Annotated in this window: 57 protein-coding genes (1 of these 57 running past the window's edge); 14 read left to right on the forward strand and 43 right to left on the reverse strand. The window is 32.8% G+C overall.

What is annotated here, in order from left to right; genetic code table 11:
• Positions 1–984: 984 nt before the first annotated feature.
• The 3 genes from perR to bcp all read right to left on the reverse strand — a co-directional run bounded on the left by perR (position 985) and on the right by bcp (position 2,951).
• Positions 985–1,443 carry a peroxide-responsive transcriptional repressor PerR gene (gene perR / locus CD041_RS00005; RefSeq protein ID WP_002461305.1) on the reverse strand — a complete coding sequence of 153 codons (459 nt, stop codon included), beginning with the start codon at positions 1,441–1,443 and terminating at the stop codon, positions 985–987.
• A 96-nt stretch (positions 1,444–1,539) separates the two neighbouring features.
• Complete coding sequence (locus CD041_RS00010; protein ID WP_062077820.1) at positions 1,540–2,490, reverse strand: NAD(P)-dependent oxidoreductase; 951 nt, start codon at positions 2,488–2,490, stop codon at positions 1,540–1,542.
• A 5-nt stretch (positions 2,491–2,495) separates the two neighbouring features.
• Complete coding sequence (bcp, locus tag CD041_RS00015; RefSeq protein WP_070648305.1) at positions 2,496–2,951, reverse strand: thioredoxin-dependent thiol peroxidase; 456 nt, start codon at positions 2,949–2,951, stop codon at positions 2,496–2,498.
• Positions 2,952–3,032: 81 nt separating this feature from the next.
• Here bcp and CD041_RS00020 point away from each other — a divergent pair, with 81 nt between their 5' ends.
• Both CD041_RS00020 and CD041_RS00025 read left to right on the forward strand, forming a co-directional pair.
• Entirely contained in the window at positions 3,033–4,322 is a 1,290-nt protein-coding gene (locus CD041_RS00020) for a glutamate-1-semialdehyde 2,1-aminomutase (RefSeq protein ID WP_037544399.1), read from the forward strand.
• Positions 4,323–4,398: 76 nt separating this feature from the next.
• Positions 4,399–5,493, forward strand: a complete 1,095-nt coding sequence (locus tag CD041_RS00025; protein ID WP_002477970.1) for an FUSC family protein — start codon at positions 4,399–4,401, stop codon at positions 5,491–5,493.
• A 154-nt stretch (positions 5,494–5,647) separates the two neighbouring features.
• On the opposite strand, the gene CD041_RS00030 is transcribed toward CD041_RS00025, so the two are convergent.
• From CD041_RS00030 to mutY, 3 genes are all read right to left on the reverse strand, one after another.
• A complete protein-coding gene (locus tag CD041_RS00030) occupies positions 5,648–7,384 on the reverse strand; it encodes an ABC transporter ATP-binding protein (RefSeq protein WP_070815439.1) in 1,737 nt (578 codons plus the stop codon).
• A gap of 257 nt (positions 7,385–7,641) precedes the next feature.
• On the reverse strand, positions 7,642–8,184 hold the full coding sequence (ntdP, locus tag CD041_RS00035) for a nucleoside tri-diphosphate phosphatase (protein WP_080606550.1): 543 nt from the start codon (positions 8,182–8,184) through the stop codon (positions 7,642–7,644).
• Positions 8,185–8,281: 97 nt separating this feature from the next.
• A complete protein-coding gene (gene mutY, locus CD041_RS00040; RefSeq protein ID WP_012990801.1) occupies positions 8,282–9,331 on the reverse strand; it encodes an A/G-specific adenine glycosylase in 1,050 nt (349 codons plus the stop codon).
• A gap of 129 nt (positions 9,332–9,460) precedes the next feature.
• On the opposite strand from mutY, the gene CD041_RS00045 reads away from it, so the two are divergent.
• Positions 9,461–10,435, forward strand: coding sequence for a metal-dependent hydrolase (locus CD041_RS00045; protein ID WP_012990800.1), 975 nt, complete (start codon positions 9,461–9,463; stop codon positions 10,433–10,435).
• A gap of 94 nt (positions 10,436–10,529) precedes the next feature.
• On the opposite strand, the gene CD041_RS00050 is transcribed toward CD041_RS00045, so the two are convergent.
• The 7 genes from CD041_RS00050 to CD041_RS00080 form a co-directional block, all read right to left on the reverse strand.
• Positions 10,530–11,333 carry a hypothetical protein gene (locus tag CD041_RS00050; protein WP_002461316.1) on the reverse strand — a complete coding sequence of 268 codons (804 nt, stop codon included), beginning with the start codon at positions 11,331–11,333 and terminating at the stop codon, positions 10,530–10,532.
• A gap of 8 nt (positions 11,334–11,341) precedes the next feature.
• Positions 11,342–12,859, reverse strand: coding sequence for an ATP-binding cassette domain-containing protein (locus CD041_RS00055; protein WP_070648303.1), 1,518 nt, complete (start codon positions 12,857–12,859; stop codon positions 11,342–11,344).
• A 13-nt stretch (positions 12,860–12,872) separates the two neighbouring features.
• On the reverse strand, positions 12,873–13,184 hold the full coding sequence (locus tag CD041_RS00060; RefSeq protein ID WP_002461319.1) for a YfhH family protein: 312 nt from the start codon (positions 13,182–13,184) through the stop codon (positions 12,873–12,875).
• Positions 13,177–13,980: a recombination regulator RecX gene (gene recX / locus CD041_RS00065; RefSeq protein ID WP_070648300.1), complete on the reverse strand. Its 804-nt coding sequence runs from the start codon at positions 13,978–13,980 to the stop codon at positions 13,177–13,179. The genes CD041_RS00060 and recX overlap by 8 nt, the downstream gene beginning before the upstream one ends.
• A gap of 263 nt (positions 13,981–14,243) precedes the next feature.
• A complete protein-coding gene (gene sgtB, locus CD041_RS00070) occupies positions 14,244–15,056 on the reverse strand; it encodes a monofunctional peptidoglycan glycosyltransferase SgtB (RefSeq protein WP_002461321.1) in 813 nt (270 codons plus the stop codon).
• A gap of 239 nt (positions 15,057–15,295) precedes the next feature.
• Positions 15,296–15,814: a type 1 glutamine amidotransferase domain-containing protein gene (locus CD041_RS00075; RefSeq protein WP_037544401.1), complete on the reverse strand. Its 519-nt coding sequence runs from the start codon at positions 15,812–15,814 to the stop codon at positions 15,296–15,298.
• 159 nt (positions 15,815–15,973) lie between these two features.
• The gene (locus CD041_RS00080; RefSeq protein ID WP_002461323.1) at positions 15,974–16,135 is read right to left on the reverse strand and encodes an SE1561 family protein; all 162 of its coding nucleotides are present in this window, start codon (positions 16,133–16,135) and stop codon (positions 15,974–15,976) included.
• Between the two features lie 139 nt (positions 16,136–16,274).
• Between CD041_RS00080 and yfkAB the strand changes: the two genes are divergently transcribed.
• Entirely contained in the window at positions 16,275–17,417 is a 1,143-nt protein-coding gene (gene yfkAB, locus CD041_RS00085) for a radical SAM/CxCxxxxC motif protein YfkAB (protein WP_080606549.1), read from the forward strand.
• A 320-nt stretch (positions 17,418–17,737) separates the two neighbouring features.
• On the opposite strand, the gene CD041_RS00090 is transcribed toward yfkAB, so the two are convergent.
• The 3 genes from CD041_RS00090 to CD041_RS00100 are packed head-to-tail and all read right to left on the reverse strand — an operon-like array spanning position 17,738 to position 19,735.
• Positions 17,738–18,265, reverse strand: a complete 528-nt coding sequence (locus CD041_RS00090) for an acyl-CoA thioesterase (RefSeq protein ID WP_002461325.1) — start codon at positions 18,263–18,265, stop codon at positions 17,738–17,740.
• Positions 18,266–18,298: 33 nt separating this feature from the next.
• Positions 18,299–19,537 (reverse strand): aminopeptidase, encoded by a 1,239-nt coding sequence (locus CD041_RS00095; RefSeq protein ID WP_002461326.1) that lies wholly within the window; start codon positions 19,535–19,537, stop codon positions 18,299–18,301.
• 12 nt (positions 19,538–19,549) lie between these two features.
• The gene (locus CD041_RS00100; protein ID WP_002492715.1) at positions 19,550–19,735 is read right to left on the reverse strand and encodes a DUF1128 domain-containing protein; all 186 of its coding nucleotides are present in this window, start codon (positions 19,733–19,735) and stop codon (positions 19,550–19,552) included.
• A gap of 163 nt (positions 19,736–19,898) precedes the next feature.
• On the opposite strand from CD041_RS00100, the gene CD041_RS00105 reads away from it, so the two are divergent.
• The 3 genes from CD041_RS00105 (at position 19,899) to CD041_RS00115 (ending at position 22,086) form a co-directional block, all read left to right on the forward strand.
• A complete protein-coding gene (locus tag CD041_RS00105) occupies positions 19,899–20,363 on the forward strand; it encodes a low molecular weight protein-tyrosine-phosphatase (RefSeq protein ID WP_002477961.1) in 465 nt (154 codons plus the stop codon).
• Between the two features lie 6 nt (positions 20,364–20,369).
• Complete coding sequence (locus CD041_RS00110) at positions 20,370–20,654, forward strand: YtxH domain-containing protein (RefSeq protein ID WP_080606548.1); 285 nt, start codon at positions 20,370–20,372, stop codon at positions 20,652–20,654.
• Between the two features lie 202 nt (positions 20,655–20,856).
• Positions 20,857–22,086, forward strand: a complete 1,230-nt coding sequence (locus CD041_RS00115; protein ID WP_002461332.1) for a YihY/virulence factor BrkB family protein — start codon at positions 20,857–20,859, stop codon at positions 22,084–22,086.
• Between the two features lie 172 nt (positions 22,087–22,258).
• On the opposite strand, the gene vraR is transcribed toward CD041_RS00115, so the two are convergent.
• The 5 genes from vraR to map form a co-directional block, all read right to left on the reverse strand.
• Positions 22,259–22,888 carry a response regulator transcription factor VraR gene (gene vraR, locus CD041_RS00120; protein WP_002461333.1) on the reverse strand — a complete coding sequence of 210 codons (630 nt, stop codon included), beginning with the start codon at positions 22,886–22,888 and terminating at the stop codon, positions 22,259–22,261.
• The gene (gene vraS, locus CD041_RS00125) at positions 22,878–23,921 is read right to left on the reverse strand and encodes a sensor histidine kinase VraS (RefSeq protein ID WP_002461334.1); all 1,044 of its coding nucleotides are present in this window, start codon (positions 23,919–23,921) and stop codon (positions 22,878–22,880) included. Before vraS ends, vraR begins: the two co-directional genes overlap by 11 nt.
• Positions 23,918–24,619, reverse strand: a complete 702-nt coding sequence (gene vraT, locus CD041_RS00130) for a cell wall-active antibiotics response protein VraT (RefSeq protein ID WP_002461335.1) — start codon at positions 24,617–24,619, stop codon at positions 23,918–23,920. The genes vraS and vraT overlap by 4 nt, the downstream gene beginning before the upstream one ends.
• A gap of 24 nt (positions 24,620–24,643) precedes the next feature.
• Positions 24,644–25,030, reverse strand: coding sequence for a hypothetical protein (locus tag CD041_RS00135; RefSeq protein ID WP_002477960.1), 387 nt, complete (start codon positions 25,028–25,030; stop codon positions 24,644–24,646).
• 125 nt (positions 25,031–25,155) lie between these two features.
• Positions 25,156–25,911, reverse strand: coding sequence for a type I methionyl aminopeptidase (gene map, locus CD041_RS00140; RefSeq protein ID WP_002461338.1), 756 nt, complete (start codon positions 25,909–25,911; stop codon positions 25,156–25,158).
• A 244-nt stretch (positions 25,912–26,155) separates the two neighbouring features.
• Between map and CD041_RS00145 the strand changes: the two genes are divergently transcribed.
• Both CD041_RS00145 and CD041_RS00150 read left to right on the forward strand, forming a co-directional pair.
• Positions 26,156–27,136 carry an FUSC family protein gene (locus CD041_RS00145; protein ID WP_070648298.1) on the forward strand — a complete coding sequence of 327 codons (981 nt, stop codon included), beginning with the start codon at positions 26,156–26,158 and terminating at the stop codon, positions 27,134–27,136.
• 133 nt (positions 27,137–27,269) lie between these two features.
• Positions 27,270–28,631, forward strand: coding sequence for an FAD-dependent oxidoreductase (locus CD041_RS00150; protein WP_002477958.1), 1,362 nt, complete (start codon positions 27,270–27,272; stop codon positions 28,629–28,631).
• A gap of 410 nt (positions 28,632–29,041) precedes the next feature.
• Here CD041_RS00150 and isaB read toward each other — a convergent pair whose 3' ends face one another.
• From isaB to murT, 3 genes are all read right to left on the reverse strand, one after another.
• Complete coding sequence (gene isaB / locus CD041_RS00155) at positions 29,042–29,593, reverse strand: immunodominant staphylococcal antigen IsaB family protein (protein WP_070648296.1); 552 nt, start codon at positions 29,591–29,593, stop codon at positions 29,042–29,044.
• 232 nt (positions 29,594–29,825) lie between these two features.
• Positions 29,826–30,551, reverse strand: coding sequence for a lipid II isoglutaminyl synthase subunit GatD (gatD, locus tag CD041_RS00160; protein WP_080606547.1), 726 nt, complete (start codon positions 30,549–30,551; stop codon positions 29,826–29,828).
• Positions 30,552–31,865: a lipid II isoglutaminyl synthase subunit MurT gene (gene murT, locus CD041_RS00165; protein WP_002477955.1), complete on the reverse strand. Its 1,314-nt coding sequence runs from the start codon at positions 31,863–31,865 to the stop codon at positions 30,552–30,554.
• A gap of 178 nt (positions 31,866–32,043) precedes the next feature.
• Between murT and ftnA the strand changes: the two genes are divergently transcribed.
• Positions 32,044–32,544, forward strand: a complete 501-nt coding sequence (gene ftnA / locus CD041_RS00170; protein ID WP_002477954.1) for an H-type ferritin FtnA — start codon at positions 32,044–32,046, stop codon at positions 32,542–32,544.
• 153 nt (positions 32,545–32,697) lie between these two features.
• A complete protein-coding gene (locus CD041_RS00175; protein WP_094449197.1) occupies positions 32,698–33,252 on the forward strand; it encodes a 3'-5' exonuclease in 555 nt (184 codons plus the stop codon).
• A gap of 214 nt (positions 33,253–33,466) precedes the next feature.
• On the opposite strand, the gene dinB is transcribed toward CD041_RS00175, so the two are convergent.
• The 8 genes from dinB to gatC all read right to left on the reverse strand — a co-directional run bounded on the left by dinB (position 33,467) and on the right by gatC (position 41,678).
• Positions 33,467–34,546, reverse strand: a complete 1,080-nt coding sequence (gene dinB, locus CD041_RS00180) for a DNA polymerase IV (RefSeq protein WP_070648289.1) — start codon at positions 34,544–34,546, stop codon at positions 33,467–33,469.
• Between the two features lie 41 nt (positions 34,547–34,587).
• Positions 34,588–34,893 (reverse strand): TfoX/Sxy family protein, encoded by a 306-nt coding sequence (locus CD041_RS00185; RefSeq protein WP_002477952.1) that lies wholly within the window; start codon positions 34,891–34,893, stop codon positions 34,588–34,590.
• 101 nt (positions 34,894–34,994) lie between these two features.
• The gene (locus tag CD041_RS00190) at positions 34,995–35,543 is read right to left on the reverse strand and encodes a metalloprotease family protein (RefSeq protein ID WP_080606546.1); all 549 of its coding nucleotides are present in this window, start codon (positions 35,541–35,543) and stop codon (positions 34,995–34,997) included.
• A gap of 173 nt (positions 35,544–35,716) precedes the next feature.
• Positions 35,717–37,087, reverse strand: a complete 1,371-nt coding sequence (gene rlmD, locus CD041_RS00195) for a 23S rRNA (uracil(1939)-C(5))-methyltransferase RlmD (protein ID WP_170121706.1) — start codon at positions 37,085–37,087, stop codon at positions 35,717–35,719.
• Positions 37,088–37,184: 97 nt separating this feature from the next.
• Entirely contained in the window at positions 37,185–38,183 is a 999-nt protein-coding gene (locus tag CD041_RS00200) for a diacylglycerol kinase (protein ID WP_002477949.1), read from the reverse strand.
• A gap of 293 nt (positions 38,184–38,476) precedes the next feature.
• Positions 38,477–39,904, reverse strand: coding sequence for an Asp-tRNA(Asn)/Glu-tRNA(Gln) amidotransferase subunit GatB (gatB, locus tag CD041_RS00205; protein ID WP_002461357.1), 1,428 nt, complete (start codon positions 39,902–39,904; stop codon positions 38,477–38,479).
• Between the two features lie 12 nt (positions 39,905–39,916).
• A complete protein-coding gene (gene gatA / locus CD041_RS00210; RefSeq protein ID WP_070648285.1) occupies positions 39,917–41,374 on the reverse strand; it encodes an Asp-tRNA(Asn)/Glu-tRNA(Gln) amidotransferase subunit GatA in 1,458 nt (485 codons plus the stop codon).
• A 1-nt stretch (position 41,375) separates the two neighbouring features.
• Entirely contained in the window at positions 41,376–41,678 is a 303-nt protein-coding gene (gatC, locus tag CD041_RS00215) for an Asp-tRNA(Asn)/Glu-tRNA(Gln) amidotransferase subunit GatC (protein ID WP_002477947.1), read from the reverse strand.
• Between the two features lie 565 nt (positions 41,679–42,243).
• Between gatC and putP the strand changes: the two genes are divergently transcribed.
• Positions 42,244–43,782, forward strand: a complete 1,539-nt coding sequence (putP, locus tag CD041_RS00220) for a sodium/proline symporter PutP (protein ID WP_037544409.1) — start codon at positions 42,244–42,246, stop codon at positions 43,780–43,782.
• A 332-nt stretch (positions 43,783–44,114) separates the two neighbouring features.
• On the opposite strand, the gene CD041_RS00225 is transcribed toward putP, so the two are convergent.
• The 11 genes from CD041_RS00225 to CD041_RS00275 all read right to left on the reverse strand — a co-directional run bounded on the left by CD041_RS00225 (position 44,115) and on the right by CD041_RS00275 (position 56,109).
• A complete protein-coding gene (locus tag CD041_RS00225; RefSeq protein WP_002461363.1) occupies positions 44,115–44,504 on the reverse strand; it encodes a VOC family protein in 390 nt (129 codons plus the stop codon).
• A 164-nt stretch (positions 44,505–44,668) separates the two neighbouring features.
• Positions 44,669–45,859: a CamS family sex pheromone protein gene (locus CD041_RS00230; protein WP_002492732.1), complete on the reverse strand. Its 1,191-nt coding sequence runs from the start codon at positions 45,857–45,859 to the stop codon at positions 44,669–44,671.
• A gap of 12 nt (positions 45,860–45,871) precedes the next feature.
• Complete coding sequence (gene ligA, locus CD041_RS00235) at positions 45,872–47,875, reverse strand: NAD-dependent DNA ligase LigA (RefSeq protein ID WP_002477944.1); 2,004 nt, start codon at positions 47,873–47,875, stop codon at positions 45,872–45,874.
• A 3-nt stretch (positions 47,876–47,878) separates the two neighbouring features.
• Positions 47,879–50,071, reverse strand: a complete 2,193-nt coding sequence (gene pcrA, locus CD041_RS00240) for a DNA helicase PcrA (protein WP_060795189.1) — start codon at positions 50,069–50,071, stop codon at positions 47,879–47,881.
• Positions 50,071–50,763 carry a heptaprenylglyceryl phosphate synthase gene (pcrB, locus tag CD041_RS00245; RefSeq protein WP_002477942.1) on the reverse strand — a complete coding sequence of 231 codons (693 nt, stop codon included), beginning with the start codon at positions 50,761–50,763 and terminating at the stop codon, positions 50,071–50,073. The genes pcrA and pcrB overlap by 1 nt, the downstream gene beginning before the upstream one ends.
• A 139-nt stretch (positions 50,764–50,902) precedes the next feature.
• Complete coding sequence (locus CD041_RS00250) at positions 50,903–51,205, reverse strand: YerC/YecD family TrpR-related protein (protein ID WP_002461369.1); 303 nt, start codon at positions 51,203–51,205, stop codon at positions 50,903–50,905.
• Positions 51,206–51,300: 95 nt separating this feature from the next.
• On the reverse strand, positions 51,301–52,596 hold the full coding sequence (gene purB, locus CD041_RS00255; protein ID WP_002477941.1) for an adenylosuccinate lyase: 1,296 nt from the start codon (positions 52,594–52,596) through the stop codon (positions 51,301–51,303).
• A 376-nt stretch (positions 52,597–52,972) separates the two neighbouring features.
• Positions 52,973–53,152, reverse strand: a complete 180-nt coding sequence (locus tag CD041_RS00260) for an NETI motif-containing protein (RefSeq protein ID WP_012990796.1) — start codon at positions 53,150–53,152, stop codon at positions 52,973–52,975.
• Positions 53,133–53,735, reverse strand: coding sequence for a DUF2179 domain-containing protein (locus CD041_RS00265; RefSeq protein ID WP_002477940.1), 603 nt, complete (start codon positions 53,733–53,735; stop codon positions 53,133–53,135). Before CD041_RS00265 ends, CD041_RS00260 begins: the two co-directional genes overlap by 20 nt.
• Positions 53,736–53,807: 72 nt before the next feature.
• Positions 53,808–54,647, reverse strand: coding sequence for an NAD(+) synthase (gene nadE, locus CD041_RS00270; RefSeq protein ID WP_002477939.1), 840 nt, complete (start codon positions 54,645–54,647; stop codon positions 53,808–53,810).
• Complete coding sequence (locus CD041_RS00275) at positions 54,640–56,109, reverse strand: nicotinate phosphoribosyltransferase (RefSeq protein WP_070648283.1); 1,470 nt, start codon at positions 56,107–56,109, stop codon at positions 54,640–54,642. Before CD041_RS00275 ends, nadE begins: the two co-directional genes overlap by 8 nt.
• 175 nt (positions 56,110–56,284) lie before the next feature.
• On the opposite strand from CD041_RS00275, the gene CD041_RS00280 reads away from it, so the two are divergent.
• The gene (locus CD041_RS00280; protein ID WP_070648281.1) at positions 56,285–57,352 is read left to right on the forward strand and encodes a nitric oxide synthase oxygenase; all 1,068 of its coding nucleotides are present in this window, start codon (positions 56,285–56,287) and stop codon (positions 57,350–57,352) included.
• Positions 57,353–57,373: 21 nt separating this feature from the next.
• A protein-coding gene (locus CD041_RS00285) for a prephenate dehydratase (protein WP_002461379.1) crosses the window boundary here: on the forward strand, positions 57,374–57,671 show its start. Its footprint extends 500 nt past the window's final position; only the first 298 of its 798 coding nucleotides appear in the window; the start codon lies at positions 57,374–57,376; its stop codon lies off the right edge, out of view.

Genomic DNA, 57,671 nt, shown 5'->3' on the forward strand with positions numbered 1-57,671 from the left:
ATGTTTGATTAGCTCATAAATACTAATTAAATCTTTGTAACGTTTCGTTACATTTTTGGAATTAACGTTGACATATTGTCATTCAGTTTTCAATGTTCAAATTTTTTACTTACATTTTATTATTTTATCGAAATAAACAATCTGTGTCAATATTTTTTGGCTCAATTGACTTTGTTTAAATCAACAATCAATATGTTATATTGTTTTGTTCTAAAGTTCAATAGTCAAAATTACACTTTCTTAACATCGTATTAAAATTGTTAAGAAGCAACATTGCTATCTGTCGTATTTTGACGACTTTTTAATAATATCAATTAAAGACATCTACGTCAATTATTAATATCAGTAATTTTTGTTTACTTTTTCTTAAGAAGAGTATTAATCTAACCAAAATGTATAATAGCTATTTTTTTACAACTTGCTAAATTTGATATTATCCTCTTTTTAGAGCTTACTGTTAGTTGAAAGTATTAAATACTCGCACAAATTGAGTCATGTATAAATTTTATTCGTTTATTACGTGACGCTGGTTAAATAATACGAAAATTCTTTGGTTAATCAAGCTTTTAAATGTAAAGTCACATATAAATACGCCTTATTTGGGCGAGACACTTGAGGGAAAAGACAGGGTCCCCAACAATAAAAATGTGAAGCGTATTTCAGCAAGCAAAGTAAGTCGAATTCCCAAGCAAAGAAAAACTGAACTAAAATAGTTTTTCTAACAAAGCAAGCTTGGCTAGCTGAATCTATCGCCTATGCAAGCGAACCAATAATACAAGTATTATTAACAAAGAAGCCAGTAAATGAAGTTACAAAACCCTCATTTACTGGCTAAATTTCTAGGATATAAGTCCTAGCTGTTCTATCTTTGTTAAAAGTCATTTTAATTATATATAACAACTACTTATGTGATAAACACTGCTCAGTTATCAGTTTAACCATTGAAAGTATTCATCAAGCTATTTTGTCCGCCATATATAAATCTTATTGATTGGTTTCACTTTCTTTACATTCTTTACAAATGCCATAGATTTCCATTCTATGATGCGTAACATCAAAATCTGTCACATGCTGCGCTAACTGTTCTACCTCATCTAGTTGTGGATAATGAAAGTCAACGATTTTTCCACATTTTTCACAAATAACATGGTAATGGTTGTGTGTATTAAAATCAAAACGACTAGAAGCATCACCATATGTTAGCTCTTTAACTAGACCTATATTTTTAAACACTCTTAAATTATTATATATCGTTGCAACACTGATATTAGGAAAATCTGGTGAAAGTGCTTGGTAAATTTCATCGGCAGTTGGATGTGTATGTGAAGAAATTAGATAACGAATGATAGCTTGTCTTTGAGGTGTAATTCGCACACCTGCTTTTCTCAGCTCTGTAATTGATTCTTCCAATTCATGATCAATTGATTCTATATCTGCACTCATAATTTCACCATCTTTCTATTTAATAATAATTATTACTTAATATTAATATAACTTTATATAGTTAAAAATGTCAATTGTTTATCTCTTCTTCTAAGGTTAATACCCATTCTTAGCATTAACAGTATTCTCAATTAGTTTTCCATTATTGAGAAAATGATCTAAATTTCGTTCAAATATCTTTGTTGCATCTATTTTATTATTGTAATCATTGCCAGTAATGTGTGCAGTGATAGTTACATTATCTAAATCATATAATGGATGGTCAGCTGATAAAGGCTCATGTTCGAAAACGTCTAAATATGCGTGTCTTATCAAATTATTCTCCATTACCTCTAACAAATCATTTTCTTTTATTATGGTTCCTCTGCCAACATTAATAAATAATGCATTATCTTTCATATACTCAAAATGTTTCCGCTTCAATAAATGATATGTTTCTTCAGTTTCGGGAAGCGTATTTATAATAATGTCAGCTTTGTTTATTACATTATATAATTCTGTGATTACGTAAATATCATCAAAGTAATCAACTAAACTATTTGATCGATTGATACCTATTATTTCAGGATTAAACGGTCTTAATAATTGTGCTGCTGCTTGCGCAATAGCACCTGTCCCTAGAAATAATATGGTTGAGCCACTAACTCTTTTACCAGTGATTGTAGAATCATATATATGATGGCGTTGATTATAATAAGATTTACGCATATTTTTATAATCATCCAAGATAAATGTAACAATATACTCGGCTAATTGTTTAGCTTGAACACCTCTTGTATTTGTCAGTTGAATGCCTCGTTGAAGTATATAGTTCAATGGAAGAGAATTAACCCCTGTTGCATACCAAGCAATCCATTTTAAATTGGGACAGCTTTCTAAAAAGGACTGATCTACATGTCCATCATAGCCAATTAAGATGTCAATATTCTGTCGTTCCTCTTCTGGTATATCGGCTGCTTGTGCATAAAATTGAAATTCAATTTGTTGGTATTTATTAACTAAATGTTGCTCTAGTTTACCCAAGCGCTTCAATCCTACTACTTTCAACTTAATCACCCCAAAATATTTTTTAATTCAGCCATTTGATTTTTGACTTTAACCTTTTCAATAACATCTAATATGATACCTTGCTCATCAATAATAAACGTTGTTCTTACAATCCCCATACTTTCCTTTCCAAAAGATTTTTTTAACTGATAAACACCTACTTCTTTCGCAACTTCATAGTCTTTATCTACGAGTAAATCAAAATTCAAATGATGTTTATTTATGAAATTACGGTGTTTTTGCTCACTATCTCCACTAATTCCAAATACTTGTATATCTAAATCATTAAAAAAAGCTAAATTGTCACGAAAATCACAAGCTTCTGTTGTACACGTTGGCGTATTATCTCTTGGGTAAAAATAAAGTACTGCCTTTTGACCTTTTAAATCTTTATTTGAAATGCTTACTCCATTCTGGTTTTTCAATGAAAAATGTGGGAAACGTTGTCCTTTTTCTAACATTTAATCACCTATTCTTTTTTTAGTTATTATTTATGATACGATATTAGTTGAAAATATTAAATTAAAAGAGGTTGATAGAACATGAAATTCACAGAAAGTGAACGACTTCAGAAGTTATCAAATGAATATATTTTAGGTGGCGTAAACTCACCTTCTCGTTCCTACAAAGCAGTAGGAGGTGGCGCACCAGTTGTAATGAAAGAAGGTCATGGCGCATATTTGTATGATGTAGATGGCAATAAATTCATTGATTATCTTCAAGCCTATGGACCAATTATCACTGGACATGCACATCCACATATTACTGAAGCTATACAGGATCAAGCTGCAAAAGGCGTGCTTTATGGTACACCTACAGAATTAGAGATTGAATTTAGTAAAAAATTACGTGAAGCTATTCCATCTCTTGAAAAAATACGTTTCGTTAATTCTGGCACTGAAGCTGTGATGACGACAATTCGTGTCGCTCGTGCTTACACTAAACGAGATAAAATAATTAAGTTTGCCGGTTCTTATCACGGTCATTCTGATCTCGTTTTAGTTGCTGCAGGAAGTGGCCCTTCTCAACTAGGTTCTCCTGATTCTGCTGGAGTGCCAGAGAGTGTTGCAAAAGAAGTTATAACCGTGCCTTTTAATGACATTGATTCATATAAAGAAGCAATGTCGCATTGGGGTGATCAAATCGCTGCTGTATTAGTCGAACCAATTGTGGGTAATTTTGGTATGGTTGAACCGCAACCTGGCTTTTTAGAAGAAGTGAATAAAATCACACATGATTATGGAGCTTTAGTTATCTATGATGAGGTTATTACAGCATTTCGCTTCCATTATGGAGCCGCACAAGATTTACTTAACGTATATCCCGATTTAACTGCATTTGGTAAAATCATTGGTGGTGGGTTACCGATTGGAGGATACGGTGGTCGACAAGACATTATGGAACACGTCGCACCATTAGGACCGGCTTACCAAGCAGGTACAATGGCAGGGAATCCTTTATCAATGCGTGCAGGCATTGCTCTATTGGAAGTTCTAGAACAAGATGGTGTTTATGATAGACTTGATCGTCTAGGTAAACGCTTAGAAGATGGCTTATTAAAACTCATCGATAAGCACGGTATCACAGCTACTATTAATCGTGTTTATGGTTCACTAACACTATATTTTACGAACGAAAAAATAACGCATTATGAGCAAGTTGAAAGATCAGATGGTGAAGCATTTGGTAAATTCTTCAAATTAATGCTTAATCAAGGTATTAATTTAGCTCCATCTAAATTTGAAGCATGGTTCCTAACTACTGAACATACTGAAGAAGATATTGACAAGACATTAGAAGCAGCTGATTATGCCTTTAGTCAAATGAAATAAACTTGAAAATTAATCCTCGTCAGTGTATAACATATATAACTCATATTTAATATATAAAAATAAAGGAGTATGACCTTTGAAGCTAGGAGCCCGTATCTTAAAGACAGGTATTGCCATAATACTTGCCCTATTCATCACTTCTTTTTTACCTAATGACGTTGGATTTAAATCTGTCGCTGGTATCAGTGCAGTTGTTGCAATGCAACCCAATATCCATCGTTCTGTTAAGACAATTTCTGAGCAAGCTATGGGAAACTTTATTGGTGCATTGCTGGCAGTCATAGTGGTAGTAGTTTTTGGTAAAAATATTGTTATTATGGGCATTACCGTTATCTTATTAATCGCTATTTTATATAAAATCAACTTGGCACACGTTGCTACACTTGCAAGTGTGACTGCCTTAATTATCATGGGACAACATACTGGTTCATTTTATGTGGCAGCTACTTTTAGATTTATATTAGTAATGATAGGTGTGTTAAGTGCATCAATAGTAAATCTTATTTTCTTACCACCAAAATTCGAAACTAAAATTTATCATTATTCCGTAAAATTAACATCTGACATTTTTGTATGGTTTAGATTGGTACTAAATGACACTTCAGATTATCATCAAATTAAACAAGATAATGATCAAATAAAAACACGCTTAAATAGACTTGAACAAATATATGATTATTATAATGAAGAACGACCACTTACAAAAAAACATGTATTTCAACAGAATAGAAAGAAAATCCTTTTCAAGGAAGTGGTTAGTACAACACGACAAGCGTATGAAGTGTTAAACCGAATGACACGGTATCAAAATGATTTGCATAATTTAAATTATAATTTAATCTTTCAAATTAAACTTGAAATTGATGCATTAATTGAATATCACGAACAAATTTTGCGTAGTTTATCGAAAAAGGCACGCTATAATATTGAGCATGTTGAAAATAATATTATTAATCCTCAAAAGAAAGATTTAATGCTCGCATTTCAACAGGAATTAATTCAAAACCCCTATCAAACAAAATATTCTTATTCTAATTTAATGCAGATTATCGCTGCGATTGAAGAGTATCGATATCATTTAGAGCATCTAGATCGTCTCAGATTAAGCTATTTTACGTATCATCGTACTGATGCGGATATTGACATAGTTGATGAAGACTTTGATGTATAAATGAAGATACGTTTTAACAATATAAATTAAGCATTTTAAAATTTATTTAGTAACGTTTTAACTATTTAAATATTTTCTATTCAAAGAAAATGGCAATTTCTATTACAAATGTAGAAATTGCCATTTTTATTATCAACACATTATTCTTTAATTTTTACAGATCTTGAATGCTATATAAATGTTCATATGCACCTTGTCTTGCTATTAATTCTTGATGCGTACCAGTTTCTATAATTTCACCATTTTGTAATACAACGATTTTATCGGCATGTGTAATCGTTGATAAACGATGTGCCACGATCAATGTTGTACGATCTTTACTTAAAACATCAAGTGCGTCTTGTATAATAGCCTCGCTTTCAAGATCCAGTGCGCTCGTTGCTTCATCTAAGATTAATATTGGTGGATTATTTAAAAATATGCGTGCAATTGATAAGCGTTGCTTTTGCCCGCCGGATAGTTTAACACCGCGCTCACCAACCTCAGTGTCATATCCTTGTGGTAATTTAGAAATGAAATCATGTGCATTAGCCATTTTTGCAGCTTCAATAATTTCTGCTTCAGTAGCATCTGGACGCCCTAATAATATATTTTCACGTACTGAATCGGAAAATAGTATATTATCTTGCTGTACTAAACCAATTTGATTTCTTAAACTTCCCGTCAAAAAGTCCTTAACATTATGCCCATCTATAGTGATTTCGCCACCAGTGACATCATAAAATCTGGGAATTAAATTAATTAATGTAGATTTACCACCACCACTCATACCAACAAAAGCAACTGTTTCTCCGCGGTTAATGGACAAATTAATATCTTTTAATACCAAAGATTCATTGTCATTATATTTAAAACTTACATGTCTTAAATCAATATGCCCCTGTTTAATTTCAATTGGCTGAGCACCTCGGCCATTTTTAATATCATAATCTTCATCTATAAGTTGAAACACTCGGTCCATTGAAGCAAAACTTTGAGTTAGCGTGGTAAATGATGATACCAAACGACGTAAAGGTCCAAATAATTGTTCTAAGTAACCAACAAACGCTGCTAGTGTTCCTACTGTAATTGAACCATTAATAACTAGATAGGAACCTACACCAATCACTATGATAGGTCCCAAATCTGTGACGGTATTAATCGCTGCAAAAGAATAAGCATTCCATGACGTGTGTTTGAACGCTTTTTGTAAAAAATGAGTATTCTTTTTGTCAAAATTTTTCGCCTCATTATCTTCAATTGCAAAACTTTTTATCACTGACATGCCTTGTACACGTTCATGTAGAAAGCCTTGTACTTCTGCAAGCGCTTGTGATCGTACACGTGTTAAAGAACGCAATTTACCGAAGAAAAAGTAAACTGTCAAAATATAGAACGGAAATATCAAAATGGCTGCTAATGTTAATTTAACATCTAAAAAGAACATAATTGATAACGCAATAATAATCGTAATACAATCTAACCAAATATTCATTAGTCCTGTTAAAATAAAATCCTTGGTTTGTTCTACATCATTAATAACCCTTGAAATAACTTGACCCACTTGATTATTTGCATAAAATCGTGCGCTTAATGCCTGTAAATGATTGTATAATTGTTTTCTAATGTCATATAGAATCTTATTACTGGTCCACTGTGCTAAATATTGTCTTAAATATTCAATAGGTGGTCGCATAATAAGAAAAATAAAGAGTGCTATACCAATGGCAACACTTAGATGGATAACCTTTTGATGTGCTGTTAATGAATGATTATTAATCACACCATCAATCGCATATTTGATTAACAGCGGTATTAACATTGGTATACCAAATTTTATTATTCCAATGACAATCGTTGCAAATATACGATATTTATATGGCTTAACAAAATTTAAATATCGTCTAATCATAAGAATAACCCCCAACTTCCTTAAGTACCTAACTTACCTTTACCCTAACGCTAAAATTAGCATGAAATACAACAGAGGTTGATATGGCATCGCAAGATAAAAATCAAGCTTTGCATTCAACCTCTGGCATGCAATATAATACACTTCATTGTGCTGTTTAAAACTTAAATGTCAATTTATTATTGAAGGCTTGAAAGTATTAAGCTTTTGTCATTGAATACTATAACCAATTTATTTTGGAATTACACATAATTTGCTTAATAATCTCGTACCTTTTTATAGCGTTGTTTCCAAACTTTTATAAAATCAGGTGCAAATGGCCCTTTCTTTTGCTCTATCCATTGCTGTAATATATCAACATTTCGGCGCAAAATCATATCGATATCATGCGGATAATTCATTTGATTCATATGTTGTTCATATTCATCTTCATCTAATAAATGATATTTCCCATTAGGATAAACTTTAATATCTAAATCATAATCGATATATTTAAGTGCTTCTTCATCACAAACAAAAGGTGATGATAAATTACAATAATAATAGATTCCATCCTCTCTAAACATACAAATAACATTGAACCAATATTCTGAATGGAAGTAAACAATAGCTGGTTCTCTCGTTATCCAAGTTCGACCATCACTTTCAGTAACGAGCGTGTGATTATTACCTCCAATAATGACATGGTCGGTTCCCTTGAGGATTGTCGTTTCTGACCAAACGCGATGAATATTGCCATCGTGTTTATAGCTTTGTATTTTTATTGTTTCTCCTTCTTTAGGTATGGATTCTTTAACCATACTCCACACCACCTTTTCATATTTTGCACTTTTGATTATATCATATTTTAAAAATTTAACTTAAGCTTTAACTGTCTTTTTTCAGCTATTCGTACTATTAAGTTTCTCCAATTATAAAGTCATAAATCTTTGACATTGATACTGGAAATGTATAATCATCACGGTTAGATAAATCTAACCACGTCATATATTTTGGAAGCTGAACCGCCGTTAAATTAACATCATGAACTACACTATAAACCTGTATATTCCATGTTAAATGTGTAAACTGATGTTTTAGTTGATAAATAGGCTCACCTGTAGCGGTGATAGACATACCAAGACGATTTGTTAGTTCTTGTTCCGCGTTATCAGCGTCAACCATTGGAAATTGCCACATACCGTTAAGTAGCTTCTCTTGACGTTTTTCTATAAGATAGTCTCCATGCTGATTACGAATTAAAAATACTTTTAGATTTATTATTTTCTTTTTTTTATTTTTGCTTTTTACTGGTAGATCTTGAATCGTACCTTGCTCAAAAGCTTCACAATGTGATTGTATAGGACAAAATAAGCATAATGGATTTTTAGGCGTACAAATAAGTGCACCCAGTTCCATCATTGCCTGATTAAATGTACCAGCATGCTCTTGTACATATGGTTCTAATTGGTTTTCATATGCTTTTCTAGTAGATTGTAGTTTAATATCACTATAATCATTATTAATTCTTGACCACACTCTAAAAACATTACCATCAACCGTAGGCAATGGATGATTAAAAGCGATACTCATCACTGCAGCTTTAGTATAAGGACCTACACCCTTCAACTTTTCAAAATGTTCAGGTTGTGATGGCACAATCCCTCGATACACTTGATGGACTTCTTTAATTGCAGAATGGAAATTTCGTGCTCGACTATAATAACCTAGCCCCTCCCAATATTTTAAAACCTCATCTTCATGCGCATCACTTAATTCTTTAATTGTTGGAAAGCGTTGTATAAAGCGATGATAATAATCTATAACCGTTTTCACTTGTGTTTGCTGTAACATAACTTCGCTCAACCAAATATAATATGGATCTGCAGTTTCTCTCCAAGGCAGTTCGCGTTGATTTTTATTAAACCAATCCTCTAAATGACGCTTAAATGTTCTTTCTCTATACAATGACATATACTCCTCTTGCATATTTTTTATTGCTCTACTCATTTAAATTAACTATAATGTAACTTCATTTCGTTATTCCAATTTTTAGATTATAATAAAATATAAATACCAAAGAAAAGAGTGAATGATATGGATACTGCCACACATATAGCTATCGGTGTAGGTTTGACTGCATTAGCTACACAAGATCCAGCAATGGCAGACACGTTTGCCGCTACTGCCACTACGATTATAGCCGGATCTTTAATACCAGATAGTGACACGGTGTTAAAGCTTAAAAGTAATTCCGCCTACATAACACATCATAGAGGCATCACACATTCTATACCTTTTACAATTTTATGGCCAATCCTTATAACATTTATCATATTTGTTATCTTCAAACAAACAAATCCACTGCATGTATGGATGTGGGCACAATTAGCTGTCTTTTTACATGTCTTTGTAGATATATTTAACTCTTACGGTACACAAGCGTTACGCCCTATTACCAACAAATGGATACAATTAGGTGTTATTAACACATTCGACCCGATTATTTTCATCATTTTAGTTATAGGCATTATATTATGGATTATTGGAATACATCCTTATGCTATTTTTATTCCAATATTGTTCTTGTTAATTGGCTATTATATGATTCGTTTTAAAATGCAGTCAATCATCACTGAACAGGCTCTTAATCAAATTAGATCTAAACAGCACCCAGTAAAAATATTTGTTATTCCTACTTTAAAGTTTTTTGAATGGCGAGTAGCTATTCAAACAGAAACACATGATTATGTTGGGAGAGCTTATGGCAGAAATGTCGTATTTAGCGATAAAGTAGAGCGCCAACAATTCAAACCTGGAACTTTATTATGGCAAATAAAAGGCAATCCTGAAATACGTACATTTTTAAATTTTTCTTCGATTTATCGTTGGCAGATACGTCGCTTGGATGATGACACGACTGAGATACGACTCATTGATTTAAGATATTTAAATAATGACCACTACTCATTTGCTGCTATAGCGCATGTCAATAATCAACAGAAAATTGATTATTCTTATATCGGTTGGGTGTTTTCTGAAGAAAAATTACAGAAAAAACTATATTCATAATTTAAAAATGAAAGCCAATTGAAGTGTTAACTTTGTCACTATAGACGACACATCAAATTGGCTTTTTTATTATTTATGCGTTGCTAGCAAATGGTTAGTCTTTATTATTTTCATTATTAATCTTCGTCATGGGATAATGTTGATATTTTGTTTGTGCCATGTGACGGTGATACCAATAACTTAAAGTAAATATTAATACCAAAAATAATATAAAATAGATATGATATGGTAAATTACTTAAACTGGTAATTCCAAAAATAACGGATGTACTTACTCCATCAACTAAATAATATAGTGGGTTGAGCATTAGAATATGACCAAATATCGATAAAGTCGTTTTAGGTATGTATAAAATAGGAACCATAAAACAACTTAACAGTACACCTATCCAGTAGATCTTCATTACCAACTTTTGATACATAATACTTAATAAACCTAATAATTCAGCGATTAATATGATATTTAGACACCCTATTAACAAATAAAATATTAGTGCCCAAACTGATAATTCAATGTTCAAAGGTAAAAAAATGATTAAAATTAAGAACAGTAAAAATCCGACTAAAGTTCCCGCTAATCCATTCAATATTGTTGTCACAATAGGTGATAAACTAAATGATTTAGTAACCCAATAATCATTTTTATAATCCTTGAATGCTTTATATGTAGTATAAGTAAATACTATAAAATATAAGGCTGATGCTAATCTATAATACCATCGTATTCGAACAAGTTCTTCAATTGCCATCATTTTCATCCAACCTGCACTTGCTAGTATCATTATAATACCTGTAAGTAGCAAGAGCGCAAATCCTTTCCAACTTTCCAATAAACGTTTTATTGAATATTGGCAAAGTCGAGGAATATTTTTAATATAAATTATCCAATTATCTATCATTTTTTCACCTACAATTCAATAAATATCCATTTATTTTCTTTCATATCTGCAATTAAATAACCACCATACGTCTTTGTTATCCAAATGTCTTTTGAAATATTAAATTCTTTCTTTAACTCATCTTTTTTAACTATTGGGAAGACAAATCCTTTAAGTTTATCGGTATCATTAAATAGCATTTCAATGGGTTGTTCAGTTATATCTACTACAAATCGATTTTCTTTGTCAGGAACCAAAGTTTTCTTCACTGTTTTATGTGATTTGTTTAAATGGCTATTGAAATAATCAACAAAATTGCCATAATTTGATTTCATGTATTTTGACATGGTTGTAAATTTATGTTCCTCATATAATGCAGCAGGATTAAAATATTCTAATTTATTTTTAGCAACATAATAATTCTTGTTATCAACTTTTACCCGATAATTTTTCGAATTTTCTCCAATAATTGTTAATAAGCTATATTTAGGTGCTGTTAATTCATTATTACCATGCAAATGAATTTTCCCATTCAGTGCTAATCCATATGCCAGCTTTTCTTCATATGGATCCACATTTTGGTTTTGAATTTTTGACTGACTAAGATTATTTGATAGTTGAATATTGCCAGTATTAGTAAATATTAATGCAAACATAACTACCATTCCCAATACTAAGCTTATAAGTATTGTCCAAAACTTCACTATGTATACTGGTGCTTGTGCATGTTTATAACGTTCAACACGTTTAAAATTGTAGGTCATTTCTGGAATTCGTGCTCGACTTTTTTTCCAATCGATATCAAAGTTTTCTATAGCTACTTCATCCTCTAATGATAGTCGATCACGTTCATGTTCCCGAAATTTAGGAATAACTTGATTAATTGAGCCTTCCATTCGCAGTTGTCCATGTGATATCCATGCAACATAATTACTAACCTGAATCACTTTATCGATGTCATCATCAATAATAATCATTGTTAAGTTATTATCAACATAATCATTTGATAATTCTATAGCTTTTGCTAAATATGTTTCCGGTATATTCTCAATAATATGATTTAGAATAATGATTTCTGCTGCTGAAGCTCTAGCAATACTAACGATAAGTTGTGCATATTCAGCATGGGTTAATGTAAATACAGGTTGCTGCTGCTTTGTATCAAGGTGCGCATACTTTATAATTTGTGATACTTTATGGTCGCTTACCTCATAGGGGAAAAGTTTTACAATTGTATTAACATAATTAAAAACTGTTGCTTGTATTAAATGCTTATCTTTGATATCTCCAAAATAAAGCGTACCTGAACATATTACTTTTCCTTTGTCTGGTTTAACATCTCCAGCTAATATTCTTCCTATAAGCGATTTAGAAGATCCTGGCTCACCTATAATTGCTAGTGATTCGCCTTGATATAAATGCAACGAAATTTTATTTAAATTAATATCATTGGCTTCATATTGATATGGGTTAAACCAACGCTTTGCTTTTTTATTTCTAAAATAATGTGTAATATTAAGCATCTTCAATACAATTGAACTACTCATTTAATTCATCCTTCTATAATTTTAATAAGGCTAACGGCAAACCTTCTTCCGATTCAGCACTATTGATTCGAAATCCCCATGCAAATACACCTTTTAGCCGTTCAACTTTAAAAAACATACCACTACCATCATTTAATGGGTAAATTTTACCAATTTCTATTTTAGTGGAATCAATAAGATAACTCTCTGCGATAATCACTTTTGTTTGATACACATCGTATTCATTCATGATGCCGTTCATTTCAGCTTTTCGCATTTTTTCTTTATATAGTTGTATTTCATGTCTTAATTCTTGTTCTGACATTTCACTCATTTGTTTATTCATCAGAAATACCGCTTTCTTCTAAAGTTACTTTGATTTTATCATAATTATAACCTTTTCTCATAAGGGCTTCTATGGTTTTCATGACAAGCTGTTGTCCGTTGTAATTTTTTTGTTTTTTATTATAAACTTTTTCTAAATCTCGTTGCAATAATGCAGCTTCCAGACTTTCATCTTGTTGAAAATCTAATTCTTGCAATACTTGCTTAATCGTTTCAATTGTATAACCTTTTTGTATTAGTGCTTGAGACACTTTCTGTTTAACTTTTGCTATAGGACCTTTTTTACTTTTCATCAATTTGTGTCCTACTTTTAAAATATCTTCAAAGGGTTGTTCTACCTCATAGCGCTGCGTAAAACGTTCTATAATCTCCTCTTCAATTCCAACTTGATATAGCTTTTGTTTAAATACTTCTGGCCCCTTATCAGTTGTCCGAATCATCGTATTTTTTAAACTTTCCGCATAATCTTCATGATTAATAAACTTTTCTTTGTAGCAATAATCAATGATTTGATCTATAGCCGTTTCATTGATATCACTTTTAACTAGCTGCTGTCTCACTTCTTTTTCAGTACGTTTTTTAAATGATAAATAGTGCAGTGCAATATGAATTCCAAAGCGATAATGATCGTATTTTTGTATGTCTTCCATTTGTTTAGCATCAATCATTTGATTTTTTTTAAGATTAAATTTAACAAGTGTATCCATATCAATGCCCATTTCAAATACACCATCTAAATATAAATTGAACCGCTCTTTATTCTTCCTCTGCACTTCAATTTTAGTAACTTTTGGCATTGTATCCCTCCAAATGACTAATTTAACTATTCGCATATTCTAACATCTATATTTTATTACACAGAACAAGTTTATGTAACTATAATCTCTTAAAATCTTTAACTAATCATCATCAATGCAAAGCCAGGCTGGACATCATCCATAAAACAAAAGCACAAAGACGATTTTTAATTTCAGATCGTCTTTGTGCTTCTTTTATAATTAATGCTATATGGGCACTTCAATTTTAACCTGTTACATTTTGTCCGAATCTGGCTTGTAACTTAATACTGATTTAGCTGTGTTAATGCTTCTTGATATTGATTGTTAGAAATAAAATCCTGTTGTTTCATTTTTTCAAGGTTTATTTTAACTCTGTTTTTAAAATTCGTAGACATATCATTAATATCATATACACTTGGTGCATTGACTTTACTTGCTAAAATAGCACTTTGTAATACTGTTATATGCGGCAAATTGTTATTGTTTACGTTTGTAGTTACTCCAAAGTAATGATTAGCTGCGCCTTCTATTGTATATTGGTCGCTACCAAAATAAATATTATTCAAATAAAAACTTAGTATTTGATTCTTACTATATTGCTTTTCAACTTTATGAGCAACAAACAATTCTTTAATTTTACGTGTAAACGAGCGTTCATTATCGTAATAATAGTTTTTGACTGTTTGCTGCGTAATTGTGCTTCCACCTTGCACATCCCGTTCTCCAATCGTCGAGAATAAAGCTCTTACTGTACCTTTAATGTCAAAACCATGATGTTTATAGAAACGCTCATCTTCCATAGAAATAAATGCACCTCGAACATATTCTGGCATATGTTGCGCAGAGACAAAATTACTTTTCTTTTCTATCGACTGTAAATCATCTACATTTGCTCTAGAGGATAAGAAAAACATTAGTCCTAAAAATAAAATAATGATGATGATTAAGAAGATAAACAATCGTAAAAAAAGTCGTTTACTTTTTTTCTTTTTAGGTGGTTTGCCCACAGGTTGATAATACGTATTAAAATGTGGTTCATTTTGACGTTGATTATAATCCCTGGGGGCATTGGCATATTTTTCACTTCTTTTCATGCACTAGCTCCCTTTCTAAACTCACTTGTTACTGTGAGTTTACCAGTAGTTGGCAATATAAGCTATACTATTAGTGAAAAATCAGTCCCAAGGTGGAGCGTTCTTATCATTAAAAACAAAAAAAGCATTTAAATTAAAAGCCAAGTGAATGACTTCTAAATTTAAATGCAAATGAACAGTCAAATGTTCTGAAGACTTATACTTATATTTAAAATGCTGATTATCTTCAACTTACAAGCTTAATCTTCTAATAGTTTAACAATTTCTCTATTAAAATCGTCTAAGTCATCTGGTGTACGACTTGTAACAATATTTTTGTCAACGACTACAGATTCATCAACAACATTTGCGCCTGCATTTGACAAATCTTTACGCACATTTAAAACAGCTGTTACAGTTCGACCTTTTAAATCGTCAGTATCAATTAAAATCTGTGGTCCATGACAAATTGCGAATGCTGGAACATCATTTTTAGTAAAGTATTTTGCGAATGTACCATAACGGCCTTCTGTGTCACCACGTAAATAATCTGGTGAGAATCCTCCAGGAATTAATAACGCATCATAATCTTCTGGATTGGCATCTGCAATGCTCACATCCACTGCGATTTTTTCCCCATGTTTACCTACAACTTCACTATTCGCTGTATCGCTAATAATAACAGTTTCAAATCCTGCATTTTCAATAGCTTCTTTAGGACTTGTAAGCTCTATATCCTCAAATTCATTGGTAACTATAATTGCTACTTTCTTAGTCATAAAATAAATCACCTTTCTATCTAAATTATTATATTTAGTATATAGACAAGTTGATTCATAATTAAACATCGTCATTTTGATTTAAAAGAACTTGATAATTCAAATCATTCACCTTTGTGATGCACTTGCGGTATAAACTTAAATCTACACATCTAACTTTTAATGCCCGACTTGTTTAACCTTTTCTTCTAATTGATCTAAGAGCCCAATCCATTCATCGATATCTCTTATACTTACGTCGTTTGGATCTACGTGATCAATATCATCAATGAATTTAGACAAACGTTTTTTAATTTGGTCAATGGTTTTTTGTTCATTCATTTGTCATGAAATCTCCTTTAAATTGTTTTAATAATGATATTATTATCCTAACAGAATTTGACAAAAAGCGATATAATCTTAATAATGTTTACTGTACTTTCAAGCACATAGTAAAGAATTCACTTTAGGAGTAATAGTCATGATAACAACAAATAAACAACCTATTTCAATCCAAAATGATCCCTGGGAAACTTATAACGATATTGAATCATATGGCCACTTAGCGCTTAGTAATATTGAATTTACAACAACAAATCTATGCAATATGCGATGTAGCCATTGCGCTGTAGGTTATACATTACAAACGAAAGATCCCGAATCATTGCCGATGGATTTGATTTATCGCCGTTTAGATGAAATCCCTCATCTTCGCACTATGTCCATCACAGGCGGCGAACCTATGTTTTCTAAAAAATCAATTAAAAATGTAGTAAAGCCATTACTCAAATATGCATATGATCGTGGCATCTATACTCAAATGAATTCAAATTTAACTTTGCCACAAGACCGTTACTTAGAAGTTGCCGAATACATTGATGTCATGCACATTTCTCACAATTGGGGAACAATTCAGGAATTTACAGATGTCGGCTTTGGTGCAATGGTAAAACAACCACCTTTAAAAGCAAAGTTAAAACTTTATGAGCAGATGCTTGACAATGCTCGTACACTGTCTGAACAAGGTATGTTTGTTTCGGCAGAGACAATGTTAAATCAAAGTACATTGCCGTATTTAAATAAAATACATAATGAAATCGTGACGAAAATGAAATGTCAACGTCATGAAGTTCATCCAATGTATCCTTCCGACTTTGCTAGTCAACTAAATGTGTTATCTTTAGCAGAAATGAAACAAGCTATCAATTATTTATTAGATATCCGTCATGATGATGTATGGATGTTATTTGGTACTTTGCCAATTTATCCTTGTATCAATGACGAAGATGATCAACTACTTCTCGACCGATTACGAAATGCTAAAAACGTAACTATGCGAAATGATCCTGATGGTCGAAGTCGTTTAAATGTCAATGTTTTTACTGGCAATGTCATCGTGACAGACTTTGGTGATGAAAATGGTACAATATCTAATATTAAAAATGATAAGTTAGTAGATGTCTTTGATAAATGGTTAGACAGTGAATTAGCAAAATCTTTAAATTGTCATTGTGAAGCTTTTAACTGTTTAGGGCCTAATGTTTTAGTGAAAAATATGTATTATCCAAATACTGATTTTAGAAAAAATGAAATTGCTATGCACAGTCAAAATATTTATAGCTAAAATATACAAAAGCCTGGAATAACTTTTGTGGAAAAATTAGGGGGCGGGTCAGAATTCATGATGAATTCGTAGTCCCGCCCCGGCAAGGTTGACTAGGATTGAATAAAGATTGGTATAAGCGTATTTTCAATCCAGTCTGCTACTGCCAATACATATAGTTCATAGACCAAAACATACTTATGTCCCAAACTCTTCTCTGTATGCAATACTTTCTACGATTGACTCGCCTACTTAGGAAACAACTTTAGCCATCCCAACTTGCTTTGAATGCCTTTGGTATTTCAATTTTAATTTGATATATTGATGACCCAAACTGTTATTTACTCTTCAATATTTTGTACGTCAGATAAAAAGTTAATCGTTCTTTTACTTTCCTCTCGTCGATCTTTGCGACGTTTTACGCGTTGTGGTGCTGTTTCATGAAACCATTTTTCAACACGTGTTTCAGGATAGACTTGCGGCACTTTAATCGGCTTCCCATTGTCATCTAAGGCAACAAACGTAAGAAAACTTAACGCTGCTAAATGACGTTCATTATGCAATACATCATCAATAATAATTTGCACACAAACCTCCATAGAACTGTGCCCAGCATAGGTTACCATTGCTTCGTATGAAGTAATATCACCCGTTTTAATTGGGCGTAAAAAGTCAACAGAATCTGTCGAAGCAGTGACTACTTGTGCATGACTGTGTTTCATTGCCGTTATAGCTGCTATTTCATCAATATTTGCCATCAATGATCCACCAAAAAGCGTATGTAAATGATTTGTGTCTTGCGGAAATACTTGTTTTGAGTTAACGCTTTTTGATTCAGACATTGATTTTCTTTCTGGTTGTTCACTCATGCTAACAATCCCCTTTTGTATTTAATAAGTAGACTATGCCCAATTACCATTTTTAAAGACCAGCTCTTTACTACCGTCTTCTAAAATACCATAAATGGTTAAATCAGAACTTCCAATCATAAAGTCAACATGGACGTTAGAATCGTTTAAGCCATGCGCTATTTGTTCATCTGTAGACATTTCCGTACCACCCTTAAGATTAAATGCATACGCCGAACCAATCGCTAAATGACAAGAAGCATTCTCGTCAAATAATGTATTATAGAAAATCGTATTGCGATTAGAAATTGGAGAATCATCTGGAACTAATGCTACTTCCCCTAGTCGTTTTGATCCTTCATCGGTATTTATTAAGTCGCGGAGTACGTCCTCACCTTGTTCAGCTTTTATATCTACAATGACGCCTTCTTTAAATGTTAAAGTAAAGTTATCAATAATCGTACCATTATAGCTCAACGGTAATTTATTAGTAACATGGCCATTCACTCTATTACGATCAGGTGCTGTAAACACCTCTTCCGTAGGTATATTGGCTATAAAAGCTTGCCCATTACCATTCACATAGCTGGTAGCATCTTCCCAAATATGTCCATTTGGAAGCCCGACTTCTAGGTCTGTACCTTTAGAAATATAGTGTAACGCTTTGTATTGTTTACGCTGTAATTTATCTGCATGAACACTTAAATTTTTCACATGTTCCTGCCAATTTTTAATAGGATCATTGCCGTCTATGCGAACAATATCAAAGACTTCATCAATAAATTTGTTGTAGGCCTCTTCTATGCTTAAATCTGGATATACGCGATGCGCCCATGCTTTAGAAGGAAATGCTGCTACCACCCATGGAAATTGATTTTTTTGGCTTGCTTCCATGTAACCTTTAAACGCTTTACTATATTCTATTTGGTTTGCTTTTAATTTGTCAGAGTCAATCCCATTTAACAAATCTGGGTCTCCCGAAAGTAAGGCTAGATTTGCTGCTCCGCGTTGTACATAATCCATTCTTTCGTCCACATCATAAGCTTTTAATTCTGTATTTTTAAAATAATCTACAGACTCATGCTCAAATTTAAGTCTGGTTAATGTTGGATCTGTGTATACAACTCGCACATCTGATGCACCTAATAAATATGCTTCTTCAACTATCAAATGTGTTAACTCTAACGCTTCAACTGATGAGCGAATAAAAACGGGTTGTTGTGGTTGAATATTCATACCAACTTTTACTATTAATTGGGCATATTGTCGTAATTTTTGTTGATAATTACTCACGTTGTATTCCTCCTAGTTATGACGTAAATTACCTAATTCATCTGCAATAGCTGTAACTTCGCTCGGTGAAAATGTGTCTTTCGACATTACAAAGCGATGCATATCTGCTATATCATCTTGATTTGCATTTTTAAATTTTTCAGGATTAATTAATGCAGGGTTCACTATATTGAGTTTATTTCTTATTTCTTCAATCATAACCTCATTTGGCTTCGACACTTCACTCACCTCTTTATGATTAATATTCTTTTAAAATATCACATTTTCAAAAACTTTTATAGGAATTAGCCAATTTATACTTTTTTATTGTTTCAATTACCGATAAAATGGGCATATAGAGAATATGCTTGGAGGAATTCAAATGATAGAGGTAGCATTTGTATGTCTCGGAAATATTTGTCGGTCACCTATGGCTGAAGCAATCATGAGACAACGGTTAAAAGATAGAGACATATCTGGTATCACAGTTCATTCTAGAGGTACTGGAAAATGGAATCTTGGTGAGCCCCCACATGAAGGGACACAAAAGATTTTGACACAACATCATATTCCATTTGATGGTATGATTAGTGAATTATTTGAACCTCATGATGACTTTGATTATATTATTGCGATGGATCAGAGTAATGTTGATAATATTAAACAAATCAACCCAAATATCAAAGGACAATTGTTCAAACTATTAGATTTTAGTAACATGAAAGAGACAGATGTACCTGATCCATATTATACAAATAATTTCGAAGGCGTGTATGACATGGTACAATCATCTTGTGATAATTTAATTAACTACATCATTAAAGATGCAAACTTGAAAGAGAGGTAATTCCTAATGGAAAACAAATTTATTCCTGGTATTTTAATTGGCGCTATCGTTGGTGGTGCTGCAACACTAGCTGACAAATCAACACGTCAATCATTAGCTCAATCAATCAAAGATTTAAAAGAAGGTAATCGTTCACGCAAACCTTCTAAGTTTAATACTATTAAAGATGAAATATTATATTGGAAAGACACAATTGATGAGATTCGTCGTAATAATCCTGAATTAGAAAAATCAATTATGGATGCTAAAGATACCCTTGTAGATTGCAAAAATAAACGTCTTGGTAAGTAATAATTGGCTTTCTATGTGACTGATGTGTTTTAACTTGATGATAGAATTTGCATGGTCACATTAGACAACTACAATGAAATTTGTGCCATATATCTTACACTAATTGAAGACTTAAAGGGGCGGGAAATCAAAGTCGAGATGACTTTTGTCCCGCTCTCTTATTTATAATTATAATTAACGTCTTTACAAAAAGGAGTTTGTCATGGCAAAAAAAGAGAAATCGAGTTCAAACTATCTTAATTCGATTAAAGAGATGCAAGATAAGCATGAACATAAAAGCGATAAAATTAATGTTGATCGTACATACGTAGAACCACAAGAATTCCAATCGAAAGACCCTAAAAAAAGCAATCAAGTATTATTTGTTTCAAGACTTAATAAACCTGCAAAATATACTAAAAAACCAAATTTTATTTCTTATCTTATCTATCGTATAGGTAAAGATGATGCTTCTGGCTTAGCAGCACAGATGACATATCATTTTGTATTGGCACTATTCCCAATGCTTATCTTTTTATTAACTTTACTACCATTATTTCAAATTGACCCTCAACAGGTTAAAGATATGGTTAGTCAAAATGCACCTGCAGAAACTGCAAGTGTCGTATCAAAAATTTTCAATGATATTACAAAAAATGCCAGTGGTAGTATTTTATCAGTAGGTTTAATATTGACAATTTGGTCAGCATCTAACGGAATGACCGCCATTATGAATTCATTTAATGTGGCTTATGATGTTGAAGATGGACGTAATCCAATTGTTCTTAAATTATTAAGTGTTGTCTTTACAGTTGTTATGGGTCTTGTATTAGCTGTAGCACTGACATTACCTACTTTTGGTACATTTATTAAAGACCATTTATTTGGAGCTATTGGCTTAGATAAGCAAGTAGCATGGATTTTTGATTTAATTCGCGTAATTTTACCTTTTATTATCATATTATTGCTGTTTATAACATTATATTCAGTAGCGCCAAATGTTAAAACAAAAATAAAATCTGTTTTCCCAGGGGCACTATTCACTTCAATTATTTGGTTATTAGGTTCATTTGGTTTCGGTTGGTATTTATCTAACTTTGGCAATTATTCAAAAACATACGGCAGCTTAGCAGGTATTATCATTTTGCTTCTTTGGTTATACATCACATGCTTTATCATCATCATTGGCGCAGAAATCAATGCTATTATTCATCAGCGTCATGTAATTAAAGGTAAAACACCTGAAGAAGCTGCATTGGAACATGACGATAACAATCAGAATCATTATAATGAAAATACGACTTACGAATACAATGACGAGACTTCAACAGCCAAAGAAACAAATTATGAAGTAGATAAAAATGCTGAAGCGTTAGAAGATGAAGATAAGGAATCGATTAAAGATGTTATTATCGATAAATTTACTTCTAATGATAAAAATTCAAAAAATTAATTATTTCATTTAACGTAAGCTATTTAGCTAGTAATCTAAAGAAGCCGAATTATGTTGTTAAAAGCATAATTCGGCTTCTTTAATTGACGCTATTGTAATTCTATATCTCTATGTTTATCAATATTTAGAAATATCGAATATATCATCTAACTTTGCCTATCGTTTTCACTGCTTATTGAATAAGGTTGTGCTGAAATGCATAGATTACTGCTTGTGTACGGTCTTGTACTTCTAATTTGCTTAAAATATTACTCACATGTGTTTTAACTGTTTTAATAGTAATGTGTGATGCGCTTGCGATTTCTTGATTAGAATATCCTTTAGCAATTAACAGTAAAATTTCCATTTCTCGTTCTGTTAACATTTCATATAGCTCTGCACGTTTTTTCATTCTATTTCGCATTTTTACCAGAACTTCCGGTTCAAATACAGATTCTCCATGATATGTTTTGCGCACTGCTTCAGCGATATCTTTAGCGCTTGTTGTTTTTAAAATATAGCTGTCAACACCAGCGTCTAACGCTCTATATACTTCTTTATCCTCAATAAAGCTAGTCAGCATTACAACTTTAATATGAGGCATCTCTTTCTTGATTTGCGTTGTCGCTTCGACGCCATCCATGTCTTCCATTAATAAATCCATCAAGATTAAATCTGGCTTTAATTCTTGTGCTTTAGCTATTGCCTCTTTACCAGAAGCACCTTCACCTACAACTTCAAGGTCTGGCTGAGTAGATAAATAACTAGAAATTCCTATTCTTACCATTTCATGGTCATCTACAAATAGTACTTTAATTGTCATGTGAATCCTCCTTGTTTAACGGTGCTTTAACCTCTATTCTTGTTCCAGAATCAGGCAATGATACAATATGAAATGTTGCACCTATTTCTAACGCACGTTCGCGCATATTTTTCAAGCCATAACTTTGTTCGACTTTATCATCAACATTAAATCCAATGCCATTATCTTGTATTCTTAATAATAAATAATCTGCTTTATTAAATAATTCTACAGTAACTTTAGTTCCTTTTGAATGTCTTAAAGTATTAGAGATGGCTTCTTGAGTAATTCTAAACAAATGATCTTCTAAACCTTTAGGCACTTTAAATTCTTCAATATCGTGAACCACTTTCATCGGTACTTTTTTCTGTAAATCGATGACTAAATCTTTAATACCTTCACCCAACGACTTGTCCTTTAAACCAATTGGTCTTAGATGTAATAAGAGTGCTCTCATTTCAAGTTGTGAATCTTGCACCATTTTTTCTAAAACTGGAATTTGTTGATCTAAAGGTGGTTCTAGCTCTGTTTCTTTAATTGCAGATAACATCATACTGGCTGCAAATAATTGCTGGCTCACTGAATCATGTAATTCTCGAGCTAGACGTTGACGTTCGTCTTCAATTATTTTTTTCACTTTTACATCATTTAAATTATAATTTTCATTTGTTAAGTTTTGTGTTTTCATTCTTAATCGGTGTAACTCTTGATTTAAGGGAACTAATGTATGATATAAATCAATTGTTTCATTATACAATTCTATATTTTGATCATTTATACCAACTGTTTCCCCTTCTATTGCATGCTCTACTTGTGTTTTGATCCAATCATTTTGTTGATTGATTTTAAAAGCTAATATAGAGCCCACAATAATACATAATAAAATAATAACCAAATTTAAGAAAAGGAATACTGGTATTCCAAATATTTGTGTATAAAACATGCCTTGAAAGTAAATGATATTAACGAATACTTTATCAATAAACAGAAAAGCAATCATTAAGCTATACACTAGTATCAACATTGAGCCGATTGCTCGAATATAGTGGTTCATCGATAAATCACCTCAACGTCACCAATAAAAGTTGAAACATATATATTTACATTATAGTTCTCTTCTTTTAGTTTTTCTTCAATTTGGACGTGATTATTTTCTACTTTATAAGATTGTTGATTCATATAGGCATTACCGTAAAACGCTGTCATGTGTAAATTGACATTATAGTTCAGTGGAACAATCAGTTGTACTTTTCCTAATAAATGACGCACGACAATCGTATTATTTTCTTTAATATTGGCTGCTTTTGTCAAATCAATATGAACATCGCCAACTCCATGTTGAATTTGCACATCTTCCCATTTATAAACATAAACAGGTGTACGTTGTTCACCAAACCACTTTTGTTTAATAAACTGTGGTGAAGTCACTTCTTGCTCTGAAGCAACAATTGATAATGGTTTAAATTTAAAAACTAAATACCGAATAATCAATATCACTAAGAAAATAAACAATATAATTATTGTATATTTATTAGATAATAAAGTAAACGCTATTAATAATGCTCCAATCCAAAATGCTAATAGCCCTCTTACTTTGTGAAAATAAAGGTAGCCTACATACACTAAAATACAGCCTAAAAGTAAAACGAAAAGAAAGCCAATTTTTTCGAAAAATATATAATAAAAATTGGCTATAATCATTAAAGCTGTAAAAATAATTAATAACTCGGTTGATATATATTTACGTGTCATGGTTCGCCTCCTGAACAACTCAATTTAAGCAACATGACAAATTTGTTGCACGAGATGACATTCTTTTTCAGTAATAATGCGTTCTTTAGATTGTTGTGTTAAATCGGCCTCAATTTTAGCACAATAAGCTTCAAATTGATCCAATCGTGCTTTAATCGCTTGAATTTCACCATCATTAATTTCTTCTGCACACCGAATATTACAAACATGCAATATATCAATATATTTATTTTCTAACGTTGATGTCAAGCTGTCAATTAACTTTAATAAATGTGCTCTTTTTTCATTTAAGTATGCAATATAGTCTTCTATATTTTTTAATTTTGTATCTAAAATAAGTTTATATTCGTCGATACTTTCTTTAACAATATCTTTTAAAAATTTTTGTAAGTATATATCCATATATGTCATAGAACCACCTCGTTATCGATTAGTTCTATTGTAAAATAAATCCGAAGCCCAAATAATAGGCTTCGGAACCATTTTAATATCATACTTTAGCCGTATAAGATTAATTTTATGTAATACTTTACATCTTACTTATCAATTTTAGTCGTTAACAATGGCCCATCTTTTGTCACTATGACAGTATGTTCAATTTGAGCTACAAAACTTTTATCGCTTGTTTCAAATGCCCATTCATTTTTTCCTTCTGTGACAAATGTAGCATTTGAAGAAATAAATGGTTCCACTGCAATAACGACACCTTCTTTAAGAAGCGTTTTATCTTTTGGATCATAGTAATTCATAACATGATTTGGCGCTTCATGCAATGATAGACCCACTCCATGCCCAGTTAAATTCTTAATTACTGTTAAATCATTTTTACGGGCAGTAGCATGTACAGCTTTACCAATATTGCTTAATTTAGTGCCTGGCTTAACCTTTTTCATCGCATTTTCAAACGCCATAATAGCAACATCACATACCTTTTGTTTCATAGGATTGTCCGCTTCTCCCACTACAAATGATATACCTGTATCTGCGTAATAACCATTTTTCAATGCAGATACATCAATATTTACTAAATCACCTTCGCGGATAATACGCTTACCTGGAATACCATGGGCAACTTCTTCATTTACACTAATACATGTTTGTCCAGGAAAATTTTCATCGTGTATGGGTGCAGAAATAGCACCATACTCTTCAAATAATTCTTTAGCAATATTATCTAATTCTTTTGTTGTAATTCCAGGTTTAGTAGCCTCTTGCATAGTATCTCTTACTTTAGCGCAGATATATCCTATCTCTTTTAAGGCTTGTAATTCTTCTTCTGTTTTAACAATCATATTATCCCGTTCCTTTTTTAATGATATTATATCTTATTATACCAAAAATTTTTTGATATACTAATTGAGAACATTAATTTCTACATAATAGAAGTTTAAGTATCACACTGATAGAAATTGAGACTAGCGCTTAGAATTTAGTCAATTTAAAGAAATTGCGAGTGGGATTTTTTAACTTAATTTAAGTTCCCACTGAGCCTAGACCTTAATTATCTTAAAGTCTTTCGAAAGGTCAGAGTTTCAAATGAATAAATGGTATAAAAATATAATTGGAGCACGTACTATCAAAACAGGTGTTGCGACATTTTTTACTACAGTTTTTTGTATGTTATTAAATTTGACACCTATTTTTGCAATATTAACAGCAATCGTTACAATCGAACCTACTGCGAAAGCCTCATTAAAAAAAGGGTATCGACGCCTGCCTGCTACAGTCATAGGCGCACTTTTAGCCGTAGTTTTTACGTTTATATTCGGTGATCAATCTCCATTTTCTTACGCACTAAGTGCAACATTTACGATTTTATTATGTACTAAATTAAATTTACAAGTGGGAACAACCGTTGCAGTATTAACCTCTGTAGCAATGATTCCTGGTATACATGAAGCATACATATTCAACTTCTTCTCTAGATTATTGACAGCGGTTATAGGCCTTTTGACAGCTGGTTTCGTCAATTTTATTATTTTGCCGCCTAAATATTTCCAACAAATAGAAGATAATATCGCTATTTCTGAAACTAAAACGTTTGAATTATTTTCAAGTCGTATACATGAACTTTTATTAGCTAAATATCAATCTAACACTAGTAACGATCAGCTTTCAAATTTAATAGGTTTATATTCTAAGATTGAGACTTTAATAGGCTATCAAAGAGATGAATTACGCTATCATCATAAAAATGAAGAATGCTTGCATTTAAAAGACTTAACGAATCGTGCACATATTAACCGATTATTAATTACACATTTATCAAATATTATATATTTACCTAAACATACACGTATTGTATTTTCAAATGAAGAAAAACTTGCGATTATTAAAATCAGCAATAGTATTAAAAATATTCAATGTAATGACTGTTTCAACAAAGAACCTAAGGCGGCTTCAACATTAAAATCGTCAGTTAAGCTTCTTGAAGAATTTGATGTAAATCAGATAAAGAGTCATGTCATCTATGAAATCTTAATGATTTATAAAACGGTAGATAACCTTTATTCATAGCACTTTACAATCGAATGCTTAAGTGACAGTTTTATTACAATTTAAATTTTAGTTTCATTATTGAATAAAATGACTTAAAAGTGGTACATAACAACTGTACTGTTTTTAAGTCATTTTTTAGGAGGCATTTAAAATGAAATACATTATAGTTGGAACTTCACATGCAGGTTATGAAGTAATTGAGACACTATTAAAAGAAGATGAAAATGCTGATATTGAAGTATATGAAAGTGCCGATAAACCATCCTTCTTATCATGTGGTATTCAAAGTTATTTAGAAGATATTTCTCCATCATTAGATTCATTACATTACGCATCTGTAGAATCTTATAAAGCTCAAGGTGTCAAAATTCACACGAAACATACTGTCACTGATTTAGATACGAATAAAAAAACAATAACAGTTGAACACGATGGCCAATCATCAACGGTTAGTTATGATAAATTATTCTTAAGTCCAGGTGGTCAACCTGTAACGCCTCCAGTTGATGGTATAGATAAGTATAATCACGTATACTTTATGCGAGGACGTGAATGGGCAGATGCAATTAAAGCACGCATGCCAAAAGCGAAAAAAGCCATTGTTGTAGGTGGAGGCTATATTGGAATTGAAGCTGCCGAAGCGTTTGCTAAAGCAGGCATTGAGACAAAAATGATTGATATTACTGATCGCCTCTTATCTACCTATTTAGATAAAGAGTTCACTGATATATTAGAAACACATGCTAAAGACCACCATCTTACATTTTATGGGGGTCAAACAGTTAAATCTCTTGAAGGTAATGATCAAGGTGATGTAACAAAAGTTGTTACTGATAAAGATGAATTCGAGGCTGATACTGTGCTATTTGCTGTAGGTGTTGAACCTGCCACAGATTGGTTGAAAGGTAAAATTGATTTAGGTAAAAAAGGTATTATTAACATAAACCATAAGCAAGAAACGTCTGCCCAAGATGTATATGCAGGAGGAGACGCTACTTTGATACCTTTTGCTCCAATTAAAGAAGATCGCTATTTAGCTCTTGCAACTAATTCACGTCGTCAAGGTATTACTGCAGCTAAAAATATGGCGGGTAAAGATGCAACTATGCCAAGAGTATCAGGAACTTCAGGATTAGCACTGTTTGATTATCACTTCGGACAAACTGGTGTTCACGGTTCAGAAAGTGATCAATATGATGGTAATTTAGGTCAAACTTATATTGAAGAACTAATAAGACCTAAATTTATGCAAGACCAAACAAAAGTACACATGAAAATGATTTATGATAAAGACAGTCATAAAATTTTAGGTGGTCAAATCATGTCAAAAGAAAATGTAATCGAATCTATCAATACAATTTCTGTGGCTATTTCTGCTAACTATACTTTAGAAGATTTGGCCGTACAAGACTTTTTCTTCCAACCGGACTATGATAGACCATGGAACTACCTTAACGTTTTAGCTCAACAAGCTTTAGGTGAAACATATGGTAGCGATAAAATGCTATTCTGATGATACTATGTAGTTATATTTATATATTTTCCAATAAATATATAAAAGATTAAAATAATCAGTTTTGGGACATCATTATGTTTCAGGCTATGAACTAAATATTGGCAGTAGTTGACTGGATTGAAAATATGCTCATACTAAGCTTGTTTCAATCCTAGACAACTTTGACGGAGCGGGACCACGAATTCATAATGATTTCTGTCCCGCTCCATTTTTCTTGTGAAAGGTAATCTATCAATAAAATAAAAAATGTAATCAAATTCAAATGAAAAGTCATCTTATTTATGTGATATTACATATTTATAAAATTTTAGATTTTCATTTTGCTAAATAAACCATATAAAATACAAATACCTCAAAAAGATTCACTCACAACGAACCTTTTCGAGGTGTTTTTTAAAATATAGAATTTATTCTGTTTCACCTTGACCAATCGTCACTGAAGTGACATAGTCATTTTCTATTTTGAATTGTAATTTAATTTGATCTCCATGATATACATATACACCATCATTGGGATGATTAGTGTCTGAATTAGTGTGAGGTATACGATTCAATTTATCACTAGGATAAGCATCTTTCATTTGGTTTAAAGACACTGATTGATCCGTTACTTTAAATCGAATACTTGTAGCAGTATCATCACTTGTTGCTCTAACTTCTTGATCATACACCTGTTTGTACTCTATATTATCTTCCTTGTCCTGATCAATCTTGTAGCCGTTAAAGTTCAACTGTCCACTATCTAATGCGTTAATAAAATTTTCACTAGTAAGATAAGAAGCATTTTCACCTGCATTACCATTATGTACAAACTCGCCTTGATCTTGAGTTACTTGATTGTTGTAACTTGACGCATGATTGTCCCCATTAACCATTTGTTCAGCGTGTGCAACTTGCGAAAGTGAAAAAGCCATCGATGATGCAGCAAGCGTTAAACCCATCATTTTGAAAACCTTCATTTTCTCACTCCTATATACTTTTAAAATTAAAGTTCACTCACACACTTTTAGTATATCAACATTGGATGAAAGTCTAATCTATTTTTCTCATCTCCCTCTTTCTAGCACTTTACTGTCCTTCATCTTCATTTTAAAGACGGTTAAGCATCCTAAGTGTCTGAATTAAAAAAGAGTTAGATTATCAACTAATTTAGTCATTAATCTAACTCTCAACACGTTACCCTTTAAATCTTTACTTTTTATTGTTTTTAGCACGATCAATCAATACTTTTTTCGCGGCTTCTTCTTCAGTATTATCTAATTCTTTAGGCTCAAATGGAATTCCTTTTCGTTCACATGCTTTTTCAAGCAAATAATCTGTCATTTCGTGATTTTTCGGTAATACAGGACCATGTAAATAAGAACCTAATAAATTCTTATAGTGAATTCCTTCTTTGCGATCTGTTTCATTATTCCCGTAGCCATGTGTTACATGACCAAGCGTACCAAAATTATGATAAGTTCTACCACCATGGTTTTCAAAGCCAACTATTGTTCCAAATGTATCACTTTCAATAACAATGTCACCTGTTAAACGATCTGTTTGAGACTCTGTATAAAAGTCAAGTACACCTAATCCTTCAAGTTCTGTGCCATCTGGTGTAATATATTTCGTGCCTAAAAATTGGTACCCGCCGCAGATAGTAAGACCAGGCATACCATCTTCTATCGCTTCTTTAAGTGGCATCTTAACCTTACTAAGTTCTTTAGTGGCGAGCGCTTGCTCTCTATCACTACCACCACCAATGAAAAAAATATCGCAATCATCAAATGTTACACCATCTGTTTCATTAATTTCTTTAACATTAAGTTTGATATTTCTCTTTTTAGCACGTTGTTTTAACGCAATAATATTACCAATGTCACTGTATAAATTTAATTTATCAGACATAAAATGATATACCGTCAGTTCATTCATTTACGACTGTCCTCCTTCAAAAGAGCGATTTAATTGCTCTAACATTGGTGTTAAAGAAGTATAGTTAGGAATAGCGACCGTAAACGATGTATAGTCCATTGTTTTAGCAGTTGCTTTGTAAATGTCGTTTTCAACAATAACAGGTACATTTACTTCAGCAAGTTTCAAACGCAATTGAAGTTCTTCAGCACGAGTACCTGTAACGATTATGGCTTCAATATCTTGTTTTGTTAACTTTTCAAAGTCAGCATCGTAAATCCACGATGTATCACGACCATCTGCTGCGTTATCATTTAAGCTAATAACATACACTTTTTTACCTTCTAACTGTTCCCCAACTGATAAACTTGCATTCATACCAGCAGGATTTTTAGCAAGATTTATCATCGCTTCTTTATTTCCTTTAGAAAAGTACTGCATTCGTCCATTATCTGAAGTATATGTTTCAAAACCTTTTTGAATCGATGCATCATTAAGACCTAATTCTTTTAATACAGCATATGCTGCTATAGCATTGAATGCGTTGAAATCTCCAGCAATCTTCATATTAAAAGTAAAATTATTGATCGTCATATTTAGAAATGGTGACGCTTCAAAAGTGGAAACTTCATATGTAGGATTTTCACGTTTGAATCCACATTCACAATGATAGTGACCAATTTGATTATAGTGAATATAATCATATTGCAATAGACGTCCACAGTTAGGGCAATATTTACTTTCATTCATGGTACTTTGTTCAAACTCATGTGCATGAGCTTCCATACCATAATAAACTAAAGCATCACTTGCAATTTTTAATCGACTTACAAATGGATCATCCGCATTTAATAATAATTTGATGCCCTTATTACCTATAGACTTTGCAATATTGTTAACCATAATATCTATTTCGCCAAATCGGTCCATTTGGTCACGGAAAAAGTTAGTAAAGACCATCATTGAAGGTGTCACTTCTTTTAGTACACGAGGAATTGACCCTTCATCAATTTCAATAACAGCAATTTTGGTGTTTTTTGTTGATTGCATTATAAATGCAGATGTAATTCCAGCGGCCATATTGGCACCTTCATTATTATGAATTATATCAATATGATTCTTTTTTAATGTATGTCCTATTAAATTTGATGTCGTTGTCTTTCCATTCGTTCCACTAATAAATACAATATCATCAACATTAGCTGCTAATTTGCGTAGTATTGTAGGATCCACTCTGCGTGCAATTTGTCCTGGTAAATCTGTACCTTTTTTACCTATTGATCTGCTTGCAGTTCTAGCAAGTTTTGCTAAGTGGATTGCAGTCCATTGTCTCATTGGCTTCCTCCTCGTCTCTCTCACTCGAATAATTATAACACGTACGCTGGATAACAAAAAATAATCATTACCAGATTATATAACTTTTCTTATTGAACTCAAAGCTTTTACTAACACAACGTGCTTTGATATACTGGTGATGGTTGATTAAGTTAATTAAATAATGAGGTGAATGTTTATGCTAAGTAAAGATCTTTTAGCTGCATTAAATGAACAAATGAACCATGAATATTTTGCTGCTCATGCGTATATGGCAATGGCAGCGTATTGTGACAAAGAATCATATGAAGGATTCGCTAACTTTTATATTCAACAAGCGAAAGAAGAAAGATTCCATGGTCAAAAAATTTATGATTATATCAATGACCGCGGCGAGCATGCTGAATTCTCTGCTTTGCCAGCACCAAAGATTGAATTCAATTCAATTTTAGAAACATTTAAAGATGGTTTAGCTCAAGAACAAGATGTAACGCATCGTTTTTATAATTTATCAGAGATTGCACGTAATGATAAAGATTATGCGACAACATCATTTTTAAACTGGTTTTTAGATGAGCAAGTTGAAGAAGAAGCTATGTTTGAAACACATATTGATTACTTAAATCGTATTGGTGATGACTGTAATACACTTTATTTATATGAAAAAGAACTAGCATCACGAAATTTTAATGAAGAATAAGTCATCTTAGTATTCGTTTTATGTCTGAAAATCATAATGATTTTCAGGCTTTTTTTACATCTATTCATTTTGACTTAATCACTTTACTATGCATATTGAGAATGTTTGGTTTACAATCATTATATTAATGATTGTAGAAAGGTTGTGATGCCATTGACTAATAATGCCTTTGTAGCTCTAGACTTTGAAACTGCCAATGGCAAACGTACAAGTATTTGTTCAGTTGGTATGGTAAAAGTAATTGATAATCAAATTACTGAATCTTTTCATACGTTAATAAATCCACAAGATTACTTTTCTAAAAAAAATATTAATGTACATGGCATAAATCCAGAAGATGTGATACATGCACCACAATTTGATTATGTATTTCCATACATGCTACAGTTTATTGCTAATTTACCCGTTGTCGCACATAATGCTGCATTTGATATGAATGTGTTACATCAGAGCTTGAAACAAGCAGGTATTATAACTCCAGATTTAACTTATTTTTGTTCATATCAACTTGCTAAGAGAACTATAGATGCACCAAGATATGGTTTAAAGCACATGATGGATTTTTACAATTTAGATTTTCATGGTCATCATGATGCTTTAAATGATGCTAAAGCCTGTGCCATGATTACTTTCCGGTTGTTGCAACATTATGATGATTTAGCAACGATGCTCTCTATCTATGGTAAGAATTTAAAGGACAAAGGCTAAACTATATAGATATTTTTTAATATCGTTATACTATACTAAAATACAGGGGGGAGCAGGACAGAATTCATAATGCATTCGTCGTCCTGCCCCGGCAAGGCTGACTAGAATTGAAACAAACTTAGTATCAGCATATTTTCAATTCAGTCAACTACTGCCAATATTTAGTTCATAGCTTAAAATATAACTGTGTCCCTGGCGCTTTAATATTGTTATCTTATGATTTAGAAATAAAGTCATAAATCGTCATATTACGATAAGTCGACTTAACCAAATTTCCTACAGTTACTCCAATTAACCGTATAGGCGTCTCAGGATCTTTTAATTCCGCATACAACATATATGCAATATTATAGATGTCAGTTTCAGAACGAATTGGATCTCGGAGACTCATCTGTTTAGATAAAGTCTCAAATTTAAAGGTTTTAATTTTAACTGTCACTGTTTTAGCTGACTTCTGCAATTTATTTAAACGTTCAGCTGTCTTTCCTGACAACTCCCACATTTTCTGTAAAATTTCGTCATCATCATTAACATCTGTTGCAAAGGTTCTTTCTGTGCCAACAGACTTTCGAATTCGTGATGATTTCACTGGGCTATCATCAATACCTCGAGCTTTATTGTATAAACCTCTTCCTCGTTTACCGAATAAACGAACTAACTCAAACACATCTTTTTGGTATAAGTCTTGACCATTATAAATACCATGCTTATGCATAATTTTTTCAGAAGCTTTACCTACACCTGGAAAGTCTCCAATGTCTAATGCCATTAATATTTTATGGACATTTTCATAATCTATGACAGTCATTCCATTTGGCTTGTTCATACCACTAGCTAATTTGGCTAAAAACTTATTATACGAAACACCTGCAGAGGCAGTAAGATGTGTCTTTTCATAAATATCACGACGAATATAGTTAGCGATTTGTGATGCCGGTAAATCTGGACGTACTAAGTGTGTAATATCTAAATAAGCTTCATCTAAGGACATAGGCTCAACCGCTTCAGTATAACTACGAAAAATCGACATGATTTCATTTGAAATCGTTCTATATTTTTCATATTGTCCTTGTACATAATAACCGTCTGGACATAACTTGTGTGCCTGTGACATAGGCATAGCTGAATGGACACCATATTTACGCGCCTCGTATGATGCTGTAGATACAACACCTCTGGAACTTGCTTTGCCACCAACGATAACTGGTTTATCTCGTAGCTTAGGATTATCTCTCATTTCTACTTGTGCAAAAAAGAAATCCATATCGATATGCACGATTCGTCTCTCTGTCATTTCACTCCCACCTTTATGACATTTAATGAATACATATGAATCTAATGTTTATTTGTTTTTAAATCGTCCGCAATTACTTCAAATATCGACAACAATGCTTCATTGGTAATATTAACATCCACTTTTATCATTGGTTTTGCTCCAGGATAAGGTCGCACACTCGGATAATTAGTTGCTATCTTTCTAGATTGTGTAGTCATTTTTACAAGCAGTTGATTATCATATAGACCTCCAATCAAAACATCATCATAATATATCAAATATTCGCCCATCATTTTACGTGTTTTTACTGATGTGCTATTTATGTTAGTCATTATTTGATTGAAAAACTGCTCACTTGTCGCCAAAATTGATTTCTCCCTATAAAAAATCTCAATACAATTATACTGTGGAATAAAAGTTAAAACATGTAATCCGCACACTATACAAATTGTACTGAGATACTATATTATTTACACTGGTTATTAAAATAGTAAGGTCGATTATAATACATATAGAGACCGTCATTTGTATTTTGAATATATTTGAAGCGATTACTCCATGCAGTGCCTACTAAATATAAATCTATAAGACAGTATCCAATATGTATGCTGCTAATAAAAATAATTGAAGAATAAGCATAGAAGTTAAAAATAATAAGTAAAACAGCTGTTATTATAATAAGTGGAGCAATCATTGTGATTGTAAATTGATAAATATTCAAATGTTTATCCGAAGTTTGACTGACGAGTAAACCTTTTTTATAGTCGAAGTGAATTCTATCGCCTTTTGACAAAATAAAGTACATCATTTTATGAATTAATTTATGCACGATTAACATAACTAAAAATCCAATTATGCCGAAAGTCACATTAATTAATATACTTTGTTCAATCACTTGAGTAAATGTAAACGCCCATTTATATGTCAGCAATATCATAAACATGATAACCACCAATTGAAGACAAACAAATCTGTATGGCTTTAATATACCGTTAGTTAAATCAATTTTGTGCATCACTTCGACCTCCTGTGCATTAAAGTCATCTATAGTATACAACTTTAATTCCATGCTCAAAAGTTTTTTCAAAAAAGTAAGTTGACTGTAATATGAATTTAATAATCCAGTCAAATACTTAAAAAGTAACACAAATAGAAAATTATTATTTTACAAAGTATTTACCAATTATTCTATTTATGCTGTTTCTTTTTAAATAAAGCAACCGTCTCAATATGTGTGGTTTGTGGAAACATGTCTACGGGTGTAATTTCTTTTAAATCATATTGCGTAGCTAACATATGTGCGTCACGCTGTTGTGTGGATGGATTGCATGAAATATAAACAATTCGTTCAGGATTTAAATCAAGCAATGTTTGAATAAATTGCGCCTCACACCCTTTTCTAGGTGGATCTACCATTACAACATCTGGTTGGATACCTTCACGTTGCCAATCCATAATGACATCTTCCGATTTACCACACACAAATGTAGTGTTGTGTAAATCATTAACTAGTGCATTTTGGCGCGCATCTTTAATTGCAGAGGGTACTACTTCAACTCCATAGACATGTTTGGCTACAGGTGCCATATATAAGCCAATTGTACCTATACCACAATACGTATCAAGTACAATTTCTTGCCCATCTAATTGCGCATAATCAATAGCCTTTTGATATAGCTTTTCAGTTTGGCTAGAATTAATTTGATAAAATGATTGATCACTAATTTTAAACGTAATATCACTTAATTGATCAACGATCTTGTCTTTCCCATATAAAGTCGCCGACTGCTGACCCATAATTACATTGGAATGACTATTGTTAATATTTTGTTTGATACTCGTAATGTTCGGAAAAGCTTGTTTTAACTGTTCCACCAGCATATTGGCGTGTTTAAATTTAGAACCATTCGTTACAAAGATTACCATGATTTCATCTGTATAATGCCCAGTGCGTATCACCAAGTGTCGTAAAACGCCTTTCTTAGTCCGCTCGTTATAAATACTGATATGATATTCATTTATCCATTTTTTAACATGATTCATAATATCTTGGTGTTGCTTATCTTGGATAAGGCAACTATCCATATCGATAATATCATGGCTTCTTTGACGGTAATAGCCCATAATTTTATGGTTCATTTTATCTTGACCAATTGGTACTTGCGACTTATTTCGATAGCGCCAAGGATTATCCATTCCAATAGTGTCATTGATTACTGTATCAGTAAATTGCCCTTTTCTATGAAAAAGATTAACAACTTGTTCTTTCTTCATTGCAAGTTGCGCTTCATAACTCATATGCTGTAATTGACAGCCTCCACATTTCCAATAATAAACACAAGGAGGGTCAACTCTATGATGACTCGCTTTATTTACCTCAAGTAATTTACCTATTGCAAAATTCTTCTTTACTTTAATAACTTTATACTTAATTTCTTCATTTATTAAGACATTAGGAATAAATATTGGATAACGATCAATTTTCACTACGCCATGCCCTTCGTGTGTTAAATCAATGACGTTACCGATTCTAATGTCATTTTTGTTTATTTCTTCCACATCTTCACCCCACATGAAAAAGAGGTTTAAGTCGTTTAATATAGATGTGTGGCTTACACCCTATGTCCACAAACTAGACCTCAACCTCTTCAACTAACTATTCAACCTTATTATTTTCATTATCGTTAAATGTTTCCCTAGTTGTTGTTTGATTATCATTAATACTACTTTTAACTTGTTGATCTGCCGTCAATTCTTCATTATGTATGTCTTTTGGCGTAAACACTTCAATATGGCGTTTTAAATTTAGAAAATTGGCTGGTAATTTTCCACCATATTCACCATCCACATTTAATTGCATCTCAGTAAATGAAGAAATATTGACTGATTTAGCTTTTTTATAAATAACTTTCGGATGTTTGGTATGTTCCCCACGTGAAGCAAGTGTCATAATGTGCCCTAATTCTGCTAAATTAGCCTTTTCAACAATAATTAAAGTGAAATAACCATCATCTAACTTAGCATCAGGAACAAGTTTTTCGAATCCTGCCATTGAATTGGTTAAACCTAACAAAAATAACAGTGTTTCTCCTTGAAAGACTTCATCATCATATTCAATTCTTATATCTACAGCATTCATCTGCGGAAGCATTTCAAAACCTTTAATGTAATATGCAAAAGGCCCAACTATGGATTTTAGCTTACTTGGTGTTTCATATGACACTTGAGTAATTTTTCCGCCAGCAGCTAAATTAATAAAGTAGCGGTTGTTCATTTTCCCTATATCTACTTTTGTAGTATGTCCATTTATGATTACATCTAATGCTCCCATGATATCATTTGGTAAATGTAAAGCTCGACCAAAATCATTAACCGTACCCATAGGAATAATACCTAACTTTGGTCTGTTTGGTTGTTCTGCAATCCCGTTGACAACCTCATTCAATGTACCGTCCCCACCAGCAGCAATAATCATATCATAGTTACACGCTAACGCACGTTCAGCTTCAAGTGTCGCATCACCTACACGTTCTGTAGCATAAGCGCTCGTTTCATAGCCAGCACGTTCTAATTTAATTAATACATCTGGTAACGTTCTTTTAAATAATTCTTTACCTGATGTAGGATTATAAATTATTCTTGCACGTTTTCTCATAGTTTATCCCTCTACTTTTTATACTCATACTTTATATTAAATGATTTATTCAGGAGTTAAAAGTATTTATGTCTAACATCGTAAATATTATTAATTTTAAATTGACTTTATTGACCAAATATTAAGTTTTCATTTATTTAACTTTACAATAGATTAAGAACGCATAATGCTTAGTAAGACATTATGCGTTCTCATACTCTTTTTTATATTATAAAGGTGGCCGCTTCACATATTCATATTATAGCTATTGCATAAATCTATGAATATTACTTCACATGTTTGTGAAAATAATATTAGCGTTGATCTAATTGTTGTTTCAATAACTTATTGACAATTTGTGGATTCGCTTGGCCTTTTGAAGCTTTCATAATTTGACCAACTAAGTAGCCCATCGCTCTACCTTTACCATTTTTATAATCTTCAACTGATTGTGGATTATTATCTAATGCTTCATTAACAAATTTCAATAAAGTTGCTTCGTCTGAAATTTGCACTAAACCTTTGTCTTCCATGATTTGTTTTGCGTCTCCACCATTTTCAGCTAATTCAGGGAAAACTTTTTTCGCAATTTTACTGCTCATTGTGCCATCTTCAATAAGTTTAATCATACCTGCTAAGTTTTCAGGTGTTAACTTTGTTTCTTCTAAATCAACTTGATTTTTATTTAAATATTCATTTACGCCACCCATGAGCCAGTTAGATGTTAACTTCACATCTGCACCTTGTGCTACAGCACCTTCAAAGAAATCAGACATTTCTTTTGTAAGTGTTAACACGTGTGCATCATACTCTGGTAAACCTAATTCTTTGACATATTTTGCTTTACGTTCATCTGGTAGTTCAGGAATGGTTTGTCGTACACGTTCTTTCCATGCGTCATCAACATACAATGGAACGATATCCGGTTCTGGGAAGTAACGATAATCATCTGAACCTTCTTTAACACGCATTAATATTGTTTTACCTGTAGACTCATCAAAACGACGTGTCTCTTGTCCAATGACACCACCATTGAGCAATTCTTCTTCTTGACGTTTTTCTTCATATTCCAAACCTTTTCTAACATAGTTAAATGAGTTAAGGTTTTTTAATTCCGTTTTAGTACCGAATTCTTTTTGCCCATATGGGCGTAATGAAATATTGGCGTCACAACGTAATGAACCTTCTTCCATTTTACAATCTGACACACCTGTATATTGAATAATTGAACGTAATTTTTCCAAATACGCATAAGCTTCTTTTGGAGAGCGAATATCAGGCTCAGAAACTATTTCAATTAATGGCGTACCTTGGCGATTAAGATCGACTAATGAATAGCCGTCTTTGTGTGATAATTTACCAGCATCTTCTTCCATGTGTAAACGCGTAATGCCAATACGCTTTGTTTCTCCATCTACTTCAATATCAATATATCCATGTTCACCAATTGGTTCATCAAATTGTGAAATTTGATACGCTTTTGGATTATCTGGATAGAAATAGTTTTTACGATCAAATTTAGAATTTGTTGCAATATCCATGTTTAAAGCCATTGATGCACGCATTGCCCAATCAACAGCACGTTTATTAACAACAGGTAAGACACCCGGATATCCTAAATCAATTACATTGGTATTTGAGTTTGGTTCTGCCCCAAAATGTGCGGGTGATGGAGAGAACATTTTAGAATCTGTTTTTAACTCAACGTGAACTTCAAGTCCGATAACTGTTTCAAAATGCATTATTTCCACTCCTTATAAATTTTCGTATGCGTCATGTAGGTTGTATTGTGTTTCATATTGATAAGCAACACGATATAACGTCTTTTCATCAAATGGTTTACCAATAAATTGTAAGCCAATTGGTCGTCCATTGGATTGTCCACAAGGAACAGAAATACCTGGTAAGCCAGCTAAGTTTACCGGTGTCGTTAATAAGTCATTTGCATACATTGTTAGTGGATCATCTAGTTCATCACCTAAATTGAAAGCAGTTGTTGGCGCAGTAGGACCCACAATAACATCATAATCTTCAAATACTCTATGAAAATCATTTTTAATTAATGTTCTTACTTTTTGCGATTTTTTATAATATGCATCGTAATATCCAGAACTTAATGCAAAAGTCCCAAGGAAAATACGACGTTTTACTTCAGCACCAAAACCTTCGGAACGAGACATTTTATATAGCTCTTCTAATGTTTGCGCTTCTTTTGAGTGATAACCATAGCGGATACCATCAAAACGAGCCAAGTTAGCTGATGCTTCTGAAGATGCGATAACATAATATGAAGGAATACCATATTTTGTATTAGGTAATGATACTTCTTCTACTTCAGCACCTAATGATTTAAGTGTTTCTACAGCATTTTTAACTGATGATTTAACATCTTCACTGACACCTTCTCCTAAATACTCTTTAGGTAACGCTACTTTAAGACCTTTTATATCTTTTCCAATGTCTGAAGTGAAATCAACATCATCTACAGGCGCACTAGTTGAATCGTGTGCATCAACGCCTGAAATAGCTTCTAGCACGAGGGCATTATCTTTAACATTACGCGTAATAGGTCCAATTTGATCTAATGATGAAGCGAATGCTACTAAACCAAAACGAGATACTCGACCATAAGTAGGTTTCATACCAACTACGCCACAATATGCTGCTGGTTGTCTAATTGATCCCCCAGTATCAGAACCTAAACTAAATGGTACTAAGCCTGCTGCTACAGCCGCAGCAGAACCACCTGATGATCCACCCGGTACGGCCGTGTGATCAAAGGGATTGACCGTTTTTTTGAAGTAAGACGTTTCGGTTGAACCTCCCATAGCAAATTCATCCATGTTTAATTTACCGATTAATACTGCATTTTCATGCTTTAATTTATTCATTACTGTTGATTCATAAATTGGAACAAATCCTTCTAACATCTTGCTAGCACAAGTTGTTTCTACACCTTCAGTAATAATATTATCTTTAATCCCCATTGGTATACCGAAGAGCTTTCCATCCATTTGGTCTTTATCTTGTAAATGATCTAATTCTTGTGCTTTCTTAACTGCATTTTCTTTATCTAATGTTAAAAACGATTTAATCGTTGGATCTGTCTCTTCAATTGCATCATAAATATCTTTAACAATATCTGATGGTTTAACTTTTTTATCTTTAATTAATTGTTGTAGATTCTCAATTGATTCATATCGAATACTCATCTTAAGCGTCCTCCTCATTCATGATGGCTGGAACTTTAAACTGACCATCTTCTGTTTCTTTTGCATTTTTTAATGCAAGTTCTTGAGGAATACCCTCTTGAGCTTTATCTTCACGTAACACATTTTGTAAATCTAAAACGTGATATGTTGGCTCAACACCTTCAGTAGCTGCACTATCATTTTGTTTTGCAAAATCTAAAATACTTTCAAGCGTTGTTGCCATTTCTTCAGTTTCTTCAGGAGAAATTTGAAGTCTTGCTAAGTTAGCGATATGTTCAACTTCTTCGCGTGTTACCTTTGTCATTAAATTAAAAGCCTCCTTATTACTCATTCATCATAAAATTGTATCAAATTTCGACACAAAAATCTAAATATTTATTACATTACACGGGAGCAAGACAAAAATCTTATTTTATAATAAAGCTTTCGGTGCCACAGCCCAACTTACTTTGGTTTAAGGCTATTAAATTAAAAAACTATATAGACCGTTAGTATTAGGATTAATCTGGATTTAAGAAATTGATTTAAGTACATTCTTAACATAAATAACTATTGAAAAATGTAACGTTCGGTAATGTGTGAATTAGCTCAGCAATACATCATTATCCCTTTTATGTCTAAAAGCATTAAAATAATGTTACTCATTTATGATATTTATGCCATTATCCTAGTTACATATACAAAATCCAGAATTTTAATAGCATAGTATTCATTAATTTAAAAATTCTGAATATAAAATCTATACTTAAAATACCTTATTAAAAACTTATATTCCTTAAAAATTTAGAAGGCATAAAATTTATCTTCTCTATCTCATTCATCATATTGTATAATATTACATGTAACTAAAAATAAAGGGGGTTCTTCATATGTTATTATTGGGTTCTACATTGCAAAATCAAGTGCAAACAGACTGGCAAACGTATATTATGATTGCCATTTACTTTATTATTTTACTGATTATCGGATATTATGGCTACAGACAAGCAACAGATAATATTAGTGAATACATGTTGGGTGGTCGAAACATTGGCCCTTACATAACTGCATTATCCGCAGGTGCTTCAGATATGAGTGGCTGGATGATTATGGGACTTCCAGGTTCTGTCTATAGCACTGGATTATCTGCTATTTGGATAACAATCGGACTAACACTTGGCGCTTATCTTAATTATATTATTGTTGCACCGAGGCTTAGAGTTTATACCGAAATAGCTGGGGACGCTATCACACTTCCAGATTTTTTTAAAAATAGATTAAATGATAAAAATAACATCCTAAAAATATTCTCTGGTTTAATCATCGTTATATTTTTCACATTATACACGCATTCCGGATTTGTTTCTGGTGGCAAACTGTTTGAAAGTGCTTTTGGACTAAATTATCATATCGGTTTGCTTCTAGTAGCCGTCATTGTTATTGCTTACACGTTTTTCGGAGGATATCTAGCGGTATCAATTACTGATTTTTTCCAAGGCGTTATTATGCTAATTGCAATGGTCATGGTACCAATTGTTGCTATGATGCAACTTAATGGATGGGATACTTTCAATCGTGTTGCTGAAATGAAACCAACAAATTTAGACTTATTTCGTGGAACAACAACTTTAGGAATTATTTCCCTTTTTGCTTGGGGATTAGGATACTTTGGTCAACCACATATTATCGTACGTTTTATGTCAATAAAATCACATCAATTGCTTCCTAAAGCACGTCGCCTAGGAATTAGTTGGATGGCTGTTGGTTTATTAGGCGCTGTCGGTGTGGGGTTAACAGGTATTGCTTTTATTTCTGATAATCATATCAAAATGGAAGATCCAGAAACACTATTTATCGTCATGAGTCAAATTTTATTTCATCCACTTGTTGGTGGCTTTTTATTAGCTGCAATTTTAGCGGCGATTATGAGCACCATTTCATCTCAATTATTAGTTACTTCTAGTTCACTAACAGAGGATTTTTATAAATTAATTCGTGGGGAGAAACATGCTGCTGAGCATCAACGAGAGTTTGTTCTTGTAGGTAGATTATCGGTACTAATTGTCGCAATTGTGGCATTAGCAATCGCATGGTCTCCAAATGATACAATTCTTAATTTAGTTGGAAATGCTTGGGCCGGTTTCGGTGCTGCCTTTAGTCCTTTAGTGTTATATTCTCTTTATTGGAGAAACTTAACGCGTACCGGCGCACTAAGTGGCATGATTGCTGGTGCGGTAGTCGTTATTATTTGGATTGTATGGATTAAACCTTTGGCAACAATCAATGAAATTTTCGGTATATACGAAATTATCCCTGGATTCTTAACTAGCGTTATAGTAACTTATGTTGTCAGTTTATTAACACAGAAACCTGGAGATTTTGTCAATAAAGATATTGAAAAAGTCAAAACCATAATCCGTGAAAAGTAAATGTAAAACATTTGCGCGTTATATTTAAATATAAAGATAATATAAGACTTACAATTTCATCTTGGATATGCTGAATTATTTGTGTCTAATGACATCAATTGCATCTTTTTCATCATGTTGTTCATTGTGGCTTGCTAGTCAAATATTATCTAGCATGGAGTAATGCAATTGTAATATCACGATATAATTAATACCGCATCATTTATTTAGCATATGATTTTTTAATTTAATTAAACACACCCTAAAAGGTAAACGTTAGTCTAACTTTTAGAGTGTGTTTTTCACTAGATAATTTAACACTATTGTTGATATAATTCCATAAATTGTGGCGCCTATTCTTTAAAATAATCAGGCATCTTTAACTTCGTCTCTTGATTAACATCATGATATATCTCAATTGTAAATTCTGCTGGAGACATAAAGTAAAATGTATAAGCATTATGCGTATAGGTTGGTTCTTCAGAAGCATAACCATCTTTCGTAAGTCGTTCATACATCGCATCGACATCTTCAATACTTTTTTGCGGAAAACCAATGTGCAATTCTTTAGGATATTTAAAATCATCGCCATAAATCAAATTAAAGACAAAATGATTTTCATCATGCATAGCCACGAACTGTTTACCCGCGTTAACAAAACATGTCATATCGAAATATTTTTCGAAAAATGTTTTAGCCTTTTGTACATCTCTAACTACCATGTTTAAATGTTTTAATTCCATAAAACCCAACCTATCTCATTAAATTTATTTAATACAATGTGAAATAATAACCATTAAAGTTATTCACTTAATAATGGTGTATTTGATTCATTTCCCTAAACTTATTTAAATAAACAAAAGGCGGATATGAACTAATATAAGTTCTTCCGCCTTTAAAAAAGTTTCTAGTTATTATAAATATGCACTTGTGGCTCTTTGTCATCTTTTGATTTACTGATTAAAGCTCTTGAAGTATTACCGTCTTTAATACGTATTTCGTAACTATCGATGTTATCAAAATATTTATTAGCTTGTTCAGTAACATATTGAGTGATTGCAATCGTTTCAGCTTGCCCATAATAATCTATAGGTAAATCTACTGTAAGTTGACGTGGTTTTTTATCTACAAATTTCACTTTACCTGCTGCTTGAGTAAAGTTTGTAAAATATGACTGTAAATTATTATTAAATTGCTTAAAGTTATTGTTTAATGTCTCGTTTAACTTATCTGCATCATCTGAAGGCAATAAGACTGTTTTTTCATTAATGGACTTCCAATGATTGATCGTAGTTTGACCATCATCTGCAGTTGTTTGTGCGATAAAGCTTCCCGGAGAAATAGAGTCTTGACCAGATTGTTTATAGATAGCAAAATGAATCGGTATATCTTTCAAGTCTTCGTTTGCACGTAAACGAGATAGTATTTCAGATGCCATGGATTTACCTTGTTTCTCAATTTCTTTGTCATCTAAATTTTCACTATATGTTTCTCCATCTTTTTCCTTTTGGTAATAATAAACACTATTCATTGCTAGTCCAATAGTCATTCCTTTAATATTTGAACCTTTTTTATCCCTGTTGCCATAAAAATCTTGTTCTAGTATATTCGATAAATATGCAGGAGATTTTTTAGCAATTTTAGCTTTATCTGTTTCTCCATGATGTGATGGATTAAGGCCTAAATTCTCATTTGCATTTTTATCCTTTTGTTCGCTTTCACTCATTTTGTCAATTTCATCTTTAGTAAATTTAGGCTCAAGATATGCATTAATTGTAGACTTCGATAGATATTGACCATCTTGGTATAAATACTTGTCAGTTGAAAAGACGTCTTTGCTTAAATTCAACAGCCCTCTCTCAAAATCTTCTCCATTATATCCATTCGTCATATTATCCTGTAAAATACCACGCGCTTTGCTTTCTTTAAATGGGAGTAAGGTACGATAGTTATCACCCTGTACATCTTTATCAGTCGCAATTTGATTCGCACTGTTTGGATGATCGGCTGATTTATCTTTTCTATCATCTTGATTACCGTTACTACAAGCCGCTAATATAAATAATACTGAAATCAATAAAATTATTGTCCGCTTCATCGCCGTTCTCCTCTACTCCATTATTTCCGTTTGCTTGCTAATAAAGTCACTTTCTGACCAAATTTCAGTACCAAACTTCTGTGCTTTTGTTAATTTAGACCCTGCATCTTCACCTGCAATAACTAAATCTGTGTTTTTAGTTACACTATTGGTCACTTTTGCACCTTGTAACTGAAGCCAATCAGCCGCTTCTTTACGAGTCATCTGTTCTAGTTTGCCCGTTAATACAATTGTTTTATCTTGAAACTCTGGGTGACCAGCTAATTCTGAAATCTTTACCCCTTTAAAAGTCATATTAACATCTTTGTTAGCTAATTTAGAAATCAATGATTGAATATCTTCATTTTCTAAGTATGTGACGACAGATTGCGCAAGTTTGTCACCAATATCATGAATGCTTATAAGTTCATCTTCGGTAACAGTTAACAAACGTTCTATCGTCTCGTATTTTTCAGCCAAAACATAACTTGCTTTGGCACCTAAATGACGAATACCAAGACCAAAAAGTAAATGTTCTAAAGAATTAGATTTAGCTTTGTCGATAGCTTGTAATAGATTCTCTACTTTCTTTTTACCCATGCGTTCTAAGGGTAATAAATCTTCTTCAGTTAAATAGAAAATATCTGCAACATCTTTAATCAATTCATGCTGATAGAGTTGCTGGATGATTTTCGTTCCTAAACCATCAATATTCATAGCTTGTCTAGATACGAAATGAATAAGTCCTTCAACCAGTTGAGCCTGGCATTTTGGATTGATGCAGCGTAAAGCTACTTCACCTTCAATTCTTACTAACTTATGTCCGCAGCTAGGACAATGCGTTGGCATATGATACGTTTCGGCATCATTGGGGCGCCGCTCGATAATACTTTTTACCACTTCTGGAATAATGTCTCCTGCTTTTTTCACAACAACACTATCTCCAATGCGAATATCACGCTCATGTATTAAATCTTCATTATGCAATGATGCACGTGAAACTGTGGTTCCGGCCACTTTAACTGGTTCTAGAATAGCCGTAGGTGTTACTACTCCGGTTCTTCCTATGCTTAATTCAATGTCTAACAGCCGTGTAACTACTTCTTCAGCAGGAAATTTATATGCAATTGCCCATCTAGGCGATTTTTGCGTGTAACCCATCTCTTCTTGTTGTGCTAAATCATTAACTTTAATCACGATACCATCAATATCATAAGCTAATGATTCACGTTTCGCAGTCCATTTTTCAATGTACGCCAATACACCATCAATATCACTCACACACTCACGTTCTTTATTCGTTTTGAAGCCTAAGCGATCCAGTTCATCCAAAGCATCACTTTGAGTTGTTGCATTAAAATCAGAGAAATCATTGACACTATATAAAAATACACTTAACTTTCGTTTAGCTGCCAACTTTGAATCTAATTGCCGCAACGAGCCTGCAGCAGCGTTTCTTGGATTTGCAAACGGTTGTTCGTTATTTTTCTCTTTTTGTTTATTTAAGGACATAAATGAAGCTCTAGGCATATATGCTTCACCACGTACTTCGAAGTTTAATGGCTCTTTTAATTTCAAAGGGATAGCATGGATCGTTCTTAAATTTTCAGTAATATCTTCTCCAGTCGTACCGTCTCCACGCGTCAATCCTTGCACAAATTTTCCGTTTTCATATTTTAAAGATACTGCTAAACCGTCAATTTTCAGCTCACACATATATTCTACCTCACCTATGTGATCACGAATGCGTTGATCAAAACGCTTTAAATCCTCTTCATTAAAGGCATTACCTAAACTAAGCATTGGTGTATCATGTCTAACCTTTTCGAATGAAGATTGGGCTTCACCGCCAACACGCACCGTTGGAGAATCAGTCGTTTTATACTCAGGATGATCCGCTTCAATTTGGATTAATTCATGAAGAAGCTTATCATATTCGCTGTCAGGAACAGAGGGGTTATCCTGAACATAATATTCATAACTATATTGATTTAATAAATCATGTAATTCATTGACACGATGTTGCAAATTATCCATGATTTAATCCTCCTTTTTTTCAATCGGTGCAAATTGAGCTAACAAGCGTTTAGGACCTTGTGACTTAAATATAATATCTAATTCTACAGAGCCATTTTTCTCATTAACATGACTAACCATACCTTCGCCCCATGCTTTGTGTATGACCTTATCTCCAACATGCCAATCCGATGACTTAACCTCTCTCTTAGGAGAAGTAACTCGTTTACTATAGCCACGTTTTACCATAGATTTTGACTTAGGTGCAATGGTTTGACGTTTATCTTGGTTTGGTAATTCTAATAAATCTTCAGGTATTTCTTCTAGGAAACGGGATGGCATATTAGATTGTGAGCGTCCGAACAGCATTCTACTTGTAGCTCTAGTAATATAAAGCTGCTCTTCTGCACGTGTTATAGCCACATAACAAATTCGTCGTTCTTCTTGCATGTCATGATCATCATCGCTTTTAATCGCTCTAATATGAGGGAATAATGATTCTTCCATTCCCATCAAAAATACAATAGGAAATTCAAGGCCTTTAGCCGAGTGCATTGTCATCATTGTTACGCCATCATCAATTTGTGCTTCATCAATATCTGCTACTAATGATAAATCTGTTAAGAAATTAATTAAAGATTGTTCTTCAAGTGGCGTATTTTCTTCATAGTCTTTAGGCACTGACATAAATTCATCAAGGTTTTCCAAACGACTGCGTGATTCTATCGTTTGCTCTCGTTCTAACATAGCGCGATAACCTGTTTTTTCTAATATTTCTTCTACAATTTCACTGATTTCTAAAAATTCTTGTTCTTTAATCAAATTCTGTAATAAATCATAAAACTGTATACATCCTTGTGTTACTTTTTTAGAAAGTCCGATAAAGTCCGCTTCTGATAATGCATCAAACATACTGATATTATTTTGTAATGCATATGCCTGAATTTTCTCAACAGAAGATGGTCCTATACCTCTTTTTGGAACATTGATAATACGTTGTAAACTAATATCATCATTACTATTTGCTACGATTCTCAAATAACTAAGTAAATCTTTAATTTCCTTTCTGTCATAGAACTTTTGACCACCAACCATAGTATAAGGAATATTTGATTTCATAAATGTTTCTTCTAGGACACGTGACTGTGCATTTGTACGATATAAAATTGCAATGTCGCCATAGCTTTTGCCATTGCGCTGATGTTTCATGACTTCGCGCACGACATATTCTGCTTCATCTCGCTCGGTCATGGCCTCATAATACTTAATTTTTTCACCATTGGTATTGGCTGTCCAAAGTCCTTTAGGCTTTCGTTCAGTATTATTTTTAATCACTTCATTTGCTGCATTAAGTATTGTTTTCGTTGAACGATAATTTTGTTCTAAATAGATGCTTTTAGCTTCAGGATAGTCTTCTTCAAAAGATAATATATTTTGAATATCTGCGCCACGCCAACCATAAATTGATTGGTCTGAATCACCTACTACACATAAATTTTTAAATTTACTGGCTAACATTTTCACTAATGTATATTGAGCTTTATTGGTATCTTGATATTCATCTACATGGATATATTGAAATTTATTTTGATAATATTCTAATGCATCTGGAACACGCTCAAATAACCGGATTGTAGTCATAATTAAATCATCAAAATCAAGCGCTTCATTACGAGATAATTGTCGTTGATAACCACTATAAACAGTAGCAATCATCTGTTCGTGATAATTATTCGCTTCTTTTTGAGCATCGTCGGTTGTCTTTAATTCATTTTTTAAATTACTTATTGCTGATATAAACATACGTGGTTCAAATTTTTTACTATCAATATTTTCATTTTTTAATACATCTTTAATGACTGATTTTTGATCTGTCGGGTCTATTATAGTAAAATTTCGTTCGATGCCAATGCGATCAGCATCTCTACGTAAAATTTTGACACACATCGAATGAAATGTTGACATCCAGATAACTGATGCTTCTTCACCGACTAATTGTTCAACACGTTGCTTCATTTCTTTAGCTGCTTTATTGGTAAACGTAATTGCTAGTATGTTATATGGCGAAACACCTTTTTCATTTAATAAATATGCAATTCTATGCGTAAGCACTCTTGTTTTACCTGAGCCAGCACCAGCCATAATCAAAAGTGGCCCTTCTGTCGTTCTCACGGCTTCGCTTTGTTCGTCGTTCATATTTGCAACTAATGAATTCATTACTGAAACTCCTTCTTAATTTTTACTGTTTTCAATGCTTGCTTAATATCTGTATAGATTAAATCTCCAACCACAATTGTATGCGCATAATTGGCCATTTGCTGTGCTTCTGACAACGTAGATATACCGCCACCATAAAATAATTGCGTGCTAGTCAAGGTTTCAGCTACTGACTTAACTTTTTCTACATCACCATAAATACCACTATATTCTATATACATGATTGGTAAATGATATAGCTGATCAACCATTTGAGCATAAGCAATGAGATCTTCTTCATTTAAAGCTGTTTGCGCTTGTGTTACTTCAGCTACTTTGCTTTCTGGATTAAGTACGATATAGCCTTCTAAAAACAGTTCATCAAAATTGATAACATGTCCATATTGTTTTAATGCCTTATGTAACATACCATTTTGATATTTAACATCTGCACTATTTAATACTGTAGGCACGAAATAAAAATCAAATCCTGGCATAACGCTATCAATATTGGAAATTTCTAACACTAAAGGAATAGGATATCTACGTACTCTACTCATTAAATGCAATACATTATCTTCTGTTACATTATCTGTGCCACCAATAATAATTGCGTCTGTGTTGGACATACAAATTGCATCTAAATCGCTGTCATTAATAACCTTTGCAGGGTCTAATTTAAATACATGGCGCCATTCTTTTAAATCATACATACAAGTATCTCCTTTTTTAACATACCTTAAATTATATCATTTTCTATTCTCATTTCTAAACTATTATGCCAAATAAATTCGATTATCATTACGTCAAACATGGCTGAGACAAAATCATTGTCCCAGCCATGTTGTAACACTATTCTTTTGTCTTAATATTTAATCGGTCAAGAATCATTGTATATGCATCATTACCCCATTGTAATGAGCGTTTTACACGTGAAATCGTTGCAGTTGATGCGCCCGATTCTTGCTCTATCGTTGCATAGGTATAACCCTGCTTTATCATTTTAGCTACTTGTAATCGCTGCGATAATGACTGTATTTCATTGACGGTGCATAAATCATCGAAGAATTGATAACACTCTTCTCTATTTTCAAGAGTGAGTATTGCATCAAATAATTCATCTAATGCTTTCCCACGTAATTTTTCAATTTGCATCGTTAACAACCCCTAGACTCATTTTCAATATTTAATCTCATTTTAACGTACTAAATGATTAAAGTGTAGTCAAATATACGCAAGAAGTTAAGGAGTTATTCTAAACCAGCACGATTAAAAATTGTATCCACTTGATTTAAATGGTGTTTTGGATCAAAGCATTCGTCTAATTCATCCTTAGATAATACATTTGTAATTGTTTCATCTTGTTCAATTAATTCGCGGAACGGTGTTTTCGTTTCCCATGATTCCATTGCTTTTGGCTGTACTTTATCATAAGCTTCTTCTCTTACCATTCCTTTATTGATAAGTGCTAATAATACACGTTGCGAATATATAAGACCAAATGTTTTATCAATATTATTTCTCATATTATCTTCATAAACAGTTAGTCTATCTACAATATTTGTAAAACGGTTAAGCGCATAATCTAATGCAATAGTAACATCAGGTAACATAATACGTTCAGCAGAAGAATGTGATATATCACGTTCATGCCATAAAGGTACATTTTCATATGCAGTTGTAATATAGCCTCTTATTACGCGAGATATGCCAGTGATATTTTCTGATCCGATTGGATTGCGTTTATGTGGCATAGCAGAAGAGCCTTTTTGTCCTTTGGCAAATGCTTCTTCAACTTCACGTGTTTCTGTTTTTTGTAAGTTTCTAATCTCTACTGCAAATTTTTCCATAGACGTTGCTATAAGCGCTAGCGTTGCAATATAATATGCGTGACGATCCCGTTGTAATGTTTGTGTTGAAACTGGCGCTGCGTCAATACCTAAGTGCTTACACACATAGCTTTCAATTTCAGGAGGGATATTCGCAAATGTACCAACAGCACCGCTCATTTTCCCTACTTCAATTTCTTTGCGCACCTCTTTAAAGCGCTTTAAGTTACGTTTCATTTCCGTATACCATAGTGCCATTTTGATACCGAAAGTTGTAGGTTCAGCATGCACCCCATGTGTACGTCCCATCATTAAGGTATATTTGTATTTTTGAGCTTTTTCAGCTAGAACAGTTATAAATCTTTCTAAATCTTTTTCAATGATATCATTGGCTTGTTTAATGACGTAACTTAACGCTGTATCTACGACATCAGTTGAAGTGAGTCCATAATGCACCCATTTTCTTTCTTCTCCAAGTGTTTCTGAAACTTGTCTTGTAAAGGCAACAACATCATGACGTGTTTGTTCCTCTATTTCTTTAGCCCGATTGACATCTACTTTTGCATTTTGGCGAATTTTTTTAACATCGTCTTTAGGAATATATCCTAATTCACTCCATGCTTCACAAGCTAAAATTTCTACTTCTAACCATGCTTCGTAACGATTTTGATCTGTCCATATCTTTGACATTTCTTCTCTTGAATAGCGCTCTATCATTTTTTTAACTCCTATCACTAGTAATTTGATGAATGACTTACATTAAAACTGTACAATAATACGAAATAAAACGAAAAAGTTCGTTTTTTAATCACTTCAACCTTAGCTTATCAAAATTCCAAGTAAATGTATAAAGTTTTTCCTTACTTTCATATTCTATGATAATCTGAATACGAAAACAATTACTATCAACATTTTTACCACAAAAAAAGGAGCCGGACAGAATTCATTATGAATTCGTATTCCCGCCCCGATATGGTTGACTAGAATTGAAAAAAGCTTGGTATCAGCGTGTTTTCAATCCAGCCAACTACTGCAAATATATAGTTGATAGCCTAAATTATAAAGATGTTCCAAACTGTTTATCTTAATAGAACTAATCTGTATTCAATTTCTTTCCTATAAAAATGACTTCCTGTTTTAATACTTCTATGCTACCGTCAGCAAGCTCTTGAAATATAGGCTTTTCAATTCGACGTATTGGTATATATCCGTCAGAGCGCATGCGTTGTATACATTCAGTTATTGTTTCATTGTCATTTACTTGGAATTTCATAATCCACAACACTTTCTAATTCTTCAGGTTCATAAGCTGCTAACTTACGTTTACGTACACCTTTCGTCCAGAAACCACCATGTATATTTCTAGGCTCATATGCAATAATAAATGCTTTAGGATCTAGATTTTTTATGGTATCCATTAATTTAAGCTCATATTTGCGTGGAGTTAATATTTGCATCACCATACGACTGCCATCGCGTCCAAAAGCTGCGTAGTGTGTCACACCATAGCCTAAATTTCGCAATTCATTCGGCAAATCATGTTCGTATTCACCAGAGGTTACATTAACTACAACATAACCTAGCGCTAACTTTTCTTCTATTTTCATACCAACGATAATTCCAACAGAAAAGCCCAGCGCATATGCAAAAATGTTTTGTATTTGATCTAAACTTGACATTACTAATCCTAAACCTACGACATAGACTAATACTTCTAAAAAGCTCACGACTGCAGCAACATATCGATATCCTTTTAGTGTTAGAATCGTCCTCATGGTTAGGAATGTCACATAGCACACATTAATAATAAAAATAGCAAATACCATGAGCCATGGGTTTTGTGCAATTGCAGACATAAAATTCCTCTTTTCATTCATCAAATCCAGATTATTTTATCAGCCAAACTGATTTTTGTCACTAGTTTTTTATTAACTTTCAGTATTCATATCACTTTTGGGCCAGCTATATCGTGTATAAGCCAGTTCTCTTTTATGAGCATTTCTAATATAATGACGTTCAATTGTTTGACGAGCTGCCTCAGATACACCTTTTCCTTCTAAATAATCATCTATATCATTATAAGTTACACCTAACGCTTCTTCGTCTGGTAATTGCGGTTTATCATCTTCTAAATCAGCAGTAGGAACCTTCTCATATAAATGTTTGGGTGCATGTAAGAAGACTAAGAGTTGGCGTCCTTGACGTTTATTCAAACCGAAAATTGGCGCAATATCTGCAGCACCATCACCATATTTAGTAAAAAAGCCGGTAATATTTTCCGCAGAATGATCCGTACCAACAACAATGCCTTGCGTATGAGATGCGATGGAAAACTGTACTTTCATGCGCTCTCTTGCCTTTTCATTGCCTTTTTGAAAATCTGTTAACTTGATACCCGCTTCTTGTAGAGAAGTAACACTTTGATCTACAGCAGGCTTGATATTTACAGTCACTACTTTATCAGGTTGAATAAACGCGATTGCATCGTCAACTTCAGCTGCATCTTTTTGCACACCATACGGTAATTTAACCGCAATAAATTCGCATTTACGACCTTCTGCGTTTAATTCATCTACAGCTAGCTGTGCGAGTTTACCAGTTAACGTTGAATCCTGTCCACCAGATATGCCAAGAACTAAACTTTTGATGAATGAATGTGATAGCACATAATTTTTAATAAATGACTTAATACTTTCAATTTCTTCTGCTTCATTAATCTCTTTTTTAACTTTCATTTCCTTAACAATGATATCTTGTAACTTAGTCATTTTCTTCCTCCATCTCTTTCACGTGCTCAGCAACTTCAAATATACGTTTATGTTTATTTTCCCAACATGCTGTACTTAAATCAACGGGATACTCTTGGGGATTTAAATAACGTTTATTTTCATCCCACAATTGAGATAATGCTTTTGTTAAATAGGCTTGCGCCTCATCTTCAGAAGGTAAATCATAAACCAGTTTACCTTGTTCAAAGATTACATGGTGTAAATCAATAGCATCAAATGATTTAATATATTTCATCTTATAAGTATGAACCGGATGAAACATTTTTAATCGACTCTCATTATTAGGATTTTCGTGTTCTAACGTTATATAATCCCCTTCCGATTTCCCTGTTTTCTTATTAATGATGCGGTATACTTTTTTCTTACCGGGTGTCGTTACTTTTTCTGCATTATTAGATAATTTAATGCGATCAACGTATTGGCCTTCATTATTTTCAACGGCAACAAGTTTATATACCGCACCCAAAGCTGGCTGATCATAACCAGTGATTAATTTTGTACCTACACCCCAAGAATCTACACATGCACCTTGGGATTTCAAGCTCATAATAGTCTGTTCATCTAAATCGTTTGAAGCAATTATCTTAGCATTAGGAAAACCAGCTTCATCTAACATTCGACGTGCTTCTTTAGACAAGTAAGCAATATCGCCAGAATCTAAACGTATACCAACAAAATTAATCTTATCTCCTAATTCTTTAGCAACTTTAATCGCAGTTGGTACACCTGACTTCAATGTGTGAAATGTATCAACAAGAAAGACACAATCTTTATGTCGTTCAGCGTATTTTTTAAATGCCGTATATTCATCCCCATATGTTTGTACTAACGCATGCGCATGTGTACCTGAAACTGGCAAACCGAATAGCTTACCCGCACGCACGTTACTCGTTGAATTAAATCCTCCAATATAAGCAGCTCTAGCTCCCCACAAAGCAGCATCTAATTCTTGTGCACGTCTAGTTCCAAATTCCATTAATACATCGTTCGGGGCTACTTGACGAATACGACTGGCTTTCGTTGCAATTAAAGTGTGAAAATTGATGATATTCAGTAATTCTGTTTCCAACAATTGTGCTTGAATTAAAGGCGCTTCCACCCTTAACATGGGTTCATTTCCAAAGCAAAGCTCTCCTTCTTGCATCGCATGAATATGGCCAGTAAATCTTAATTGCTTTAAATATTCTAAAAAGTCATCCTGATAATCTATAGATGCAAGATAAGCAATGTCTGAATCTGTAAATTTAAAATTTTCCACAAACTGAATTACCCGTTTCAAACCATTAAATACTGCATAACCACTATCAAATGGCATATTTCTAAAATACAAATCAAAAACTGCCATTCGCTCATGTATGCCGTCATGCCAATAACTTTCTGCCATATTTATTTGATATAAATCATTATGCAACATTAAACTATCATCACTATATTGATACACAAGACTCTCTCCAATCGATCTTTTTATATATTTTATCATAATTCAAACATTCAGAATAATTTAGTTGTTTAATACATACTTTATGTGATCTGCTTTAAAAGACAAATTAGTGACAATGTAATCTTTTTTATGGCCTTTTAATAGCTCTCCATTATAATGGTGATGAGGTGAGCATATGTTAAGGGAAAAAGCCATACAATTTATCCAAACTATGTATAAAGAATTAAAATATTCACAAACTAAAATGAATGCTCGTATACTACAAATAGAACAAGAAATTGAAGAATCTGGTATTTATACACATACATTAGAAGAATTAACGTATGGTGCCAAAATGGCATGGAGAAATTCAAATCGTTGTATCGGCCGACTATTTTGGGAATCGTTAAACGTTATTGATGCGAGAGATGTTCAAGATGAATCGTCCTTTATAAATTCAATCCATCAGCATTTATCTTTAGCAACAAATGGCGGAAAAATAAAACCTACAATTACTATTTTTTCAGCGGAAAACCCACCTAAAATTTTCAACAATCAAATCATTCGCTATGCTGGATACGATGACATGGGTGACCCTGCAGAACGAGACGTGACTCGTCTAGCACAACACTTAGGATGGCAAGGTAATCATACAGATTTTGATGTGTTACCATTAATCTTTCAAATTCCTGGGAAGCGTGTAACATATCATGAACTTCCTTCTGAACTTGTGAAAGAAGTTGATATTATACATGAGCATTACCCTAAATTAAAAGCACTTAATTTAAAATGGTATGCCGTTCCTATTATTTCAAATATGAACTTAGTTATCGGTGGCATCACATATACCTGCGCTCCTTTTAACGGCTGGTATATGGTCACTGAAATTGCAGTTCGAAATTTTACTGATTCTTATCGCTATAATTTATTAGAAAAAGTTGCAGATGCTTTCAATTTTGATACACTAAAAAATAATACATTCAACAAAGATCGGGCATTAGTTGAATTGAATTATGCGGTCTATCATTCATTCAAATCGCAAGGCATTTCAATTATTGATCACTTAACGGCTTCTAAACAGTTTGAACTTTTTCAACAAAAGGAAGCTCAAGCAGAACGCCAAGTGACTGGTAAGTGGTCCTGGCTGGCACCGCCATTATCGCCAACTTTAACTGATAACTATCACCATGGTTTTAATAATGAGATGAAAGATCCAAATTTCTATTATAAAAAGAACAAAACAACATCTTGCCCTTTCCATTAAACACGCATATGGAGGTCAACTATGAAATTACATTATTTAGGTCCAAAGGGCACTTTTTCTTTTTTAGCAAGCCAACAAATCGTCTCAGAGCCATCAATTGATCGGTGTGCACAGTCCAACTTGCTTGAGGTTATTTTAGCTGTAGTAAATAATAAAGAAGATATGGGAATCGTTCCTATCGAAAATTCTATCGAAGGGACGATTAATATGGTTGCAGATGCACTAGCACAACAAGATATTTTTGCCCACGGGGAAATTATCATAAACATTCACTTTGGATTATATGCATTGCCCCATACATCACTTTCTGATATTTCTA

The organism is Staphylococcus lugdunensis (genome assembly GCF_002901705.1).
Lineage (GTDB): Bacteria > Bacillota > Bacilli > Staphylococcales > Staphylococcaceae > Staphylococcus > Staphylococcus lugdunensis.

Coding starts and splice junctions, on each gene's coding strand:
- pcrA (WP_060795189.1), bottom strand. CDS start 50,071: ATGAATTCATTAGTTGCAAATATGAACGACGAACAAAGCGAAGCCGTG.
- CD041_RS00260 (WP_012990796.1), bottom strand. CDS start 53,152: ATGAAATTCCAAGTAAATGACAATGAAACAATAACTGAATGTATACAA.
- CD041_RS00080 (WP_002461323.1), bottom strand. CDS start 16,135: ATGAATGAACAAAAAACCATTGACCAAATTAAAAAACGTTTGTCTAAA.
- pcrB (WP_002477942.1), bottom strand. CDS start 50,763: ATGTATGATTTAAAAGAATGGCGCCATGTATTTAAATTAGACCCTGCA.
- vraS (WP_002461334.1), bottom strand. CDS start 23,921: ATGAACCACTATATTCGAGCAATCGGCTCAATGTTGATACTAGTGTAT.
- vraT (WP_002461335.1), bottom strand. CDS start 24,619: ATGACACGTAAATATATATCAACCGAGTTATTAATTATTTTTACAGCT.
- CD041_RS00060 (WP_002461319.1), bottom strand. CDS start 13,184: ATGAATAAACAAATGAGTGAAATGTCAGAACAAGAATTAAGACATGAA.
- nadE (WP_002477939.1), bottom strand. CDS start 54,647: ATGACTAAGTTACAAGATATCATTGTTAAGGAAATGAAAGTTAAAAAA.
- CD041_RS00100 (WP_002492715.1), bottom strand. CDS start 19,735: ATGATTGAAGAAATAAGAAATAAACTCAATATAGTGAACCCTGCATTA.
- CD041_RS00055 (WP_070648303.1), bottom strand. CDS start 12,859: ATGAGTAGTTCAATTGTATTGAAGATGCTTAATATTACACATTATTTT.
- gatD (WP_080606547.1), bottom strand. CDS start 30,551: ATGAATGAACTGACGGTATATCATTTTATGTCTGATAAATTAAATTTA.
- gatC (WP_002477947.1), bottom strand. CDS start 41,678: ATGACAAAGGTAACACGCGAAGAAGTTGAACATATCGCTAACTTAGCA.
- CD041_RS00190 (WP_080606546.1), bottom strand. CDS start 35,543: ATGCACAAAATTGATTTAACTAACGGTATATTAAAGCCATACAGATTT.
- map (WP_002461338.1), bottom strand. CDS start 25,911: ATGATTGTTAAAACAGAAGAAGAATTACAAGCCTTAAAAGAGATAGGA.
- perR (WP_002461305.1), bottom strand. CDS start 1,443: ATGAGTGCAGATATAGAATCAATTGATCATGAATTGGAAGAATCAATT.
- ligA (WP_002477944.1), bottom strand. CDS start 47,875: ATGGATAATTTGCAACATCGTGTCAATGAATTACATGATTTATTAAAT.
- gatB (WP_002461357.1), bottom strand. CDS start 39,904: ATGCATTTTGAAACAGTTATCGGACTTGAAGTTCACGTTGAGTTAAAA.
- CD041_RS00105 (WP_002477961.1), top strand. CDS start 19,899: ATGATAGAGGTAGCATTTGTATGTCTCGGAAATATTTGTCGGTCACCT.
- CD041_RS00075 (WP_037544401.1), bottom strand. CDS start 15,814: ATGACTAAGAAAGTAGCAATTATAGTTACCAATGAATTTGAGGATATA.
- ntdP (WP_080606550.1), bottom strand. CDS start 8,184: ATGGTTAAAGAATCCATACCTAAAGAAGGAGAAACAATAAAAATACAA.
- CD041_RS00135 (WP_002477960.1), bottom strand. CDS start 25,030: ATGACATATATGGATATATACTTACAAAAATTTTTAAAAGATATTGTT.
- CD041_RS00090 (WP_002461325.1), bottom strand. CDS start 18,265: ATGAGTGAACAACCAGAAAGAAAATCAATGTCTGAATCAAAAAGCGTT.
- CD041_RS00230 (WP_002492732.1), bottom strand. CDS start 45,859: ATGAAGCGGACAATAATTTTATTGATTTCAGTATTATTTATATTAGCG.
- CD041_RS00200 (WP_002477949.1), bottom strand. CDS start 38,183: ATGAGAAAACGTGCAAGAATAATTTATAATCCTACATCAGGTAAAGAA.
- recX (WP_070648300.1), bottom strand. CDS start 13,980: ATGCCAAAAGTTACTAAAATTGAAGTGCAGAGGAAGAATAAAGAGCGG.
- gatA (WP_070648285.1), bottom strand. CDS start 41,374: ATGAGTATTCGATATGAATCAATTGAGAATCTACAACAATTAATTAAA.
- murT (WP_002477955.1), bottom strand. CDS start 31,865: ATGAGACAATGGACTGCAATCCACTTAGCAAAACTTGCTAGAACTGCA.
- CD041_RS00030 (WP_070815439.1), bottom strand. CDS start 7,384: ATGATTAGACGATATTTAAATTTTGTTAAGCCATATAAATATCGTATA.
- yfkAB (WP_080606549.1), top strand. CDS start 16,275: ATGATAACAACAAATAAACAACCTATTTCAATCCAAAATGATCCCTGG.
- CD041_RS00225 (WP_002461363.1), bottom strand. CDS start 44,504: ATGGAATTAAAACATTTAAACATGGTAGTTAGAGATGTACAAAAGGCT.
- CD041_RS00250 (WP_002461369.1), bottom strand. CDS start 51,205: ATGCAAATTGAAAAATTACGTGGGAAAGCATTAGATGAATTATTTGAT.
- putP (WP_037544409.1), top strand. CDS start 42,244: ATGTTATTATTGGGTTCTACATTGCAAAATCAAGTGCAAACAGACTGG.
- dinB (WP_070648289.1), bottom strand. CDS start 34,546: ATGACAGAGAGACGAATCGTGCATATCGATATGGATTTCTTTTTTGCA.
- ftnA (WP_002477954.1), top strand. CDS start 32,044: ATGCTAAGTAAAGATCTTTTAGCTGCATTAAATGAACAAATGAACCAT.
- CD041_RS00280 (WP_070648281.1), top strand. CDS start 56,285: ATGTTAAGGGAAAAAGCCATACAATTTATCCAAACTATGTATAAAGAA.
- isaB (WP_070648296.1), bottom strand. CDS start 29,593: ATGAAGGTTTTCAAAATGATGGGTTTAACGCTTGCTGCATCATCGATG.
- CD041_RS00115 (WP_002461332.1), top strand. CDS start 20,857: ATGGCAAAAAAAGAGAAATCGAGTTCAAACTATCTTAATTCGATTAAA.
- CD041_RS00050 (WP_002461316.1), bottom strand. CDS start 11,333: ATGATAGATAATTGGATAATTTATATTAAAAATATTCCTCGACTTTGC.
- sgtB (WP_002461321.1), bottom strand. CDS start 15,056: ATGAAAAGAAGTGAAAAATATGCCAATGCCCCCAGGGATTATAATCAA.
- CD041_RS00110 (WP_080606548.1), top strand. CDS start 20,370: ATGGAAAACAAATTTATTCCTGGTATTTTAATTGGCGCTATCGTTGGT.
- vraR (WP_002461333.1), bottom strand. CDS start 22,888: ATGACAATTAAAGTACTATTTGTAGATGACCATGAAATGGTAAGAATA.
- CD041_RS00020 (WP_037544399.1), top strand. CDS start 3,033: ATGAAATTCACAGAAAGTGAACGACTTCAGAAGTTATCAAATGAATAT.
- CD041_RS00150 (WP_002477958.1), top strand. CDS start 27,270: ATGAAATACATTATAGTTGGAACTTCACATGCAGGTTATGAAGTAATT.
- bcp (WP_070648305.1), bottom strand. CDS start 2,951: ATGTTAGAAAAAGGACAACGTTTCCCACATTTTTCATTGAAAAACCAG.
- CD041_RS00045 (WP_012990800.1), top strand. CDS start 9,461: ATGGATACTGCCACACATATAGCTATCGGTGTAGGTTTGACTGCATTA.
- purB (WP_002477941.1), bottom strand. CDS start 52,596: ATGATAGAGCGCTATTCAAGAGAAGAAATGTCAAAGATATGGACAGAT.
- CD041_RS00265 (WP_002477940.1), bottom strand. CDS start 53,735: ATGTCTGCAATTGCACAAAACCCATGGCTCATGGTATTTGCTATTTTT.
- CD041_RS00145 (WP_070648298.1), top strand. CDS start 26,156: ATGAATAAATGGTATAAAAATATAATTGGAGCACGTACTATCAAAACA.